Below are 57,671 nucleotides of genomic sequence, written 5' to 3' on the forward strand. Positions count from 1 at the left end.
GAAATTCCAATCGAACCCGGAGATAGCTGGTTCTCCTCGAAATAGCTTTAGGGCTAGCCTCATGGGAGTCTTTTGGAGGTAGAGCACTGAATTTCCTAGGGGGCGTCAAAGCTTACCGAAGAATATCAAACTCCGAATGCCAGTAAGATGATCCATGGGAGTCAGACTGTACGAGATAAGTTGGACAGTCGAGAGGGAAAGAGCCCAGACCCGCGGCTAAGGCCCCAAAATGTGTGTTAAGTGGAAAAGGATGTGGGATTTCGAAGACAACTAGGATGTTGGCTCAGAAGCAGCCATACATTCAAAGAGTGCGTAATAGCTCACTAGTCGAGAGGTCCTGCGCCGAAAATGTCCGGGGCTGAAACACACTGCCGAAGCCTGGGGATCAGCTGAGAGCTGATCGGTAGAGGAGCATTGTTAAAGGGAAGAAGCAGTACCGGAAGGAGCTGTGGACTTTTAAGAAGAGAGAATGCCGGAATGAGTAGCGAGAGGAAGGTGGGAATCCTTCCGGCCGAATATCCAAGGTTTCCAGAGTAAAGCTGATCTGCTCTGGGTAAGTCGGGACCTAAGGCGAGGCCGAGAGGCGTAGCCGATGGACAACAGGTTGAGATTCCTGTACCACAATGAGACAGAACTGTGGGGACACGTGTGGAGAGCATGAGCCGGGGATGGAGAACCCGGCGCAAGCGGGGTAGGAGTCTGATAGGCAAATCCGTCAGGCGATCCGAAGACGTGACGCGGACCGAACAAGAGTAGGGAAGCATGTGAGCCATGCGTCAAGAAAAGCCGCTATTGTTTTCATTGTGCCCGTACCGTAAACCGACACAGGTAGATGAGGAGAGAATCCTAAGGCCGACGGGAGAAGCATTGTTAAGGAACTCGGCAAAATGACTCCGTAACTTCGGGAGAAGGAGTGCCTGGGAGACCAGGCCGCAGAGAATTGGCCCAAGCAACTGTTTAGCAAAAACACAGGTCTGTGCGAAACCGAAAGGTGAAGTATACGGGCTGACGCCTGCCCGGTGCTGGAAGGTTAAGGGGAGAGGTTAGCGCAAGCGAAGCTTTGAACTTAAGCCCCAGTAAACGGCGGCCGTAACTATAACGGTCCTAAGGTAGCGAAATTCCTTGTCGGGTAAGTTCCGACCCGCACGAAAGGCGTAATGATTTGGGCGCTGTCTCAACAATGCACCCGGTGAAATTGAAATACCAGTGAAGATGCTGGTTACCCGCGCCAGGACGGAAAGACCCCATGGAGCTTTACTCCAGCTTGATACTGGGATTCGGTATTGCATGTACAGGATAGGTGGGAGACGCTGGAAGCCATGACGCCAGTTGTGGTGGAGTCGCTGTTGGGATACCACCCTTGCAGTATTGGATTTCTAACCAGCGGCCGTGATCCGGCCGGGGGACAATGTCAGGCGGGGAGTTTGACTGGGGCGGTCGCCTCCGAAAGGGTATCGGAGGCGCTCAAAGGTTCCCTCAGAATGGTTGGAAACCATTCGAAGAGTGTAAAGGCAGAAGGGAGCTTGACTGTGACACCGACGGGTGGAGCAGGTACGAAAGTAGGACTTAGTGATCCGGTGGTATTAAGTGGGAATGCCATCGCTCAACGGATAAAAGCTACCCTGGGGATAACAGGCTTATCACTCCCAAGAGTTCACATCGACGGAGTGGTTTGGCACCTCGATGTCGGCTCATCGCATCCTGGGGCTGAAGTAGGTCCCAAGGGTTGGGCTGTTCGCCCATTAAAGCGGTACGCGAGCTGGGTTCAGAACGTCGTGAGACAGTTCGGTCCCTATCCGGCGTGGGCGCAGGAGATTTGAGAGGAGCTGTCCTTAGTACGAGAGGACCGGGATGGACTGGCCGCTGGTGAACCTGTTGGGCTGCCAAGCGCATAGCAGGATAGCCAAGCCGGGAGGGGATAAACGCTGAAGGCATCTAAGCGTGAAGCCCCCCTCAAGATGAGATCTCCCTATCGGAAGATAGTAAGACCCCTTGAAGACGACGAGGTAGATAGGGCGGAGGTGGAAGTGCAGTAATGTATGGAGCTGACCGCTACTAATCGGTCGAGGGCATGACCAAGAGCAAAGAGAGCGGGCTGGATGTTACAGCCAATGAAAGAGCTTTCAAGCGGAGGCGGAAGGTACGGATGATTTCTTGTATGCAGTTTTCAGGGTATGTGAGACACGACCTGTGAGAGCAGGGAGTGTTTTCGTTTATCCGGGGAAAAATAAAATAGGATGATCCTCCTTAGCTCAGTCGGTAGAGCACTCGGCTGTTAACCGAGTTGTCGTTGGTTCGAGTCCAACAGGGGGAGCTGGAAGACCTCATGTCAGTTTTACGACATGAGGTTTTTTGTAATTCTTCTTTTCATAATACCTTTTTCCATATATAATTCCATTAGAGAGTAAGGGAGATGATCCAATATGGCACTCTATGCGTTGGGAGATTTACATCTTAGCTTCCAGGCAGATAAATCCATGGATGTATTTGGAGGAGTATGGAAGCGGCATGAGCGCAAGATTGAAAAATATGTTAACCGCATTGTAAAGCCAGAGGATACGCTTGTGCTTACAGGAGATCATTCCTGGGGAAGAAAGCTTTCAGAGTGTGAGGAAGATCTGGCTTTTATTGAGAGACTTCCCGGCCGGAAGATTCTGCTTCGCGGAAATCATGATATGTTTTGGGATGTAAAAAAAACGGAACGATTAAATGAGGAATACAAAGAGAAGCTATTTTTCTTACAGAATAATTTTGCGGAATATCAAGACTATGCATTAGTGGGAACGAAAGGCTATACATTTGAAGGACCATTTTATCTGGATCGGTGGGGGAAAGTGGTCGGCTGGGATGAAGAAAAAGAAGTACATGCCAGGAAGTTGGTTTCCAGAGAAATGGAACGTCTCCGGCAATCCTTTTGTATGGCTCAAAAAGCAGGATATCGAAAGTTTGTTATGTTTTTACATTATCCACCCACCAATATCCTTGAAGAGACATCGCCTTTTACGGATATAGCAGAGGAATACCAGGCCGCGGCTGTGGTATATTCTCATTGTCATGGAGAGAGGCGCTTTGGCGACAGTATCCGGGGGTCATTCCATGGCATTGATTATTTTTTAGTCTCTGGCGATTATCTGAATTTCCGCCCGATACGTATCTTGCCCTGAGATGAAAGGAGGCTTTGTGATGCAAAGTAGAAAACTTACCTATTGGCTCATACTGTTTAACCCGGTTTTCCTTTTAGCCTATGCTTGGGGATGTAGATCCCTTTATCTGCTGTGCCAGTATGGGGGAGTGAGGCGGCAGGTTCCCTGGATCCTCGGCTGCGGAGGGGTGGGTATCCTATGGATCATTTTGTGGACGCTGCTTTATTTCTATCGGAGAAAGAAGAGACAGGAAGGAGCAAAGAAAAAGGCTCAGACTTCTTTTGTGAAGCGTGGGATGATCTTGCTGCTGTCAGCGGAACTAGTGGCGCTTCTGACGATCACAGGGTATTATGGGGCCAAAATTGCGGAGTCGGCCATCCCTTATAATGGGAAATTGTCCTGGAAATTACAGGAATGGAAGAACAGCTGTAAGATCAGGCTGGAGCATGATAATATCTATGAATCCGGGGTATCCGGGATATTTGAGGATTTAGGGAAGAAGGTCGCTCTTCCAGAAGAACTCTATATTATCAATCCATTTACGCTGACCTTTGACAAGGAAGGGGAAATCCAGGAGTTTTACTGCTTTTTCTACGGAAAAGACGAAAAAGAAGAAGAGCATACGTATCTGCTGGATTATAATCGGGAAAGAGAAGAGAAAATGACGGTGTGGCTGGACAATACTGGAAGTTGCGACTACTATCCCAGCAAACGTTTGAATCCGATGATCGAGGTACTGGATGCGGTGAATCTTCAGGCATTGACCGGAGGCGTGGATAATATTGGAGACGACTTGACCTTTACGATCCAATACTCTGGCTATACGGCCATTACAGATCCGACCAAGACGTATGTGTTTAACGCGAATGGCGAGGTAGTGACGGATAACTGGGAATGGCGCCCAGAAGCATACTTGATCGATCTGCAGGCATATAAAGGGGAAGATATGCTGGCAGAGATCTGGCTGGCCAATGGGTGGCGTTTGGCGGATACAACGGAAGAAGAAGCGGCTGAAAAAGAAGAGGCACAGGAAGAACTGAAGGAAATCGGCTCCTGTTATATGGACCGGGCGGACGAAAGCTGGTATTTCTATCTGAGCGAGACAAAGGGATGGCGCCTGAGGGTGCAGGATGCCGCCGCGGGGAGCAGATATTACGTGATGGATATGACAGAGGATGGAGGGGACAACTGGCAGGAGTGGAATACAGCTCCCTTTGGAGATCAGATCGGGGTGACCCGCGGAATAGAATTTTTCGACGAACAGTACGGATATATTTCTTTGGGGAACGCGTCTGGGGAGACGGCAGAGATCTATGTTACCAGAGATGCCGGAAAGACCTTTGGACAGGTCCTTCTGCCGTGGGATCAAGTGACGGACACGGCAGACAGCCAGGAAGCATATCGGTATCTGTTTCTGCCGGAAGAAACACAGGAGGGGCTTTGCATAACGGCGGCAAAGGATTCTTCCGGTCAGGGAGAACGGCTGGTCTTTATCTCCGATGACCAAGGAAATACCTGGAAGTATATGGGAAGAAGAGAAATGACCGGATCATAAAAGGATTTTGGCGGCTGCAACCTGTAGTTGCGCAGTTGCAACCGCATTTTGGTTGTTTATTTTCAGTGGAAAGTATATGCTGGTGGTGAAAGGAGGAACAAAAGATATGACCTTTGGGGAGAAGATTCAAAAGCTAAGAAAAGAGGCTGGACTATCCCAGGAAGAGCTGTCTTATCAGTTAGGAGTTTCCCGCCAGGCCATCAGCAAATGGGAGCGAGATAACGGATATCCGGAAACAGAGAAGATCATACGCATGAGTAAGATTTTCCATGTGACGCTGGATTATCTGTTAAATGAAGAGGATGAGGAAAAGACAGACCCTATAAATGAAGAAAAGGGAATCTATGTAAGCCAGGAGATGGCGGAAGGGTTCCTGGCCTATCAAAGAATGCGAATGAAAAGAATTGGAGGCGGCGCGGGAATTATGGCGGCAGGATTGGCCTTCTCCTTTTTAGATTCTGACTTGGGGATCCTTGGATTTATGCTGCTGCTTATTGTTGGTATCATGCTGCTGCTTTCAGTCCGGCTGAAGGATAATCCTTATAGAAAGCTGTGGAGAGAACCGCTTTTATTTGATAAAAAGACAAAATCCATGTTATCTGCCAGCTATGCGGATCAGAAGAAGAAAACGTACCTGGGAAATCTGGCAGGCATTGCCTTGATCGCTGTCGGGATTTTGTTCCTGCCGTTGGTGGTTCCAGTGGAATATAGTTCCCTGGACGATCTGGCTTTGGAGATGGGGATGATCCTGGCAGGAATCGGAATATTCCTCTGTATATATATGTCGGGAATTGTAAGAGCGTACCGGCTGCTGCTGAGGAATGAAGAATATGTATAGAAAGAGGAATTTAAGGGAATTATGAAGAAAATTATTATGGCGCTGGTACTGGTTTTGGGAATATTGTGCGGATGTCAGGAAAAGGAAAGCAAAGAGATCTCAGACTATGGCCAGGAATTAGAGAAGGCCCAGGAAATTACGGTAATTTCTGCCAACACGGCGAATGTTGCCGCAGTGCTTGATGAGAAAAAAGAACTGGAGAAATTTGTGGAAGAATTAAAGATTGAAAAATGGGAACTGGCTAAGGCTCCGGAAAAGGCAGAAGAAACAGGAAGTTTTTGTTTTTCTCAAGAGAAGACGGTCGAGCTTGGGGAGACGGAAACAGATGGGAAGCTGTATGATATCTGCAAGCTTACTGTATATGATGTTCCTTATATCAGTCTTGAAATGGGGAGTATCCATATGACATTTGAAATTCCAGAAGATACAGCAGAAGAATTGAATGGATATTTTTGACGCTATGAAAAACAAGGCGTGCGCTGTTTCGAAGCGCACGCCTTGTTTTTCATAAAATCGGAGAGAGTTTTTTATTTTATCTAAAATGGGTTACCTGCGGCTTTTCATCTCGATCATATCGCCAAAGATCGGGGTGGGCATTCCAAACCCTCCTGAGACTTCCATGATCTGTCCGGTGGTATAGCCGGATTCATCGCTGGCAAAATAGAGGACCGCGTTGGCGATATCTTCCGGAGAAGCCATTCGTTTGATGGGGGTATGCTTCAGGAAGAAATCCTGGAAATCCTGGGTCAGATTCTGCATAACCGCATCGGTAGCGGTCATGCCGGGAAGTACCGCGTTGCAGCGGATATTGCTTCGGGCAGCCTGAGTCGCGATCAGTTTGGTGAGATAATTGATCGCGGCCTTACTGGTACCGTAAGCGATCTGAGAAATATCAGGAACAGCCCCGCCAATAGAAGAAATATTGACAATGCTGCCTCCGCCGTTTTCTGCCATGTGGGGAATGGCGGCTTGGGAAGCGAGAAAGACACTTCCGATATTTTTGTCCAGGGTCTGGATGAATTCTTGATAATCCGTATGCTGGATATCCAGATCTTTCTGAGGATTTGATCCTCCGTAATTGTTGACTAAAATATCGATGCGGCCTTCCTTTTGGATGACTTCCTCGATCATAGAACGGTAGGTTTCCTGCTTGGAGGCATCGTTGTATACAAAGAAAGCCTGACCGCCATTTTCTTTCAGGCGATTGGCAAAAGCGGCCGCCCGCTCTTCATTCCTTGCGGCCAGATAGACGCGGGCGCCTTCTTTAGCAAAGGTCTCGGCGATAGCGGCTCCGATACCGCGTGTAGATGCAGTTACAATCGCGACTTTGTTTTCTAATCTCATATAGCAGACCTCCTTATTGAATTGGATATTATTTTTTAAGACCATTTTCTATAGTGTAGCATAGAAACAGGAGTTTGTTTGTAACTCGGTCACAATATCAGTATTTCTGATTCCGCGGATTTTAACCGAATTTGTCAAAGAGATTGGATAGAATAGGGACCTCTGCGTATGAAACTGATCTCGCCCCGAATCTTACAGCGCTGCTACGAATCTAAGGAACGCTTCCCGTCCTTCTGGGGTGCATTTGTAGACGCCTGCGTCTTCCAGAACGTGTGTGAATACGATCCCGACTTCTTTTTGCAGGATGTCCATAATGTTTTCCGGGGTGACAGAGTCATATTTAGGCAGGAAGGAGTCTACCCAGTCTGCGTGTTTCTCGATCTTTTCACAGCTTCGAATATCTTTCCCTTCCAGGATATATTCTGCCAGGATCTCCAGTTCTTCCTTTAACCGGGAGGGAAGAACCGCAAGTCCCATCACTTCGATCAATCCGATGTTTTCTTTTTTGATATGATGATACTGAGCGTGAGGATGGAAGACGCCCAGAGGATGCTCCTGGGTGGTGATATTATTCCTAAGAGCAAGATCCAGCTCGTAGTCGTCCCCGCGTTTTCTCGCGATAGGAGTAATGGTATTGTGAGGCTCTCCGTCGGTCTCGGCAAAGATAAACGCCGCTTTATCCGTATACCCTCTCCACACCTGCAGGATATGGTCGGCCAGATCGATCAGCCGTTTCTCGTCACGGCAGCGGATGCGCAGGACAGAGAGGGGCCATTTTACGATGCCGGCCTTTACATCCTCGTATCCTGGGATGGTAATTTCCTGTTCGATAGGAGCTTTGGCCATGGCAAAGGTGTAATTTCCTCCCTGGAAATGGTCATGGCTTAAGATGGATCCTCCCACAATGGGCAGATCTGCGTTAGAGCCCAGGAAGTAGTGAGGGAACAGTTTGATAAAATCGAACAGCTTCGTAAAAGCAGCCCGGTCGATCTTCATAGGAATGTGTTCTCCATTAAATACGATACAGTGCTCGTTGTAGTATACATAGGGAGAATACTGGAATCCCCATTGGCTGTTATTGATGGTAATAGGGATGATGCGGTGATTCTCTCTGGCCGGATGGTTGACGCGTCCGGCGTAACCTTCATTTTCCATGCAGAGCTGACACTTTGGATAGGAGCTGGACTTGGCGTTCTTGGCAGCGGCAATGGCTTTTGGATCTTTCTCTGGTTTAGAGAGGTTAATGGTAATATCAATCTCGCCATAGGGGCTGTCCACCGTCCATTTTAAGTCTTTTTTTACCCGGTAGCGGCGGATGTAGTCGCTGTCCTGGCTGAATTTGTAATAATAATCGGTTGCTTCTTCAGGGGAAGCAGCATATTTTTCCCAGAAGGTTTTCTGTACCTGGCTGGGTCTGGGAAGGAGACAGTTCATAAGACGGGTGTCAAACAGGTCCCGGTATACGATGCTGTCTTCCAAGAGACCTCTTTGGACTGCTTCGTCCAGCAGAGCGCCAAGGATATTTTCCAGATCCGGGCTGGAAGTGTCCACCGGTAGATCTTCATAATTATCTTCGTGAAAGAGATCCAGCAGCAGGTTAGTGGTGTAGACCCGCTCTGATTCAGGCGTCAGACCGCTTTGAATTCCATATTCTACTAATTTTTTGATATTTTCATATAACATTGAAAGATACCTCCTAAATGATTGAAAGAAACCTTTAAATTTCGTCTAGCTTGTGGGCGCCTTTACCGATATCCACAATATAGAACTCTGCTGTATGTTCGGTTTTTTCCCGGTAGGCGCTGCCGATTTCTTTTACAAATGTATCTACCGTGTCGTTTTTCACAATGCTGACGGTACATCCGCCGAATCCCCCGCCTGTAATGCGGGAACCGATGACGCCGGGCATGGCTTGAGCCAGATCTACCAGAAGATCGATCTCCGGGCAGGACACTTCATAATCTGTCTTCAAAGACTCATGAGAGTCGTTCATCAGTTTTCCAAATAAGGATATATCGTTTTGGCGGAGGGCGTTTACTGCCTGGATCGTCCGCTGGTTTTCATAGACGGCATGTTTGGCCCGCTTCTGCTGTATGGGATCTTTGATGGCGGACTTGAAGGTTTCGAATTCCTCGCAGGACAGGTCGCCAAGTGTCTGGATATCTGTCACCTTCTGAAGTTCTGTAAGGGCGGACTCACATTCCCTGCGCCGGTCGTTGTAAGCAGAGTTGACCAGGCTGTGTTTTACTTTGCTGTTGGTGATCACGATCTTGGAGTCTTCAAGCTTTACAGGGGCATATTCATATTCCAGGGTACTGGTATCCAGGAAAATGGCGTGGTCCTTCTTCCCCATTGCGCTGGCAAACTGATCCATGATCCCGCAGTTGCAGCCGTTGAAATTATTCTCGGAATCCTGGCCGATCAATGCGATTTCCGGCATGGTTATCTGGTCAAATCCAAAGGTGTCTTTCAGGATGATCCCGGTAAGGACCTCCAGGGAAGCAGATGAGGAAAGGCCGGAACCAGCCGGGATATTCCCGGAGATAGCAATGTCCAGACCGTGGGTCAGATGAAATCCTCTTTTTTCAAAAGCCCACATAACACCCTTGGGGTAATTGGTCCAAGAAGCTTCTTTGCTAGGAACCAGATCGTCCAGACTGCTCTCAAGGACACCAAGAGAAGGGAAGTTCGCGGAATAGAAGCGAAGCGCACGGTCTTCCCGGCTGCGCACGACAGCGTAAGTGCCAAGCGTGAGGGCGCAGGGGAAAACATGTCCCCCATTATAATCTGTGTGTTCTCCAATAAGGTTTACCCGGCCGGGGGCAAAATAAGCGCGGCAGCCGTCGGTGGCTCCATAAAGTGTTTGGAATTCTTCCATTAATTTTGTTAACATTTTTCCATCTCCTGTCATAAATGATTTAAGGGTTGCATCCTGATTCTGCATATTTTATGATGTTAGAAACAAAACTATCTATGTCTCCGATATCATTTAGTAATTATAATAATAGTGAGAAAAAGACAAAAACACAATAAGAATATTGAAGATAAATATGAGGATATTGAGAAAATGCAGATAGATACAGAGAAAAACCGAAAAGAGATCAAAGCACATGGAAGTTATGCCTTCCCAGTCAGCGTGGATGTGGAGCAGATTCAGGAGTATGAACAGGGGATGTTTCTGTGGCACTGGCATCCGGAGGTGGAGCTGACATGGGTCATGTCGGGAGAAGTGGAGTATCATGTCAATGACAGCCAGTATGTTTTAAAAGAAGGGGAGGGACTTTTCGGCAACAGCAACGCCCTCCATTCCGGCTGCCGCAGAGACGGACAGGACTGCACATATCTGTCTGTGACCTTCCACCCAAGGTTCCTTTATGGAGAGGAAGGAAGTATCCTGTATTCCAAATATGTAAGGTTTATTACAGAAGATAACCGGTGGCCCTCCTTGAAGCTGGAGCAGACGGCTGCCTGGCAGCGGGAGATCCTTGAGCGGATGGAGGAAATCTACCAATTGTCTAAGGAAGTGCCGGAGGATTATGAGATCCAGATGCATTTGCTGCTGGTGGAGATCTGGCAGAGACTGTACAAGTATTTTGTCTCTCTGCCGGAGAGAGAAAGCGGTTCCGGGAGAGAGCTTCAGAGATTGAAAGATATGATCTCCTATATAGAGGAACACTATGCCCAGGAGATCCGCCTGGATGATATCGCGGCTCACGTGAATATCTGTAAAAATGAATGCTGCCGCTTCTTTAAGAAGCATATGAAAATGACGATCTTTGATTATATTTTATTTCTGAGGATACAAAACAGCCTGGCTCTTCTCAGGGAGGGAGAGAGCATTACCCGTACGGCAAGTTTGGTGGGATTTTCCAGTCCTGCCTACTATGGGCAGATCTTCCGCAGATATATGAAATGTACCCCCAGAGAATATCAGAAGGGAGACCGGAGTCTCCCTCTTAAGTAGTATATTTACGGATCCTTAAGGGCACGTGTAAGGAAGCTGCAAGAGCCTGACAGGCCTGGATCTCTTCTTGGGGCAGTACATCTACAATGGTGAAACGGACGTCAGGGATCTGTTTGGAGGCTTTTACAGCGAAATCCAGCATCGCGTCATATGCGTCCGGGAACTTAGGTCTGGTAACGTTTGTGTAAGCTTCTTTATCCGGGGCGTTCAGACTAATGGAGACACAGTCTGCTACCTGGGCAAGTTCAGGAACGATATCCCGTCCGTGTTCCAAACTTCCAAGGCCATTGGTATTGACCCGGATGGAAAGGCCAAAGGTATCTTTGGCGTAACGGGCGGTATCGATCAGAGTCTCAAGGGCACAGGTGGGTTCCCCGTAACCGCAGTAGACCAGCTCTTTAAAGCCATGGAAGTCAAAGGCATCCATGGCCTTTTTGATCTCATCGGGGGTGGGATCCTGTTTGTGCCAAAGGGATGTGGCGTCTCCGATCGCGTCCTCGTGGCTGCGGATGCAGAAGGTACAGCGGCAGTTGCAGCGGTTTGTGATGTTTGCGTAAACTTGATCTTTATAAGTGTACAGAATGTCGGCCATGTGATAACACCTCTTTCTTAAAATATATCTATTGTTCTGCCAAAGTTATCTCTGGTACAAGAAGCGCTGGGCTTTTGATTTGAGATGTACTTTATCCAGGGAAGCTCCAAGGAACAGGAAGATCACGGCGCTTCCAATGGACTGGACCGCGCTTCCGGCCAGAGAAACCAAGGGAGCAACAAAAGAGCCAAACAAGATTCCCTCAGCCAGATAATATCCCGCGGCGGAGATCACCGCGCTGACAAAAGGCGCGGCCAGGTTCCGCCTGGATAGGATCCGGCCCTCACGGCTGGTAAAAGGCAGGACGATCAACATCTTGATGATGATCGTGGCGGGGGCCCACATAGGAGAAGTCAGAAGGTCTGCAAGCCCTCCGCCAAGAGCCGCCGCGGCAAGAGCGTAGGGCCTTGGCAGCAGTACAGCGGCCAGATAGATCAAGGCGTCTCCAAAGTGGATGTATCCGCCGTTGGCGCCATAAGGAATATGGAACAGCCAGGCAGTCATAATGGTGATCATAGCGGCGAACAGTCCTGTGAAAGCGATGAGCACCGTTGGTTTTGTATCAGTTTTCATAGGAATCAGCCTCCTTCTTAAGAGTTTTGAACTGGTTCTCTTCCGGGATCAGAAGAGACAGGTATTTTTCATAGTTGATGCCATCATTGCGGGGAATCTTTTCTTTGACCGTGTCGGCCAGGGCCATTTCCAGAAAGGTTCCAGCCATTCGGATGACAGAGCAAAGATCATTTCCTCTGGCGGCGCCTGCGGCCAGACAGGAGGCGAAGAGATCGCCGGTACCGGAATAGCTTCCGCCGATATGGGGGAAAGCCAAAAGCTGGCTGTCTGTCTCTGTGACATACAGATTCCCCATCTGTTCCGCATTCTGGGAGTCCACAAACTGGATGCCGGTCACGATCACATGCCGGGGGCCGTGACTGCACAGAGAACGGCTAAGTTCTGTGATCCTCTCTGAAAGGGCTTGGATTTCTTGTATGCCTGCCAGGTCCTTGTAATCAGAATCTGTCAGAAGACAAAGTTCTGTCAGGTTTGGAGTGATGATATCTGCCGTCAGTGCCAGCCGCCGCATTTCGCGAAGGAGAGGCGGGGTAAACAGATCATAGGTCTTGCCGTTGTCGCCCATGACCGGATCTACAAGAAGAAAATTATCCGGGGAGCCAAATGTATCAATAAAATGGAAAATCTGCTGAATCTGTCTTTCGCTGGCGACAAATCCTGTATAAATTCCATCAAAACTCTGCCCCATTTTTTCCCAGTAACTTCGGAATATTTCCATTTTGTCTGTATAATCATCGCAATAATAATCAGGATATCCTGTCTGGGCGGTCAGGACCGCTGTGGGAAGGGGACATGGCTGGACCCCCATGGCGGAGATGACAGAGATAGCGGCCGTCAGAGAACAGCGGCCGAACCCGGACAGATCATTGATCACTGCAATTTTTTTACTCATGGTAGCAATCTCCTTTTTGTTTTATAGCAATCATAGCACCAAAGTGGATAGATTAAAAAGACCAGATATGACAAAAATGACCAGGCCAGTTGTGAGAAAAACAGAAATGGAATAATTTGAAACAGGATCAGGGAATCACGATTCGATCAGTTTGGCCAAATAGCGGAAAAAGGCCTCTGTCTCCTCTTCCACAGAAAGAGTTCCCTGGCGCTTTTTTTCCATTGCGTTATAGAGCATACTCTGAAAGATCAGGGAAGTAAGCTCACTGTAAAAATAGAGTTTCTGATCTGCGGGAACCGCGGAGGTGTCTGGAAGGTCGATCAGTTGAAAAGATTTGATATTGCGCTGGATAAAATCAGAGGAGGTCATAATGTCCAGAAAGTCTTCAGTGACGCCCTTAAGATTATCCGGGAAAAGCTCATAGTATAGCTCCAGGGACTGATCTACCGTTTCATGGGAAAATTCGCCAAAGAATATCACATGAAATACTTCTGGATAAGTGAAGGCATGGCGGCAGAAACATTCCCAGCAGCCATAGAAGCGTTCTTCTGGAGAAGCAGAGTCGTCCACATATGCAGAAAGATCAGTTACATACTGGTTTAGGTATTTGATAGAAGTAAATAATACCAGATGGTTTATATTTTCAAAATAATTGTACAAAGTTGCAATATTATAACCGGCTTTGTCAGCCACCTCCCGGACGGTCAGCTTATCAACGCCCTTTTCGGCAATGATATCTTCGGCCGCCTGGATAAAATATAAAATAGTCCTTTTTTTCTGCAGATCTCTGTTTTTTTTGCTTTGCTCCATAGGCCCTCCTTATATGTCTCTTTTACAAATTATATCATGAATTTTGTGAAAAACAAACAACAAAAAAGTGTAAACAAATAAATAATATAAACATGTTTACAAAATTGAAATGTTATGGTAGACTTCAATAAGAATGAGAGACGGCCGTAAATTGGATACCTGCCGGAAGCGCTCTGCCCGCTTTTTGCCGGGAAAATGCTGGATTCTTTCCCAGGTCTGGATGGTTACAAAATGATCTTCGCAGGATGGCTTGCTGTAACGGTGGTTGGTATCGTACTGGTAGTTATCTGGCTGAGGATGACGAAAGAAAAACGAAAAGAACTTCTTAGTAAGAAGTCCAAATAAACATAATTAAAGGAGGAGTTTTTATGAAGGTATTAAAAAACTGCAGATTTATCCCTGAATTGGTGGAAGGTTATGAGGGAACTTCCGGAGATATCCTGGTAGAAGACGGCCGGATCCTGGAAGTGACCGAAGGAAAGGACGCTTATCCAGAAGACGCGGAAGTGTACGATATGGGCGGAAAGTATGCGCTGCCGGGATTCTTTGACATGCATATTCACCTTTCCCTGTCTGGCGGAGACACTTTGATCGATAACGCGAAAAGCCCGGTACAGCAGACACTGGATGCGGTGAAATTTGCTCAGGACAGCTTATACGCCGGATTTACCACCATCCGTGATGTGGGAAGCTGCTACAATGTGGCAGTAGATCTGCGGAACGCGATCAATGACGGAAAGATTACAGGTCCTAACATTATTGCTTGCGGAAAGATCATTACGCCTACAGAGAGCGGAAATGAGTTCTTTGCGGATATGTATGAAGAAGCAGATGGACCGGAAGAAATCTTAAAAGCAGTCCGCAATGAGATGAAAAAAGGCGCGGATTTCATTAAGATCATGGGAACCGGAGCCGTTATGAATCCAGGCGGAGAACCGGGACAGCCGATTTATACTCTTGACGAGCTGAAAGCAGTAGTAGAAGCCGCAAAATTCAAAGATACTTATGTAGCGACTCACTGTCATGGAACACAGGCTATCAAGAACTCCATCATCGCGGGAGTACACACCATTGAGCATGCTTCCGTTCTTGACGATGAGGCAATTGAAATGCTGAAAGGGAACGAGGATACCTTTATCATTCCAACACTGAACGTTATTTACGGACTGGTGGACAGCGTACCGGAGTCTTCCACCTTTATGATGGCAAAAGCAAAATGGGTAATGGAACGTATTAAAATAGGAATCCGCAAAGCATACGATGCAGGTCTCCTTCTTGGATTTGGTACCGACCAGGGAGCAACACCTCTCAGACATGGAAAGAACGGCGCGGAGTTCGTGCTGAGAAAAGAATTCTGGGATATGAAAGAAATTGATATCCTGAAACAGGCTACCATCAACAACGCGATCATCGCTGGCTGCGATAAAGATTACGGTACGATCAAAGCTGGTAAAGTAGCGGATATCGTAGGAATCGACGGAAATCCGATCGAGGATATCTCAAGATGTCGTGATAACGTAGAAGTTGTTGTAAAGAGCGGCGAGTTAGTAAAAGGAAAGTAAAATTTGTAAAGTCTGTTTTAAAGGGTTTGACGTATGACGTCAAACCCTTTATAGTTGAATTCGGACTTTAAAGAGACGGAAGAAAATAAAGTTTTAAGACGAATTTTGATAAGATTTAAAACAAACAGTTGACAAGAAATTAAAAGTAGGATATAATGAAATCTGCTGTGAAGAAGATTCGCGGTGAATGTGGGCGTAGCTCAGCTGGATAGAGCGTTTGGCTACGGACCAAAAGGTCGGGGGTTCGAATCCTCTCGCCCACGTTACATTCAAAAGCATCCTGCGGTAGCAGGATGCTTTTTTGTGATTCTTAAAGAAGAAACCGGTATTTTATAAATAAAAAGGAGGGAATAAAATGGCAAAATATGTGATGGCGCTGGATGCCGGGACCACCAGTAACCGCTGTATCCTGTTTAATGAAAAGGGAGAGATCTGCAGTGTGGCCCAGAAGGAATTTACCCAATATTTTCCACATCCTGGATGGGTAGAGCATGATGCGGACGAGATCTGGTCCTGTCAGCTTGGCGTGGCGGTAGAGGCTATGAGCAAGATCGGCGCGGAGGCGAAAGATATTGCGGCGATCGGGATCACCAATCAAAGAGAAACGGTGGTCGTGTGGGATAAAACCACTGGAGAGCCGGTGTATCACGCGATCGTCTGGCAGTGCAGAAGAACGGCCAAGTACTGTGACAAGCTGAAGGAAGAAGGATGGACAGAGACTTTCCGCCAGAAAACGGGACTGATCATAGATGCCTATTTCTCAGCCACTAAGATCCGCTGGATCCTGGAACACGTGGATGGGGCAAGAGAAAAAGCGCAGAAGGGAGAGCTTCTCTTTGGAACGGTGGAAACCTGGCTGATCTGGAAGCTGACAAAAGGCAGGGTCCATGTGACGGATTATTCCAATGCCTCACGGACCATGCTGTTTAATATCAATACCTTAGAATGGGATCAGGAGATTCTGGATGTTATAGAGATCCCTGCTTCGATGCTTCCGGAAGTAAAGCCTTCCAGCTGCGTTTACGGGGAGGCGGACGCCGCTTTCTTCGGCGGGCCTATTCCCATTGGAGGAGCCGCGGGAGATCAGCAGTCCGCACTCTTTGGCCAGACTTGCTTTATGCCGGGAGAAGCGAAAAATACGTATGGTACGGGCTGTTTCCTTCTGATGAATACCGGAGAGAAGCCGGTGTTTTCCCAGCACGGTCTGGTAACCACGATCGCGTGGGGTGTAGACGGACAAGTGACGTACGCGCTGGAAGGTTCGATCTTTGTGGCGGGAGCGGCAATCCAATGGCTGCGGGATGAACTGCGGCTGATTGATTCTTCGGAAGATTCAGAATATATGGCACAGAAAGTAGAAGACAGCGGGGGATGTTATGTGGTGCCTGCATTTACAGGTTTGGGCGCGCCATACTGGGATCAGTATGCGAGAGGGACTATTGTAGGCCTGACCAGAGGGGTGAATAAATACCACATTATTCGAGCAACTCTGGAATCTCTTGCTTATCAGGTAAATGATGTTCTAAAAGCCATGGAGGCAGATTCGGGGATTTCTTTAAGCGCGCTGAAAGTAGACGGAGGCGCAAGCGCCAATAATTTCCTGATGCAGACCCAGGCAGATCTTATCAACGCGCCGGTGGAGCGGCCTTCCTGTATCGAGACTACGGCTATGGGGGCGGCATATCTGGCCGGCTTGGCGGTTGGATATTGGAAGAATAAAGAAGATGTGATCCAAAACTGGTCCATTGACCGGGTGTTTGAGCCCAGGATACCGGAAGAGAAAAGAAAGAAGATGTTAAAAGGCTGGAAGAAAGCGGTAAAGTATGCTTTCGACTGGGCGAAAGAAGAGGACTAGAATGATGTATGATATTTTGATCATCGGAGCGGGAGTCTCTGGATGCGGAGCGGCCAGAGAACTGGCAAGGTATCAGGCGAAAATATGCGTGCTGGAGCGAGAAGAGGATGTCTGCGAAGGAACTTCAAAGGCAAACAGCGGAATCATCCATGCGGGGTTTGACGCAAAGCCAGGTTCCCTGAAAGCAAAGATGAATGTGCGCGGAAATCAGATGATGGATCAGGCGGCAGAAGAATTGGAGATTCCTTTCGTAAGGAATGGTTCTCTGGTGGTTTGTACAGATTCAGCCAGGGAAAAAGAATTGGAACGTCTTATGGAAAGTGGCAGAAAGAATGGAGTTCCAGGACTGCGGATCCTCAAAAAAGAAGAGCTGCGTCAACTGGAACCCAATATTTCAGAAAGGGCATGGGCGGCTCTTTATGCGCCTACAGGAGGAATCGTCTGTCCTTTTGAATTGAATCTGGCGCTGGCTGAAAATGCCTGTGAGAACGGCGTGGAATTCCGGTTTAGACAGGAAGTGACGGAAATAGTAAGAGAGAGGGACAACTATGCTGTCAAGACCAAGTCGGGGGAAAGCTATAAAGGAAAGATTGTGATCAATGCGGCGGGAGTGTATGCGGATCAGATCCATAATCTGGTCTGTGGAGAAAAGATGGAGATCATCCCAAGAAAAGGGGAATACATGCTTCTTGACAAAACGGCGGGCGAACATGTCTCTCGAACTATCTTTACCCTGCCAGGCCCGTATGGAAAAGGAGTGCTTGTAACGCCGACGGTACATGGGAATCTTCTTGTAGGCCCGACAGCGGAGGATATCCGGGACAAGGAGGGGGTTAATACCACAAGAGAAGGTTTGGAGAAGGTTCAAGAGAAATGCCGGGAGGCGGTCCGGGATATTCCGCTGAAGCAGGTGATCACTTCTTTTGCGGGGCTTCGCGCTCACGAGCCGGGAGACGATTTTGTGATACAGGAGTCAGAAGATGGATTTTTCGACTGTGGAGGTATTGAATCCCCAGGTCTTACGTCTTGCCTTGCGATCGGAGAACTGCTGGGAGAAATGGTGAGCAGGAAACTTTGCCTTCCCCGTAAGGACGAGTTCCATCCATTCCGCAAAGGGATCATAAGGCCAGAGGAGCTGTCTTTGGAAGATAGGAGCCGGCTGATCCAGGAGAATCCCGCATATGGGAATATTGTGTGCCGGTGCGAGATGATTTCAGAAGGAGAGATATTAGAAGCGATCCACAGGCCTCTCGGCGCAAAGACGATGGATGGTATCAAGCGAAGAGTGCGGGCAGGAATGGGACGCTGCCAGGGAGGTTTTTGCTCGCCAAAAGTAATGGAATTGCTGTCACGGGAGCAAAAGATCGATATGCTGGAAATCCGAAAATCGGGTCCGGATTCCAGAATGTTGGAGGGACGCATCAGAGATGGCATATCAGGAGGGCAAGAAGATGAAGATATATGATGTGGCAGTCATTGGCGGCGGCCCGGCAGGTCTTGCGGCGGCTTTGGCGGCGAAAGGCCAGGGAGCGGAGAAGATTTTGATCCTGGAAAGAGACAGTGTTCTTGGGGGGATCTTAAATCAATGCATCCACAATGGATTTGGCCTGCACACATTTAAAGAAGAGCTGACAGGTCCGGAGTATGCCTGGAGATATATTGAACAGGTGCAGAAAGAAAAAATTCCATACAGACTTGACTCGATGGTAGTGGGAATCCATGTGGAAGAAAAAAGGAAGATCCTTACCGTTATGAGCCGGGAAAGAGGAATGGAGCAGATTGAGGCCAGAGCGCTCATTCTTGCGATGGGCTGCAGAGAAAGACCAAGAGGCGCGCTGAATGTGCCGGGATTTCGGCCGGCCGGTATCTATACGGCGGGAACCGCGCAAAGATTGGTAAATATGGAAGGATATATGCCGGGCCGCCAGATCGTGATTCTAGGATCTGGGGATATCGGTTTGATCATGGCAAGAAGAATGACGTTGGAAGGAGCCAAGGTAAAAGCTGTGGTGGAGATTCTTCCAAAGTCAGGCGGTCTTCAGAGGAATATCGTCCAATGTCTGGAGGATTATGGGATTCCATTGAAATTAAATCACACGGTAGTGGATATTTTTGGAAAAGAGCATATCGAGGGTGTTACCCTTGCTCAAGTAGATGAACGGAAAATTCCGATTCCTGGGACGGAAGAATTCTATGCCTGTGATACACTGCTTCTTTCTGTGGGGCTGATACCGGAAAATGAGCTGACGAAAGAGGCGGGGGCGGAGATGGACGAAAAAACGGGCGGACCGGTGGTGGATGAACGTCTGGAAACAACAGTCCCCGGAATGTTTGCCTGTGGAAATGTGCTGCATGTCCATGATCTTGTGGATCATGTTTCACAAGAGGCAGAAAAAGCCGGCCGCTGCGCGGCCATGTATCTGGAAGAAATTGAACAGAGAATTCTTTCAAAATAAGGAGGCGTCAGGAAGATGGAAAAAATACAGATGACTTGTATTATCTGTCCTAACGGCTGTCAAATGACGGTTGAAGCTGAGGATGGAGAAGTCATGGACGTGGAGGGAAACCGATGTATGCGGGGATATATCTACGCTCAGAAAGAGATTACGGATCCCACACGGACAGTGACCACGACCCTGGAAGTAGAAGGAGGCATACTTCCAAGAGTATCTGTCAAAACGGCGGGAGAGATTCCTAAAGAAAAGATCATGGACTGTATGGAACAGATTAAAAATCTGAAAGTCCAAGCGCCGGTGCGGATTGGAGATATATTGCTGACAAATGTGGCGGACACCGGAACAAATCTTGTGGCAACGGTGAATGTGCCTAAGAAATAGCGAAAAATATGGACATTTTAAGTAAAATATACTAAAATATTGGTATTGACGCAAACTTGAAAGAAGGAAGGGGACTCTTTGCTATGAAAAGAAACGTGATTGTCGGACAATCCGGAGGTCCGACGGCAGCCATTAATTCAAGTCTGGCCGGCGTATATCGTACGGCGAAAGACAGAGGAGCGAAAAAAGTATATGGAATGCTCCATGGGATCCAGGGACTGCTGGAAGAGAAATACATTGATCTGGCAGATCATATCCAAACAGAATTGGATGCGGAGCTTCTGAAGCGGACGCCTGCCGCATTCCTTGGTTCCTGCCGGTATAAACTGCCGGAGATCCATGAAGACAGAGCGGTCTATGATAAGATTTTCGCGATCTTGGATAAACTGGATATCGAAGCGTTTATCTATATCGGCGGAAACGACTCCATGGACACCATCAAGAAGCTTTCCGATTACGCGATCATTACCGGGCATCCCACCCGGTTTGTGGGCTGTCCGAAGACGATCGATAACGACCTTGCCCTGACCGATCATACGCCGGGATACGGAAGCGCGGCAAAATATATCGGTACCTCAATGAAGGAGATCATCCGGGATGGATTCTGCCTGGAATATGAAAAAGGCATTGTGACGATCGTAGAGATCATGGGGCGCAACGCCGGATGGCTGACGGGCGCGACGGCCCTGTCTGAAGGGGAAGACTGTGAAGGGCCAGATCTGATCTATCTGCCGGAAGTTACTTTTGATCTGAAGAAATTTGGTGAAAAAGTGAAAAAGCTTTTGGAGATCAAGCCCTCCATTGTAGTCGCTGTATCAGAAGGAATCCGTACAGCAGACGGCAACTATGTATGCGAACTGGGAAACAGCATCGATTTTGTAGATGCTTTTGGCCATAAACAATTGTCAGGTACTGCTTCTTATCTGGCCAGCTATATTGCCGGCGAGATCGGCTGTAAGACCCGCGCCATCGAGCTGAGTACCTTACAGCGTTCCGCCTCCCACGCGGCGTCCAGAGTAGATATCCTGGAAGCTTATCAGGTAGGCGGCGCGGCGGTAAAGGCCGCGGATGAAGGAGATTCCGGAAAGATGGTAGTACTCCAGAGACTTTCTGACGACCCCTATCAGTGCGGAACAGAGGTAAAGGATGTGCATAAGATCGCAAACGATGAGAAACTTGTGCCAAGAGAGTGGGTCAACAAAGAAGGAACCTATGTGACCAGCGAATTTATCTCTTATGTAAGACCGCTGATCCAGGGAGACGTATCACCAGTCATGGTAGATGGAATCCCAAGGCATCTATACACTCCGAAAGAGTTAAGCCACAGATAAATGTGATGAGCAGTCCGGTCCGCGCTTTTTGCGGGACTGAACTGCTCTTTTTCTTTTGGCAAGGCAATCAGGGAATCATCTTGCTGAAATTTATTGAAAGAAGGGGCTTGCTTTTTAGAGCAAAATCCAGTAATATAAATATCACTCTATCAGATCTGAACCTTCAAAAATTTCTTAAAAACATCTAAAGATTTTCCATTTTTCCTTTTTTAAAATGAATGTGAGGTGTTGCCGATGGCGGAAAAAGGAGAGTATGACGTATTGCGTCTGATTCAGCATAACCAGGTCTGTTATATCAGTTCTGGATGTATCCGGGGCGCTCCTATGATAAATTGGCTGAAATATCATCAGGGTATGCCAAAAGAGGAATTCATGCGGATCATCCGCCTTCTTGCAAAGCAGCTGGATAATATCCATAAGTGCAGAAAAAAGAAATATTATCAGTATGTAAATCCATACAGTGTCATTATGGGAGAAGATGGAAACGTATATTTCCTCGATCTGAGTGTGTCGTCCAATGAAGAAACTCTGCAGAAAATGCGGCGGCGAATCGTCCGGGAATATTTTCTCCCTCCGGAGGCGCCTTACTATCAGGAAGCCAGTGTTGAACTTGATATTTATGGTTTTGGCAGGACTTTACAATATCTATTGTCAGAAACGGAACTGGAACCAAAGCTTAACAGAAGCGAAGAGAGAAAGTTTAAGAAGATCATATCAAGATGTCTGGGAAGGCAGTCTAAACAAGCATTTCAATCAATTTCAGAGATTCAAAAATATTTTCCAGAATCGAAAACAGAAAAACCCAAAACATCACAGAGAAAACGGAAAGCGGCGCTCATCGGAGGGGCAGCGGCCATAGCTTTTATCATCCTGTCTGGATTTTTAAAAAGCTGTCAGAGCGGGAAAAGTGATACGGCGGTACAGGAAAAGGAATACCAGGAAACAGTCAAGGAAGCTGAGGAGACAGAAACAATTTGCATGGAGATGGGATTACTCTGCCTTACAAAGCTTAAAGACTACGAAAGAGGGAGCGCTTATTTCCAGAGAGCAAAAGGAGCGCTTCTGGCGGGGGAAATGGAGTTGCTGTGTCAGGCTTTGCAGGGGGAAGAGGTAAAAGGGGAAGAACTCAGGAAGGCTTTAGAAAATATTGAAGACCAGATTCCTGAAAACGAGAAAGAACTCTATTATCAGTGCCTGTTAAAGGGATACCACTATCTGGACAATAGAAAGGATCTGGAAGCCATTTTAAGAATCGGAGAGATCTGCCTGGACACAGGAGAGAAAGAAGAACAGCCGCAGATTTTGGGGATCATGGCAGGCGCCATGGAGAAAAGCGGACAAAACAAAGAAGCGGTCAAGTTGTATGAGCGGCAGATGAAGGTGGAAGAAGGCAAAGAAGAAAGGGAGGAGCTTTATAAAAAGATGGCGGCTCTTATGGTTTCAGACGGGACGGAGGCGGAAGCTTTGAAAAAGCTGGAGGAAGGAATCCGGGAATGTCCGGAGTCAAAGGAACTAAGGATCGAGTATCTTAAGAACCTGCTTCGAATATCAAAAGAAGACCGGGGAATCTGTCTTCAGACGATCAACAGATTCTTAGGAGAGCTTCCGGTCCTTGAACAGGAGGAAGAATTTCAAAAACTGATGCGGGAATATGGAATCAAAACGGAAGGAGGAAACGCATGGTCAGAAGAAGCAGATACCTAATTTTACTCAGTCTGGTATTAGCAATGATCTATCTTCAGCAGGGATCTGTGCTCCAGGCGGAGAACAAAGGTACAGGAAGTCAGAGTGAAGAAGAAACAGATACTGGGGAACAGGAGGCGGGAAATAAAGAGGAAGAAGGAGGACAGGAGCCGGAAGAGGAAGAACCAGAAGAGGAAGGACCAGAAGAGCCGATCTGCAAGTTTGTTGTAAAAGTTCCAGAACCAGATGGAAAGAATGGTTACTACCGCCATAAACCAGAAATACAATTGAGTCACAGAAGCAAAAGGGGAGTGACCAGATACCGGCTGACAGCAGAAGAGATAATCCTTGCCCAAGGCAGTATACAGGAGGAAGGAGAGACAATAACATTTAAGGATTTCCGGGAGGGGCGGAATGACATTTATATCTGGATGGAAGATGAAGAACAGCAAAAAGTAGAAGATTGTGAGGAAAAGATAGAAGTAAATGTAGATACTCAGGGGCCGGAAATTAAAATGAGTACCCCAGGAGGATTTGATCGATGGCATCAGGGCAAAGCAGAACTATATGTGGAAGGAGCAGACTCTGTAAGCGGGGTGGAAGAAGTCTGTTGTACCGCTGGCGGAAAGGAAACAGGCAGATTGAAAGAAAAGCAGGCGGTTTTCACGATCAAAGAAAACTCCGTGTCAGGTCAGGGGGTAAGTGTGACGGCAACAGCAAGAGACTTGGCGGGAAACGAGACGCACAAGACGGAGACCCTCTATATTGATGCGCAAGCTCCAAAGGCTGAGATTACCGGGGCGGCAGAGTATCTGATCACCAGCAAGCCAGTGACGCTGACCTGTACGATAGAGGAAGAGAATGTTTTGGCGCAGATGCAGGAACAAACCGTCTGGGAGAATATAGATGGAAATAAAACGGTCCTGGCTGACGGAAACTGGAGCTCCGATGGAACAAGGCGGATTTTAGAGCGTAAGCTGACGGAAGATGGAATCTACCGGACGCGGCTTTTGGCTAAAGATCAGGCAGGATACGAAACAAAGGCGGGAATCCAGGTCATCCTTGACCAGAAGGACCCCATCATCCGTAAGGTAGACCAGATCCAGGGGAAATATTTAAAGGCATTTGCCTGGGATTATCCGGCTGGAGAGTGGATCCAGGATTTTACGACCTATGCTTATGAGATCCGGCTGGACGGTCGGTTATATCCGGAAGGAAAGGAAGTGACAGAGGAAGGACGGCATACGCTGGAGGTAAATGTAGAAGATGCGGCAGGAAACCGGGCGGAAGCCAGCGCGGGCTTTGTGATTGATCATACAGCCCCCGAAATTGAGTTTCTTAATGTGGAAGATGGGAAGAAATACGAAGAAAAGATTACATTCCAGGTGCGTACAGAGAAAAGCGAAGATCAGATCCATAAAATCTGGATCAATGGGAAAGAGCAGGAGATTACGCGGGGAAAGGGAGTCTATGAGTATACGGCTGAAGAATACGGTAATTGTGAAGTCCGGGTGGAAGCTAGGGACCGGGCGGGGAATCTGGCAGAAGAAAGCATTTTGTTCCAGATTGTGGAAAAGAAAAATTTATTTCAGAAATTGGCGGAGCCGGTGGCACGGAAGCTGGGATTAAGCAGGGAGACGCCGAATGTAGAAAAAGGAAAAGAAGAAGCGAGGAACAAAACACCATGGATTATGGGAGGAGCAGCGGGTATTATGGCTGCAGTGGGAAGTGCGGGATTTCTGATCTGGAGGAAAAGAAAAGGGAAGTAGCAAGGGGAAATACTCCATAAAAGGGAGGATGCCAGGTGACCGGTTGCCCGATCCCTGGCATGTATTATGAAAAAGTTTATTCAAAATAGTAGTTTACTACTAGTCAATGGTCTGTTTCTCTTTCGATGGTTATAGTATACGAAAGAGCTGTGAAGAAAGAATGTTAAAGTAGTAAAAGAATTTTGAAAATAAGATGAACAAATTATGAACACCGCAAATCCTTTCTCAGACCCTCCCAGATGGGAGTATCCCAAAGTTTGTGTAAACCTTCAAACTGATGTAAGATAGACTTACCAGTTTGGAGGTTTATTTTATGGCAAGGAAAAAGGATACCCCACAAAAAGCAGCCCTTCGAGAAATGATGGGCAACTACATGAAAGAAAACAATGTTAAAGTCAAAGATGGGACAGATGTTAACTCTATCATGCGGGACATGATGTCCATCATTCTGGAAGGTGTTCTGGACCAGGAGATGGACGAGGACTTAGGTTATTCTAAGTATGATTATCGTAACAAGGAAACGGATAATTCCAGAAATGGACATTCTCAGAAAACAATGCATACCAGCTATGGAGACATGGAAATCGACATCCCCAGGGACAGGAAAGGCGAGTTTGAACCGCAGATTGTCAAGAAATACCAGAATACTGTCACTCAGGACATGGAGGAAAAGATCATCTCTATGTATGCCAAAGGAATGACCACGAATGATATTGAAAGCCATATGCGTGAACTATACGACATCGAAATCTCTGACAGCACCATCAGCCGAATCACTGATAAGATCCTTCCCATTGTGAAAGAATGGCAGGAAAGGCCATTGGAAGAGATTTATGCCGTGGTTTTCATGGACGCCATCCATTACCATGTGCGCAATGAAGGCCGGATTGTAAAACGTGCGGTTTATATCGCCATTGGGATTGACATGGAAGGACATAAAGACGTGCTTGGCATGTATGTGGGCCAAAACGAAAGCGCGAAATTCTGGCTTTCCATTTTGAACGGGCTAAGGAACCGCGGGGTAGAAGATATCCTGATTGCATGTGTGGATGGGCTGACAGGATTTCCTCAGGCAATTGAGGCGGTATTTCCCCAGACAGAAATCCAGCAATGCATCATTCATCAGATTCGGAATACAACGAAGTTCGTTTCCTATAAGGAACTCAAGCCCCTGATGGCTGATCTGAAACGTGTATATGCGGCTCCAACAGAAGAAATCGCATTAGCAGAGCTGGACAGCTTTGATGACAAATGGAGCGGAAAATACCCGAAAATAGCGAAATCCTGGAAAGATAACTGGGTGAATCTTTCGACTTATTTTAAGTACCCGGAAGCGGTCCGCTGTCTGATCTATACTACCAATGCAATTGAGGGATTTAATCGCCAGCTCCGGAAAGTCACAAAATCCAAGACAGTGTTTCCTTCCGATGAGAGCCTTTTAAAAATGCTGTATTTGGCCATGATGGATATCACGAAAAAATGGACAGGCCACCGACAGGATTGGGGACAGATCCATTCGCAGCTGGAGATATTTTTTGAAGAACGATTATCTGGATTATAAGCCGTTTCTGTGGTCAAGCAGGGCTGGCCAAGCCAGCTCTGCTTGACATGTCTGGAAACTGCATTATAATACAAGCAGGGGCAGGACCTCAAAAAATCGGCTCTGCCCAAAGTAACTAATAACATATCTTATATCAGTTTTTTTAGTTTACACAAAACTTGAAACGGTCTCTCCCAGATATTATGTCTTTTTATTTCCGGTACGCGAAGACCGGAACACCGTCTTTGGTAGGAAGTTCCACATGCCCCTGGATAAGAGGTCTCGCGTATTCAATGAACGCATCGCTGATATCGGAACCGTCTTTTGTGATCCACTCTGAAGGAACTGGTTTTTCTTCATTACAGATCAGGTTTACGTCTGCGGTTCCGTAGGATAATTCATAAGGAAGACTGCGGCCCCGGACAAAGGTGATCATCTTGCCGGTTTCTCCTGCAAGGGCTGCCTGGACGCCATAGATTCCGGCGTTTATTGCCTCTGTTAAGTCTACGCTGGAAAGATGAGCGCTGGAGCAGCGCTGACATACGTTCAGCTCAATAGAACGCACTTTCACACCCAGCTTTGCTTTGACCAGGTTTTCAAGATATTTGCCGGAGCCGGTGAGCATTTTATGCCCAAAGTTATCGGTACCAACTTCGCTGGCGTATTCACAGATAAATGTACCTTTTCCATCGTTGATTCCTTCTGAAATACATACCACCAGATTGGAAGTGGTCTTCAGATTTTCCTTTACTTTTTCAATAAACGCATCCTGATCAAACGCAACTTCAGGCAGATAGATCAGAACCGGGTTGTCTCCATCAAACTTGCGGGCAAGAGCACTGGCGGCGGTCAGCCATCCGGCATGGCGTCCCATGATCTCGACGATGGTTACGGATGGTTTGTTGTCATAAACGGCGGCGTCTGCCGCGATTTCACGGACTACAGAAGCTACGTACTTGGCAGCGCTTCCGTATCCCGGCGTGTGATCGGTATGTACCAGGTCGTTATCGATGGTCTTGGGGACTCCGATGAAGCGGATATCGCTTCCGATTCCTGCCGCATAGCGGGAGAGTTTGCTGACGGTGTCCATAGAATCGTTTCCACCAATATAGAAGAAATAACCGATCTCTTTTTCATCAAGCTTTTGGAACAGCTTGGGGTAAACAGGATCAGACAGGTCCTCCGGCAGTTTATACCGGCAGGAGCCAAGGTAAGCGCCCGGAGTAGTGCGTACAAATTCTAATTCTCCGCTTTCGGCCAGCGGTTCCATTTCCATAAAGCGGTCTGCCAGAAATCCCTCGATTCCATTTACCATGCCATATACGTGGCCGATTGCCTCTGATTGCCGAAGTCCCTCAGAGACAACTCCGTAAAGACTGCCATTGATGACGGCGGTGGGACCTCCAGACTGTCCGACGATGATGTTTTTCTTCATAAATAATCCCTCCAATCTTAATCTCGCATATACATCTACTATATCGAAAAATTACGATTTTTACAATGTAATACGGTATATCTTTTTGAAATTTGTTGGAAAATAATGTAGAATGACTTATACTGAAAGGAAGAAATAGAGGAGGATACCTGTCAATGAAATATATATCATTCGCAATTCCATGTTATAATTCAGAAGCTTATATGGCACACGCGATCGAAAGTATTCTTCCGGGAGGAGAAGACGTAGAGATCATTATTGTAAATGACGGCTCTAAAGATGGTACTTCCAGGGTCGCTCATGAGTATATGGAAAAATATCCTGATATCATCCGAGTAGTAGATAAAGAAAACGGTGGTCATGGAGATGCGGTCAATCATGGGCTTGTCAACGCCACAGGGAAATATTTTAAAGTAGTAGATAGCGACGACTGGGTTGACGAAGAGGCGCTTGGCAAGATCCTGGATTTTTTGAAGCAGCTGGAGGAAGAGGGAAAAGAGATCGACATGCTGGTTTCCAACTATGTTTACGAGAAAGTAGGAGCTTCCCGCAAGAAATGCATCCATTACCGCAATGTGCTTCCGCAGGATACGATCTTCCGATGGGAGGATATTGGACGGTTCCACTTGGACCAGTATATTCTTATGCATTCTGTTATCTACCGGACAGACATGCTGAAGCTAAGTCAGATGAAACTGCCTAAACATACTTTTTATGTAGATAATATCTATGTCTATTATCCGCTTCCCTGCGTACGCAAGATTTATTATCTGGATGTAGACTTTTACCGGTACTTTATCGGAAGGGAGGATCAGTCGGTCAATGAGAAAGTGATGATCGCAAGAGTAGATCAGCAGATTTTTGTCACTATGAGTATGATCGATATGTATCAATTAAAAGATATTCCATGTAAAAAGCTGAGACAGTACATGATCAATTATCTCGCGATCATGATGACCGTTTCCTCGATTCTGCTGATCCGGTCCAAAAATCCGGAGAATCTGGAAAAGAAAAAGGCTTTGTGGCGCTATCTGAAGAAAAAAGATTTTAAGACATTTTTAAAGATCCGCTATGGTATTCTGGGACAGACTATGAATATTCCGGGAAAATCAGGAAGAAAGATATCCTCTCTCGCATACAGCGTTGCCAGGCGGATCATAGGGTTTAACTAATTTTATTTTACAGGAATAAACAGTCAGCCATGGAACATACTACTAATAAAAACAGATAGGAGTGTGTGACATGGCTGTTGATTTTAAAGAAAGCAAAACCAGAGAAAATTTAATGCGCGCGTTTGCCGGAGAAAGTCAGGCGAGAAACAGATATACCATCGCGGCGGAAACGGCGGGAGAACAGGGCTTTTTTGCGGTAAGCCAGATTTTTTTATTTACAGCGGATCAGGAACGGGCTCATGCGAAACGATTCTATGACCTGCTGAAAAACCTGTCGGGAACGTCGGTAGAAATCAATGGGAGTTACCCGGTAGATCATTTCGACGGAGTCGCGGATCTCCTAAAGGCGGCGGAGCACAATGAGAGGGAAGAGGCAGAGGATGTTTATCAAGCTTTTGGGGAGACGGCAAGGGAGGAAGGATTTCTGGAGGTATCCTCGTCTTTTATCCAGATTGCCAGGATTGAAGCAATCCACGCGAAACGCTTCGGGAAACTGGCGGATCTTTTGGAAGCCAATCAATATTTCGAGAGTCATAAGGAACAGGCATGGATGTGTCTGAACTGCGGTCATATCTATCACGGAAAGATGGCGCCTCAGGTATGCCCGGTATGCCGACATGCCAGAGGGTATTTTATCCCGGCCAGCCTTGCTCCGTATCTGGAATGTGAGTTTATGGAGAAATAGCGAGGTGGAATATGGAAGGGCAGAAAACGGAGAATTTGTTGAATCTTGCGCTGGATGCGACTTGGGAAGAAAGGGATAAGTCTCTTGAATTAGACGTGGGATATCATCCGGTGGAACGGGAATGGGACTTGATCATCAAATATTCAGGAAGTCTTGACCGTGTAAGGGAGATCGCGGTAAGGACGACAGAACTTATGAATGAATACGCGGTCGTTACAGTGGCTGAATCCAAGATTCAGGAGCTGGCGGCTCTGACAGAAGTGGAATATATTGAGAAACCGAAAAGACTCTATTTCCAGATAGAGGAAGGAAAGCGGGTGTCTTGTATCAATGAGGTACAGGACGTCCATTTTTCTTTGTTTGGACAGGGCGTGCTAATAGCTGTCATTGATTCAGGGATTGATTATACTCTTCAGAATTTTCGCAAAGCTGATGGAACGACCAGAATCCGAAGCCTATGGGATCAGTCTTTGAATACCAAAGAGGGCAGTCCGCCGAAAGGCTATGAATATGGAAGAGAGTACACAAAGGAGGAAATAGACAGGGCTTTGAAGGCGGAAGAAAAAGAAGGATTTGAGGCGGTGCCGTCTGTGGATCGGTCTGGTCATGGGACCGCGGTGGCAGGAATCGCGGCTGGAGTAGCCAAGGAAAGTGAGCTTTTGGTGGTTAAGCTTGGAAGCCCATCGCCGGAAGGCTTCCCAAGGACAACGGAATTGATGACAGGAATCGATTTTGTGATCCGCAAAGCGCTGGAATATCAGATGCCGGTGGTGGTGAATATCAGTTTTGGAAATACCTATGGGCCCCACAATGGAACTTCTCTGCTGGAGCGTTTCATTGATGATATATCGAATATCTGGAAAAGCAGCATCTGCATCGGGGCAGGGAACGAGGCGGCCAGCGCGGGACACACGTCTGGAACGCTTTTGGAGGATCAGGAAGAAGTAGTCGAACTTGCGGTACAGAGGAATCAGCCCTCGTTGAATATCCAAATCTGGAAGGCATATACAGACGTGGCAGATATTGCCCTTATCTCCCCGTCCGGTATCAGGATCGGGCCGATCCAGGAGGTTCTTGGACCTCAGCGTTTCACGGCCGGGGAGACGGAAATCCTCTTATATTACGGAGAACCAAGCCCCTATAGCACTGCTCAGGAAATTTTTATCGATTTTCTCCCGGCAGAAGACTATGTTGATCCAGGGGTATGGAAGATCGTATTGTCTCCCAGGAAGATCGTTTCAGGGGAATATGAGATGTGGCTTCCCAGTGAAGAGGCGCTGAACCAAGGAACCGGATTTTTATTTCCCCAAGAGGGAAGGACGATCACAATTCCGGCAACGGCCGGCCGCGCGGTTTCTGTGGGCGCGTACAACGCCCGGACACTGGTCTACGCCGATTTTTCAGGCCGCGGGTATGTGCGGGAGGGGATAGCGGTAAAACCAGACTTGGCGGCGCCTGGGGTAAATATTTCCGCGCCGGCGGCGGAAGGGGGAATGGCTGAATTTACCGGAACTTCTTTTGCGGTACCCTTTGTGGCCGGGGGAGCGGCGCTTCTTATGGAATGGGGGATCGTCAGGGGGAATGATCCTTATCTGTACGGCGAGAAGATCAAAGCCTATCTGCGCCGCGGGGCGAAACCTTTGCCTGGGTTTACAAATTATCCAAATCCTCAGGTGGGATATGGAGCTCTGTGTGTAAGAAATAGTCTGCCAATATAATAAATAATGTTATTTTGTTAAATGTTTTCAAAAAATGTATAAAAACTATAGAAAATGAAAAAAGATTGTGCAAATCGCATACTCATGTTCCTGCTTTGTTGAAATGTTACAAGAGAAAGTTATAATGAACACCAATTAAAGGAATTTCATACAAGGAGGGACAAAATTATGACAGAACAGAAGAAAAAGTATTCGATCAAAGAGGATTTCTCAATGGTAGCATTGCTGACAATCCCGATCTGTGTAGCAGTCAATATTGTCGGAGATCAGATTGTACGACTGCTGCAGCTTCCTATCTTTTTGGATGTGATCGGAACAGTCCTTATTGCTATGCTTTCAGGGCCATGGACAGCCGCTGTAACAGGTATCCTTACCAACTTATGTATGGGGATTACAAGCAGTCCGACACTGATTCCATTTGCAATCACTTCTGCTGCAGTTGGGCTTGTGGCTGGAGCGTTTGCCAGAAAGAAGTGGTTTACCACACAGAAATGGAAACTTGTGGTTATTGTAGTAGCCCTGATTCTGGCAACGATCTGTACCGCATCTCCAATCACCATCTTTGGATTTGGCGGTGTGTCGGGAAATGGGGGACAGTCTGTGGCTATTGCAAGTTTGATGGCAGCGGGGACGAATATTGTTACGGCGGTAATCGGAACGGATTTTTGGGTAAATCTTGTGGATCGGTCACTTTCAATTCTTGTTTCGTTTGCTGTGATCAAAGTAATTCCAGATCGCACGTTGATCAAATATAGCCTGGGAACGAACTACACAAAGAAAAAAGCAGAATAGACCAGTTGTCAAAAGAGGCTTCGCCGGCTGGTGCGAAAGCCTCTTTTGTACGGTGGGAAAATGGAGGACTTATGTATCGCGAAGAACTAATGAAGCAAAAGAAAAATAAAGTAGCCGGGTTGTATCCCATATGTAAGATAGAATTATTGGGACTATATATCATACTGATCATACTGGCGAATATTATTCAGATTAAAAGCCTGCCTATTCTACTGGTTCCGCTGTCCTTTTGCATTCCTCTGATATTTGCGGTCAGCGGGCAGATAAAAGATTTTTTTTCATTTATTAGAGGTCTTGGCTTTTTAGCATGTTTTGTGTTTCTAGTCCAGACATTTTTGATCAAGGGAAGCGAACCAGTGCTTTTGTGGCAGTGGGGAATTCTTCACATTTATCAAGATGGTTTGGCGAAAGGGATGACATTAGCGTTTAATATTTTGAATGTAGCAGGGATTTTTTTCTGGTTGTTTAAGACTTCAAGCTATCAGGAAATTACCCACGCAATGGAGCAAAGCGGGTTAAATCATAAAGCGGCGTATATCTTTCTTTCCACTTTTAAGATGACAGATGTGATGCGGATGAATGTCTATACCATTATGGATGCGCAGAGGGCAAGAGGAGTAGAGACAGAAGGAAATGTTTTTGTAAGGGCAAAAGCGTTTGTTCCGATCATTATTCCGTTGGTAGTAAATGCCATGCTGGAGGTAGGAGAACGCGCGCTGACGCTGGAATCTAAAGCGTTTTCTGTACAATGCGAGAAAACGATCATGATTCCAGCCACTCGAAACGGATATGAAAAAATCGCGTTGACTATTTCCGTAATTATTGTACTTTGCGCAATAGGAGGAACAGTTATATGGCTGATAAGATAATCGAATTAAAAGATGTGACCTATACATATCCCCTTGTAAAGAAACCAGCAGTGAAAAACATTAATTTAAGCTTGGAAGCGGGTAAACTCTATGGGATCATCGGAGGAAACGGATCGGGAAAAACCACACTGTGCGTGATTGTATGTGGGTTTGCTACGAAATTCGAGAAAGGGGAATTGAAAGGAGAGGTCCTGATCAAGGGAAAGGATATCGATTCTTATGGTCCTGGCGAAGTATCCAGAATGATGGGATATGTGCTGCAGAATCCGTTCAGCCAGATTTCTGGTGTCCGGGAAACGGTCTTGGAAGAGATTGCCTATGGACTAGAAAATCTTGGAGTCAATCCGGAAGAAATGGAAGAAAAAGTGGTAAATATCGCAAGGAAGACGGACATTGAAGGCCTTCTTATGAAAAATCCATTTGAATTGTCCGGCGGTCAGCAGCAGAGAGTGGCCCTTGCCTCTGTGCTGGTGCTGGATCCCGAGATTTTAGTCATTGATGAACCGACTTCTCAGTTAGATCCAGAAGGAACAGAAAGTATCTTTAAGATTATTCGGACTTTAAAAGAAGAGGGAAAGACAATCCTTCTGGTGGAACACAAGATCGATCTTTTGGCAGAATATGCAGATGAAGTGATCGTGCTTGAGGATGGAGAAAATATTGTAAATGGTCCGGTGCATGAAGTGCTTGTGGATAGGAGCCTAGAACAGCATGGCATACAGCTTCCTCAGATCAGCGTGATTTTTGACGAATTGAGGAAAAAAGGGCTTGATTTCGGAAAGATACCAGTTACTTATGAAGAGGCGCGGAAGCTGTTAATAGCCACGTAGAAAGGAGAAGATATGGGAGATATTCTGTTGGACCATGTGTCCTTTACCTATAAAAACGGATATGAAGCTGTATCTGACGTGACACTTTCTATCCGGCAGGGAGAGAGAGTTGCGATTCTGGGACAAAATGGAGCTGGGAAAACAACAACGGTAAAAATGATGAATAACCTGCAGAGGCCGACCAAGGGAACAGTTATGGTTGGGGATAAAAATACCAAAGATTATACCACCGCTCAGATTTCTAAAGAGGTAGGGTATGTATTTCAGAATCCGGACGATCAGATTTTTCACGCCACCGTACAGGAAGAAGTAGAATTTGGTCCCCGCAAAGCCCTGGGGCTTACGGAAGATGAGATCAGCGGACGCTGCGAAAGAGCATTGGAACTGACTGGATTGGCTGACGAAAAGGATGAAAATCCATTTGAACTGCCATTGTCAATCCGCAAATTTGTGGCAATTGCCGCAATCATTGCCTCAGATCCTGCGGTGTACATCTTTGATGAACCGACTGCCGGACAAGACCGGGAAGGCCTGCTTCGCTTGAATCGAATCATTGAGGAACTGCAGGCTGACGGAAAGACGGTAATCACCATTACTCATGATATTGAATTTGCCATCAATACATTTCACAGGATTATTGTCATGGCTAAGAAGAAGGTGATTCAGGAGGGAACACCGGAGGAGATTTTTCACAACGATGAGGTGTTGAAAAAATCTATGCTGAAGACCCCTTATGTAATTCGACTGGCAAGAGAATTGGGACTTGGAGAAACAGTCACCACAAACGAGGAATTTATTGAAGCACTGATAAGGAGTAAACAAGATGAACTTTAAGATTACACCACCATTACTAAGAGAAGATTCCATATTGAATGAGGAAGATAAGGCATTGCTGAAAGACCTGTACGAAGAAGAAGGAGATAACACTTGGCGGACTGTAGCGGGAGATGATCCGTTGGATGAGAGAAGGTTGAAACGAAATTCCTACACCTATGAAGAATTGAAAGCGCAGCCGGATAAAATCAGAGAAACACTGCAAAAGGAAAAAGAAGCTATTGCGCGGACGGCAGAAGTATTAAGTAAAAAACCAATCCGGCAGATTTATATGGTAGGCTGCGGGGATTCTGTGGCGGCTTTGCGGGGCGTCCGCTATTTTCTGGAAACGCTTTTGGGAATTCCCTGCAAAGAAGAAGATGCTCTGGATTTTGCGTACTACAACAGCGGGGCTGTGGGAGAGGATACTTTAGTGATTACCTTATCCTCCAGCGGAAGAACAATCCGGGTACTGGAAGCTCTTCTGACAGCTAGAGCCCGCGGGGCGCAAACGCTCGCCCTTTCCAATACGCCGGGTTCTCCCTTGATGGAAGCGGCGACAGCCGGGATTTTGATCCACGCTTCCCGGAAAGGATGGCCGACTCAGTCGTCCACTTCCGCGATGGCTACAGTGGTACAGCTGGGAATTGAACTTGCGCGCTGCTTAGGGGTTGATGAAAAAAAAATAGTATATTATGAAGAGCAGTTTCAAAAGATTCCTGGGCTTATGGAGCAGGCGGTTTCTATGACGGAGGAAAAGATGAAATCTATGGCGGCAAAGCTTTACCATGAGAAAATTTTCTTTTTCTGCGGCGGCGGTCCCTTCTTCACTTGCGCAGAGTACGGGGCGGCAAAGGTGAAAGAAGCAACGCCTGGATATGCGGTGCCGGTACAGCTGGAAGAGTTCCATCATTATAATACAGTGAAAAAGGGAGACTCCCTGTTTTTGGTGGCTCCTTCCGGAGCGTCCCTACATCGTGGACTTGAAACAATATGGGCCTGCAAAGAATTGGAAGGTAATGTATACGTACTGACAACGGAAGGAGAAAACAGACTGGCAGAAGAAGCGGACGAGGCAATCCTGCTTCCAGAAGCGGAAGAGTGTTTTGCCAACTTTGTGTATGCGGTTCCGCTGCAGATGTTTGGATATTATCTTTCTGTGGAGCAGGAAAGGGAAGCAAAGGAAAATTTAGAGAAATAGGAGCATAAGGATATGGATTATGTAGCAGTTGGCTGCTTTTCTATTGATAATATCATCAATACAAGAGGAGTAAAAAAATTAAATGTCTTTGGTGGAAATGCGGCGTTTGGGGCGGCTGGGATTTACTTGTGGCACGAGGGAAACGTAGGAATCGTATCCAGAAAGGGAACTGATATCCCAAGCGAATGGATCCAGATGCTGAAAGACCGGAAAATTGATACAATAGGAGTTCGTGATGTGCCTATGCGCCATATGATGTTTGCGGGAATGGTTTATGATGAAAACGGGGAACGCAGAGAAGTTACTTTTAATGAAGACGAACAAAGCGAGGAATTGATTGCGGGCTTCCCGGTGATGACACCGGAGATGGTAACGATGGCTCATGAAAAATTTGCGCCCACAGTGGAAGATATTCCAGAGGAATATGGGGATGCAGATGTGTTCCTGGCAGCCCGTCATTATGACCGGCAGCTAAGTTACGCAAAATATTTCCGCGAGAAAAATCCAGACGGAATTATTATTTTGGATACTGGAAAAGACTATATGAAACCAGAATGTATAGATAAACTGCCGGAGCTTTTTGGTCTGGTGGATGTGGTAATTCCAAGTGAAGTAGAGGTGAAGGGACTATTTGGAGATATTCCGATGGCAGAAGCCGCGGAGAAAATGATTCAGCTTGGGGCTAAAAATGTAGTGATCAAAATCGGAAAGCGTGGCTGCCTGGTCTATGTAAATAAAGAGATTATCTTTGTAAACGCCTATCATTCCGATGTGGTGAAAGATCCTACCGGCGCAGGGGACAGCTTCTGTGGAGGATTCCTGGTAGGATACAAGAAGACCCGCGATCTGGTAACAGCGGCAAAATATGGCACAGTTTCCTCTTCCTTTATCATCGAGGATTTTGGGATCGAGCCGGCGCTCCACATCAGTAAGGAAATGGCAGAGAAACGCCTGCAGGAAGTTGTTTGTTATACGATGGAGGGAAAAGAATGAGATACGCAGAGAAACCGATTATCATAGGCGCAGTCCATCTGCCCTATTACGGAAGAAATAATCCGAGTCAGTCGGTCGCGGGCCTGGAAGAGTATGTGATGACCAATGTAAGAGTTCATATAGAAAACGGGATCGACACCCTGTATCTTCAAGATGAAAATTTAAATCTCGGTCCGGCTCAGCCAGAGACGATTGCAATCATGGCCGCTCTTGGGAAAATGGTAAAAAGTGAATTCCCTAAAATGAAACTTGGCATGATCATGCAGTCTCATGACGGAATCGCGCCGATTGCGGCGGCTACGGCAGCAGGTGCGGATTTCGTGAGAATCAAGGTGTTTGCAGGAACGATGTACAAAGCAGAAGGTATCCGGCAGGGAGTAGGACAGACAGCAGTACAGTATCGTACCATGTTAAATTCTTCAGTAAAAATCTGTGCGGATGTTCACGATAGGGAAGGAATTCCGATGCCTGGAGTCCCGATTTCCATGGCAATCGGATGGGCAGACCGAGCAGGCGCGGATGCGTTCATTCTGACAGGACATGATTATAAAGAAACCCTGCGATACCTGGAGGAAGCAGAGAAAATGGAGCTTGGAAAACCGGCGCTGGTGGGCGGATCTGTTAATGAGGGAAACATTTATGAAATCCTGGATCACTGTGAAGGGGCAGTTGTCAGCAGCTCTCTTATGCTGGATGAACCTATTCCGGGGAGCCTGCTTCACTGGGATGCAGAGAAGATCAAGAGATTTGTAGACAAAGTGGCAAATTATCGAAAAGAGTAAAGAGATATGTATGATGTGATCATTTGTGGAGGGCAGGTTGTCACTCCCTTGGGTATAAAAGAATTGGATATCGGCATCCAAGATGGGAAGATTACCGCGTTGTCAGAAGTGGGAATGTGTGAAGAGGCCGTTCCCAGGATTGATGCTTCTGGGAAATATATCCTGCCTGGCGGGATTGATGTTCATGTGCATATGAACGATCTAGGAGCAGAAGAAATGGAAGATTGGCGGCATGGGTCTCTGGCCGCTGCGGTTGGAGGAATCACAACGGTAGTGGATATGCCAATCGATAATGTGCCCTCTACAACGGACAGCAAGAGCATGCGCAGAAAACTAGAACGTATACGGGGTAATTCCTATGTGGATTACCTATTGTGGGGAGGACTTACCGCAGATAATCTGGAGAAACTGCCGGGGATGTTGGAAGAAGGAGCTGTCGGATTTAAAACTTTTCTTATAGACAGCAGCGGAGAAGATTTTGGCAGGACGACGGATGGAGTCCTCTTGGAAGCAATGAAGGCGGCGGCAAAAGAAGACTTCCCGATTATGATCCATGCGGAAAATGATGAACTGAATCAATATTATACGGAACAATACGGAACCAGTACAGACTGGGCGGATTGGTCTAAAATGCATCCGGAATCAGGGGAGTTGGAAGCCGTGGCAAAATGTTTGGTGTTTGCCGGAATAACAGGAGCCAGGATTCACATTGCCCATGTCAGCAGCGCAAAGACGGCGGATATGATTGAAGCTGCCAGACGAAAAGGGATAAGAGTCACCTGTGAAACCTGTCCCCATTATCTGATTTTTACCGATCAGGACTATGAAGAAAAGGGGGCCCTCCTAAAATGTGCCCCTCCGGTCCGGGATGAAAAAAATCGCCAAAGATTATGGGAGGCGCTAAATGATGGGCGGATTGATATGATTTCGTCTGACCATTCGCCGAGCCAAGGAGGAAAAGAGTATCACTGGATCAAGGAAGCATGGGCGGGAATCGCAGGAATCCAGAACACGTTGCTGGCAATGTATTCGGAAGGATTTTGCAAAGGAAAGATTTCTCTGGAACAAGTGGCGGCAGTCTGTTCCGCAAATCCAGCGCAGATGCTTGGAATCAGCAGACATAAAGGAAGTATTGAGGTGGGAAAGGACGCAGATTTAGTTATATTGGATCCAAAGAAAGACACGATTTTTAAAAGGGATCAAATGAAAATGAAAGTAAAGGAAAGCGTCTACGAGAATTATCATTTCCGTGGCCGGATTGAACGCAGCTTTCTCCGGGGAAGGGAAGTGACAGAAGGCGCGCCGGCGGGACGCTATATACGCAGGTGATTGAATGAAGACGAATTTGGAGTGGCTGATAACAAAGAGCGGACTGAAGAATATACGATGCGTTTCCGGAAGGGATGGATTGGATACACGGATAGACGGTGTCAGTGTGGTGGATAGTCCGGGAGCTGTCAAATGGGCGAAGCCAGACGAATTATCCATGACCACGGGATACCTGCTGGTAGATGATCCGCAAGGACAGCGAAAACTTATACGGGAGTTAAAAAAAGCTAAAAGCGCGGGCCTGGCAGTGAAGGTTAAGAGTTATTTTGATGAAATACCGGAAACAATGATCGAGGAGGCGCAAAAAACAGGGCTTCCCCTGCTGGAAATTCCTTATTACTATTCTTTTTCTGAGATCAGTCAGACGATTTATAATCATATTTTTGAGATGAATTATCAGACTAGAATTAAGGAACAACGGCTGATAGAAGATATTTCTGATATCTTTTTCTCTAAACGGGGAGTTTTGGAGATTGTATATCGAATCGCGGAACATTTAAAACGGACGGTAATTCTGACAGATGGGGATCTCCGGTGCGTATACGCGGCCAAAAAGATGTCAGATAAAAAGATTTGCGCAAAAGATGACCAGATTCGAAGAAGCGGGAGTTTCGAAGAAGGCCATGGAGAGTTCTTTTTCTCAGATAAAACATGTAGAAAAGCGTATTGTGTAAATATACCGGATGCGCATAGCTATCTTCTGATCTTGGAGGAGAAACAGCGTATAACAAAGGACGAAGAATGCCTGATCGAACGATGTAATAAAATCCTGAGTATGGGTCTGGAACAGGTGAAAAACCGTAGAGGGGAGCCATATGACCTAGAAGATGTATATTACCAGAAGCTTTATGAATATCTGAGCGACCTGAAACCCTATACAGGAGCCGACCTGAAAAATCTTCTGCAGGAGCTGGAATTTCCTATAGAAAAGAAGCGGATTGTCCTGCTGGTCCAGCCGGAGAGGGAGCAGGAAATTGAAGCGGATGTAAAAAGAATTTTGAAACAGGAAATCCTAAAATGCAGAGAATTGAGAGGTTTTGGCTCCTGCGTTTTTTATCATAATGATAAATATATCATATATCTTTTTGCGGGCATACAAAAAAGCGAACCTTTCATGGAATATGCGGCGGGGTGCCTGGCAGACGATATCTTGGAAAAATTTTACTCCTTGCCGCAAAAATACGAAGTACGGATTGGAGTTGGCAAAAGCAGTCAAGATATGGCGGGAATACGCCGAAGCTATCAAGAAGCGGAAAAGGCGCTGGAATTGGGGGAAAGGATCGATCTTAAGACAGGGAAATTTATGTTTGGAAAACTGGCGGTTTATGATTATCTGCTTCAGTATCCGGTTAAAGACAAGGGACAGCTTGCAGGGAATATCCAATACTTGCTGAATTATGATGAGCAAAACAATACAGAACTGACCCGGACGCTGATGAAGTTTTTGGAATGTAAGTTTAACGTAAGCGAGACGGCAAAAGAGTTATATATTCATAGAAATACATTGATCAATCGGATGAATAAGATTAAAGAACTTTTGTACAATGATCTGGAATCTATGGATTCGCTGATTCCCTTGTGCATAGAGGTATATGCTTATCAACTATTTTTGTTAGGAGGTAAATCATGAGGATACTATTAAAACACGCAAAAATTGTTACATTTAATGAGAAGGACGATATATTGGAGGAGGCAGACCTGCTGGTGGATGGCCGGAAGATCTGCCGGATTGGCCGGGGATTGAAAGAAACCGCGGATAAAGTCATCGACTGTACCGGAAAACTGGTAATGCCTGGCCTTGTTAATTCTCATCTTCATTCAGATGAAAATATGTTCCGGGGGCTTTTTGATAATCTGCCCTTGGAACCGTGGATGCTCTATAGCTGTCCTCCTCTTTCGTATGGGCCATTTTCTGAAAGGCTGATCTATCTGCGGACTATGCTTGGCGCTATGGAGATGGTGAAAAAGGGGATTACCTGTATCCAGGATGATGCCTCAGAGTGTCCCAAAGGAACAGTGGAAGGATACGATCAGGTGTTTCGGGCTTACCGGGATATCGGATTAAAAGGGAATGTAGCTTTGAATATGGGAGACCGAGCCTATATGGACAAACTCCCCTATACATATGAGACCATTCCGAAAGAATTGCAGGGAAAACTCTCTTCCACTGGAAATCCGGAAGAGATGCTGGAGCTGTACCAGGAGATGATCCGCCGTTGGAACGGGAAAGAAGGCATGAAAGTGGTATGTTCCACTTCTGCTCCTCAAAGATGTACAGATGGATATCTTATGCAGGCCCTGAAACTGGCTTTGGATCATGATCTTCCAATGCATACTCATATTTTGGAGACTCGCATGCAGAGGTCCACCGGACCGGAATTCTACGGGAAATCCATTGTTCAGCATATCAAGGATCTTGGCTTTTTGACAGACCGTCTGACCATTATCCACGGCGTATGGATGGACGAGGCGGATATGGCGGCTATTGGAGAGGCAGGAGCCAGCGTAGCGCATAACCCGGTCAGCAATCTGAAGCTTGGCAGCGGTATTATGCCTCTTCGGAAAATGATTGAAAACAAAGTGAATATTGTTCTTGGGACAGATGGCATGAGCAGCAATGATGGATACAGTATGTTTGAGACAATGAAATTCGCGGCTCTTCTGCAAAAAGTAGTGGATGCGGATTACAGGACCTGGCTTAGCGCTAAGGATATCCTGGATCTTGCCATTAAGACTCCGGCTAAGAGTCTCCGCAGAGAAGCGGAGATCGGCGGGCTGGAAGAAGGGAAAGATGCGGATATCTGTATCATCAACCTGAAGACAGAAGCATTTACCCCATTGAATGATATCTACAAGCATCTGGTATACTGCGAGGACGGCCGTGATGTTGAGACGGTCATCGCAGCAGGAAAGATTCTGATGGAGGATGGAAAGCTTTTAAATGTAGACGAAAACGCATTATTAGAAGAACTGCAGGCGATGACCGGAGAGTTTAAAGAGCGGTATCAGAAATCTGTGGAAGAAAACGAAGTCCTTCTGCCTTATGTGCATCAGATTTATGAGAAATGCATCGATCAGTTTCAGGACTGTACCTGCAATCTTTTCGTATAGGCCCAAGAGTATATAGAAAGGAGATCACTTATGAGAATCATTGATATGCATGCTCATGTTGATGTGTGTGAACCGTTGCATTGGCATGATACGGCGGAAAAGCTGCTGAAGCTTATGGATGAGGCGAAAATTGAAAAGGCGGTAGTCAGCGCGTATCTGAATCTGCCGGGACCGGATATGACTTGTGGACAGCGGCTGTGGGATTCGATCCGGCCGTATGAGGACCGGTTTATGATGTTTCTGCGGATGGATCCATGGTTTGGTCAGGAGGCCGTTGATTTTCTGGAAGAAGCCTGCCAGAAGTACCCGGTTAAAGGAGTAAAACTGCATCCGGCTCATTATACCCTTCATCCCTATGGGGATCTGACGGTGGATCTGTGCAGGAAGGCGGGAGAACTGGGACTTCCAGTATTATTTCACTGTGGAGACGAGATGATGTGCCTGCCGCTGCAGATCGGAGAGCTGGCGGCCCAGTGTCCGGATACTACAGTGATTCTGGCACATATGGGAGGTTACGCTCATAACCGGGATGCCATCGAAGTGGCGAAGAAATACTCCAATATTTATATTGATACTTCTGAGGTGCCGTTAGTAAAAGAAATCAAATGGTTTGTAGAAGAGCTGGGTGCTGACAGGATTTTCTTCGGGACTGACGCGCCCTGCTGCGATCCATCGGTAGAACTGAAAAAAGTTCAGCTTGCGGGACTGGAAGAAAGAGACTTAGAGAAAGTGCTGTGGAAGAACGCAGTCCGAGTGATGAAATTGGATGAAGAAGAAAAATAGCAGGAGGAAGAGAAAATGTTGATAGATTTTCATACCTATGTGGGCAGATCGATGCTGGGACAAGAAAGTACAGAGGAAGAGCTTCTGGCAAATATGGAGAAAAACCAGATTGATATTTCTGTAGTGTGTCCGGTTAAGACGGTTGACCCATTTTTTGAGAAACAGAATCAGTACGTCTCAGAATTGCAAGAGAAGCATGCCGGCAGGATCGTAGGCTTTGCCAGAATCGACCCAAACCTGGGAAAAGATTCTGAGAAAATCCTGGCAGAATCTATAGAAGAACTAAAATTAAAAGGACTGCTCCTGCATCCTTGGGAGGAGACGTTTGCGATCAATGATCAAAAAGTATTTCCCTTCATGGAAATTTGCCGGGAATATGACCTTCCAGTGCTGGTAGAAACCGGATATCCCTGGGTGTCCCACTGTTTCCAGGTGGCTTCCCTGGCAGAAAAATTTCCGGATGTGAAGTTTATCATGTCTCACGGCGGGCAGTTCGACAGCAGCGGTTACGCGCTGACCGATGTAGACTATGTGATGGACCGGCATGAGAATCTTCTGATCGAGACCTCAGGAGATTACTCGGATGAGGGAATTGAAAACATCCCGGTACGGCTGGGGTATGACCGCCTTCTGTTTGGTTCTCACTTTCCATGGCTTAGCACAGAGCTTGAGATCTACCGGGTACAGCGGGCTTCTCTTCCGGAAGAGGCGAGGGAGTGTATCTTCTATAAAAACGCGCTGGAGGTCCTGAAAATATAGAAGAATCTTATGGATTCATCACCCTTCTCATGTCTTCCGGCAGCTTAGCCTCAAACGCCATCTTCTCCCCGGTAATAGGATGGGTGAAGGAAAGCCGATGGGAGTGGAGGGCTTGACGCTGGATGAACTCCATGTCTGGATTATAGAGATAATCTCCGATCAAAGGATACCCCAGGTGCTTCATATGAATACGAATCTGATGGGTACGGCCGGTTTCCAAACGCAGGGACACCAGGCTGTGCCCATTTTTGCTGTCCAGAAGCCGGTAATGCGTAACGGCGGGCTCACCCTTGTCCCAGTCTACCACCCGCTCAATAATGGTTCCATCTCTGCGGGCCAGAGGAGCGCTGATGGTGCCGGATTCAGGACGGACATGTCCTCTTGTGATGGCCAGATATTCACGGAGGATCTCTTTGCGTTTCGTCATAGCGGACAGGATGCTGGCGCTGACTAGATGCTTTGCTACTACCGTAAGCCCGGAAGTGTCGCGGTCCAAGCGGTTGCAGCAGCGGAAGATAAAGTCCTTTCCCTGCTGCTGATAATACCATGCCAGGCCGTTTGCCAGGGAATTGGTATAGTTGTTCATGGAGGGATGGATGGGCATTCCCGCTGGTTTATTAATCACGATCAGGTCCTCGTCCTCGTAAATAATATCCAGAGGAAGATTAACAGGAGGAATGTGGCGGGAATTTTCGGTCTCCTGGATGCGGACACAAAGTTCATCGCCGAAAGTAAGAGTCTGGCGCAAATAGCAGAAAGTTCCGTTGATCAGGGTGTTCTCCGGCATCCGTTTGATGCGGGCCAGATTCTGGGCGGAATATCCGTGCCGCCTTAAGAACTGTTCAATCCGCAGACCGTCTTCTTTTTCTGTAATCTTATAAGTGATCGTACGTTCCATTGCATTTTCCTCATGGTTTAGATAAAATATAACGATGCCAGGGTCAAAAGGTCTAAACCCACATGAGCTTGCTCATAAGTGGGTGAAAGACCTTGGGACCCGCCCCCAATATGAGCATAAAAGCGGGATGTATATCCCGCGATATGCGAATGTTGGGGCGGATTGTGGAAGTGCATAGCACGAAACAATCCGTAGACATCATGGTTGGGAATCCCAACATGGTATTTTTGATTATAGCATATTAAGAAAGAAGAGAAAAGAATGGGAAAATTGAGTACACTCTGCTATATTGAAAAAGACGGCAGATATCTGATGCTCCACCGGACGGTTAAAAAGAACGATGTGAATAAAGACAAATGGATCGGTGTGGGCGGTCATTTTGAGGCGGATGAAAGCCCGGAAGAATGTCTGCTGCGGGAAGTGAAAGAAGAGACGGGATATACTCTGACGTCCTATCAATTTCGCGGACTGGTGACCTTTGTGTCGGGAAATGGAGTGACAGAATATATGTCGCTTTTTACAGCGGACGGTTTTGAAGGAGAACCTATCGCGTGTGACGAGGGGGAACTGGAATGGGTGGATCTAGAAGACGTTTGGAGTTTAAATATCTGGGAGGGAGATAAAATCTTCTTTCGGCTGATGGATGAACGAAAAGAGTTTTTTTCTTTGAAGCTGGTCTATGACGGGCACGATAAGCTGGTGTCCGCCGTATTGGAGGGAAAGCCCATGGAGCTGTTGGATATCTTGAATGAGGATGGGACAAAAACGGGGATTCGGCGGGAACGGGGCGTAGCCCATCGGGAAGGAAGTCTCCACGCTACCGTCCATACCTGGATCATCAGGGAAAATCAAAAAAGCGGCTATGATGTATTGCTGCAGAAGCGCAGCGCAGTCAAAGACTCCAATCCAGGCTGCTACGATATCTCCTCGGCCGGGCATGTGGCGGCTGGGGATGAGCCGCTGCCTGCGGCAGCGCGGGAGCTTGAGGAAGAGCTTGGTATCAAAGCCAGGCAGGAGGACCTTCGCTATATAGGAATCCATCATGGCGCCTTTGAAGCGGTATTTCACGGGCAGTTGTTCCGGGATAATGAGTTGAGCAGCGTGTACGTTTATACGAAGCCGGTGAAAGAAGATCAGCTGGAACTGCAGGAAGAAGAAGTGGAATCCGTTTTATGGATGGATTATGAAGAATGTATGGAAAAGGTCTTAAATGGAACTCTTCCTAATTGTATTTATCCGGACGAATTTCGAATGGTGGGAGAGTATCTGAAGGAAAGTTTGATCTAGAGCAGGTGGGATTCTATGATCCTGCGGGCAGCAACGGTGATCAGCATGGCGCGCAGGCTGGGAATCAAGGCGAGAACTGCGTCATCAGGAGGTGGAACAAGAATGTTTGCCAGAAATTATTGGGAAAAGGAATGGACGGCGATGGAGAGACGGGAGCGCCGTTATCTGAGAAAACGGCAGGAGGAAAAGCAGTCGGTGATCCAGGAAAAGCTATCAGAAAAGGTGCCGGAAAAACTGGAACAGACGCTGAACGGAGCTTTTCAGAAAGCTTTTGCGCTGGTGTTCGAAAAAGGCACAGGCGTGATCGAAAAAACCTACAGTAAGGAGAAATACCAGCAGAACTATCAAGTAAATGAGTACGCGGTGAGTCTTGGGGCAAACCGGAAGACGGTACGGGCATTTTCCAGGCAGGCCGGATCAGGGAGAGCGAAGAATCTAGTAATTTCCGGCGTGGAAGGAGCAGGCCTTGGCCTTTTAGGTATCGGCCTCCCAGATATCCCCATTTTTACAGGAGTACTGCTGAAAAGCGTATATGAAACAGCCCTTTCTTATGGGTTTTCTTATGAGACGGAAGAGGAACAATGCTTTGTTCTGGGGCTGATCGAGACGGCTTTTCTGCGGGGAGCGCCGCTGATCAGGGCAAACGGACAGATGAATGGATGGATTGACGGCAGGACTGTTCTTTCTTTGGATAAGGAGGAATGGATCCAACGCGCCTCTGTAAGTCTTTCAGAAGCTATGCTGTATATGAAATTTCTGCAAGGTATCCCCATAGCGGGACTGGTTGGCGGGCTTGCGGATACCGTTTATCTAAAGCAGGTGACGGATTACGCGGAATTAAAATATAAACGTCGTTTTTTGAGAAAACACAGCGAAATGTAATCTGGTCACAGAAATATATTGAAAAAGGGTTATAATAGACTTATCAAGAAAACAAAGTATTACAAAGAAAGGAAGATAAATATGGCAGTGATTCATTTGACAAAAGACAATTTTAAAGAGGAAGTATTAGAAGCAAAGGTACCGGTGCTGGTGGATTTCTGGGCAACCTGGTGCGGTCCGTGCCAGATGGTAGGCCCCATCATTGAAGAGATTGGAAATGAAGTGACAGATCAGAAGATCTGTAAAGTTGATGTGGATGAGAATCCGGAACTGGCAAGAGAGTACAGAGTAATGTCAATTCCTACTCTTGCGGTATTCAAAAATGGAGAGATGGTAAAACGGGAAGTTGGAGCAAAATCCAAAGGAGAGATCTTGGAGATGCTGAAGTAGATTTTAATCCGGCAGGATCAGGAATTGATACAGAGGCCGGGACGTCAGGACAGACGCCCCGGCCTTTACTGCGGGTTTTGGATTTCGATCGATCTACATTTTAGAAAGAGCCGCCTCGTCCGCGACAATGGTCACATCTTTGTGAAGCTGGAGTACAGACGCCGGCACCTGTGGGGTGACGGGGCCATATACGACTTTCTTTAAAATTTCTGCCTTTCCTTCTCCGCTGACAACGACCAGGATCTTCTTTGCACGCATGATACTTCCGATGCCCATGGTGTAAGCCTGGCGAGGAACATCGGCCTCAGACGCAAAGAATCGTTTGTTGGCGCTGATGGTGCTTTCCGTCAGATCGACACACTGAGTTCCATTGGCAAAGGCCTCTGCCGGTTCGTTAAAGCCGATATGTCCATTGTGACCGAGCCCTAAAAGCTGCAGGTCGATGCCTCCGGCATTGTCAATGATCTGATCATAGTCCCGGCAGGCTTTAGCAGAATCAGGTTCCAGACCGTTGGGAACAAAGGTTCTTGCTTTATCGATATTTACGTGATCAAAAAGATTCGTGTTCATGAAATAACGATAGCTTTGGTCGTTTTCACCGCTTAAGCCTCTGTATTCATCCAGGTTGATGCTGGTGATACCGGAGAAATCAAGATCCCCTCTTTTGTACCAGCCGATCAGCTCTTCATATGTCCCTATTGGAGAAGAACCTGTGGCAAGGCCCAGAACACAGTTGGGCTTCATTAAGATCTGAGCCGCGATGATATTTGCGGCTTTGCGGCTTAATTCGGAATAGTCTTTTGCTTTACAGATAATCATTCGTCCATACCTCTCTTTTCCAAAATATTAGAATCATACATTCCCTTACTGTTAAGTATAACGATTTGGGAGGCGATTGCAACCAGATTTTCTGGGGCGGGACGAGATTTTATGCCCAAATGCGCTGGACCCGCGGCGGGGAAGAGATTGCAGAGGGGAATGAGATAGGATATAATAGACCAAGATAAGCTTGATAGAAGCAAAAAGAGACGTCTGGCGTGGAAAGAAAACGCCATAGAAAAGAAAAGCAGGAGGCCGTCTATGATTATCAAAAATGTAAAAGTATATACGGAAGAAAAAAAGTTCCAGGATGGAGAGATTCAGATCTCGGAGGGGAGATTCGCGGAAACTGGCGGCGATAAGGATGGAACAGTGCTGGACGGACAGGGCTGCTACGCTATTCCAGGACTGATCGATCTGCATTTTCACGGGTGTAAGGGATTTGACTTCTGTGATGGGACGCTGGAGGCAGTGGAAGCTATTGCCAGATATGAGGCTTCCGTGGGAGTAACTGCCATTGCGCCGGCGACTATGACACTTCCGACAGAAGAACTGGAGAGAATCCTTGGGAATGCGGCGGCCTATCGCAGAGGTCCCCATGATGGAGCGGATCTGGTAGGGATCAACATGGAAGGGCCATTTATCAGCGAAGCAAAGAAAGGGGCGCAGGACGCCCGGAATATTATTCCCTGCAATGCGGAAATATGCAGACGTTTTCTAAAAGCCTCAGAAGGACTGGTAAAATTCGTGGGAATCGCGCCGGAGTGTAATCCAGGTACAGAAGAATTTATCCGGGAAATGAAAGGCGAGGTGCAGATTTCCCTCGCCCATACCAATGCGGATTACGACAGCGCGATGGGCGCCTTTGCGGCGGGAGCGACCCATGCGGTGCATTTGTATAATGCCATGCCGCCTTTCAGCCATCGGGCGCCGGGGGTGGTAGGAGCAGTGGCGGACAGTCCGCAGGTGATGGCGGAGATTATCTGTGATGGCGTCCACATCCATCCGGCGGCAGTCCGGGCAACCTTCCAAATGCTGGGAGCGGACCGGATGATCCTGATCAGCGACAGTATGCGGGCTGCCGGCATGCCTGATGGACAGTACACCTTAGGAGGTCTGGATGTAGCTGTTTCTGGAAACCGGGCTACACTGGTATCAGACGGAGCGCTGGCAGGATCTGTTACAAATTTAATGGATTGCGTGCGGACAGCAGTGAGGAAAATGGGAATTCCATTTGAGACAGCGGTAGCCTGCGCCACCATGAATCCGGCCAAAAGCCTTGGTATCTATGACCAATATGGCTCGATTGCCCCCGGGAAAAAAGCAAATGTAGTACTGTTGGACGAAAAGCTGGCATTGCGGGCAGTGATAAAGAATGGAATTCAGTTGGGGACGGGGGATTTTTAAAAATCCCCCGGACCAAATTGAAAAAGCCCTGTCCCAAATTGAAAAAAGATAGTATTATCGAGATAGTGGGAGGAAGACAATGACAAGAGGTGAAGGCGCCTGTCTGGTATGCGGGAAACCGCTTCAATATTTTGAAACCATGAGAAAGATGGAGTGTGTTTTCTGCCATCGGGAGTTTGAAAGCAACGCAAGCTGTGAAGACGGGCATTTTGTGTGCGATGAATGTCATGAAAAAAGGGGAGTAGAGGTGATCCTCAGAGAATGCAAGAAGACGGATTCCAGGAATCCGGTTGAAATTATGCAGAAATTGATGGAAGATCCGTATATTTACATGCACGGCCCGGAACATCATATTATGGCGGGAGCCGCGCTTCTGGCCGCATATCACAACAGTGGAGGAGAGATTGAGCTAGAAGGAGCGCTGGAAGAAATGCGGGCCAGAGGAAGTAAGTATCCGGGCGGAGCCTGCGGAATGTGGGGCTGCTGCGGAGCTGCGGTCAGTGTGGGAATGTTTATCAGCATTGTTACGAAGGCAACTCCGCTGACAGGTAAATCTTGGAGGCTTTCGAACCAGGCAACGGCTAAAGCGTTGGCGGCATTAGCGGATCTGGGCGGTCCAAGATGCTGTAAACGGAATTGTTTTACGGCGGTGAAAGAAGCAGTTGCATTTGCAGAAGAAAATCTTGGAATCAGTATGGAACTGCCTCCAACGATTCAATGCGGCTTTTCAGAAGAGAATCAGCAATGCTTGAGGAAAAACTGTCCCTATTATCCAAACGGGACAGGGCATTTTTAATTTGGGCCGGGGGATTTTTAAAAATCCCCCGGCCCCGGTTGACAAATTAGCGGAAATACGTTAAGATTTCACACAGACAAGCGAGACTAAAAAGGCTTTGATAAGAACAAGTAATAACCTTTACACCCATACAGAAAGCTGCCGGAAGATGAGAGGCGCATGAAGGAATTGGTTATGAATACCTCTTTGAGCCGCGCACCGAACTTCTATGCCGCTTTGGAAAGAATGGTAGGCTGCGCCGTGTGACGAACGTTATCGCGTCGAGGCTGTCGATAGGAGGCAGCTGAAATGAGGCTGACGGCTGAGTTTGTCAGTGAAGCAAGGTGGTACCACGGAGTGATTCGTCCTTATCGTATGATAAGGGCGTTTTTTTGACGAAAACCGCCTGTAAGAACCAGATCATTCAAAGAACCAGAGTATTTAAAAAGCAAAGTTTCGGGGATTCTGGAGAAGAGGAGGCAAGATGGGAAAAGCAAAAAAGATCAGCCCGGCGAAACAAAAAATCCTGGATAACTATGAGATCCAGCGGCTGCGTTTCCTGGAGGAAGGCTATCAAGAACATTCAGAGATTATTTCTGTAGTCAGAGCAAGTGTAATGGCTATTATAACGGCGGTGCCCGTAATAATTCTGGGAACACTATTGTGGATGGCAGTAAATCGTGGGCCAGGGTGGCTGGAAGGAAAGAATTATCTGGTGATGTTTCTGATGTTTTTGGTCACAGTATTTATCCATGAACTGCTCCATGGGGTGGGCTGGTGCCTGGGGGCGAAAGGCAGATGGAAAAGTATGTATATCGGCATGATGTGGGAATCGTTGACTCCTTACTGCCACTGTAAAGAGCCTCTGGCACCAGGGAAATATATTTTTGGCGGTCTGTTTCCAGTTATGATTCTGGGAGGCGGTCTTTATATCGCGGCGCTCTTGACAGGGAGTACGCTTTTGCTGTGGCTTTCTATGCTAAATATCTTGGCCGCGGGAGGGGATCTTTTGATTGTCTGGCATGCCAGAAGATATAAGGATGGGTATGTGCTGGATCATCCGACAGAGTGTGGATTTGTTATTTTTCAAAAATAAGTGTTGTCGAAGAAATATCTTGATACTGACAGTGAAGAAAGGAGAAAAAGAGAGATGGGAATCTATGAAGAACTTCAGGCAAGGGGCCTGATCGCGCAAGTAACAGATGAAGAGGAGATAAGGGAACTGGTAAATACAGGAAAGGCTACCTTCTATATTGGCTTTGATCCAACAGCAGACAGTCTGCATGTAGGACATTTCATGGCGCTGTGTCTGATGAAACGGCTTCAGGAAGCTGGGAACAAACCAATCGCGTTGATCGGCGGAGGCACGGGATATATCGGAGATCCTTCCGGCCGCAGCGATATGCGTTCCATGATGACGCCAGAAACCATTCAGCATAACTGTGAGTGTTTTAAGAAACAGATGAGCCGGTTTATTGATTTCTCGGAAGGGAAAGCGTTAATGGTAAATAACGCGGATTGGCTGCTGGATCTGAATTATATCGAACTGCTCCGGGAGATCGGCCCGCATTTCTCCGTCAACCGGATGCTGACGGCGGAATGTTACAAACAGAGAATGGAGAAGGGGTTAAGTTTCCTGGAATTCAACTACATGATCATGCAGAGCTATGATTTCTATATGCTGTTCCAGAAATACGGCTGCAACCTGCAGTTTGGCGGTGACGACCAGTGGAGCAATATGCTGGGAGGAACCGAACTGATTCGCCGGAAATTGGGCAAGAATGCCTGCGCTATGACGATCACGCTGCTTCTGAACTCGGAAGGCAAGAAGATGGGTAAGACCCAGAGCGGAGCTGTATGGCTGGATCCAGAGAAGACTTCTCCCTTTGAGTTCTATCAGTATTGGAGAAATGTAGCTGATGCGGATGTTCTGAAATGCATCCGTATGCTGACGTTCCTTCCGTTGGAAGAGATCGACAAAATGGATGCTTGGGAAGGGGCTCAGCTTAATACAGCAAAAGAGATCTTGGCCTTCGAATTGACGAAACTGGTCCACGGCGAAGAAGAAGCGGTAAAAGCGCAGGAAGCGGCCAGAACCCTTTTCTCTCAGGGGGCGGCGGCAGATATGCCGACTACAGAACTGATAGAGCAGGACTTGGAAGAAGACAGGATTGATATCCTGACGCTTCTGGTAAGAAGCGGGCTTGTGCCATCTAAGTCGGAAGCGCGCCGGGCTGTACAGCAGGGCGGTGTATCAGCGGATGGCGAGAAAGTGACCGATATTCATGCGGAGTTTACGAAAGAACGATTCACCGGGGAAGGAATCGTCCTGAAAAAGGGAAAGAAGAATTTCCAGAGGGTAGTAGTGAAATAGAGTAGGCAGGAGTAGATAGAAATGAGAAAAGACGCCGGAGCATAGGATTTATTCCTATACTCCGGCGTCTTTTTTTGAATAGTTATTCGATATCCAGCCCTTCAAAAAATATGTCATAAGAAATATTATATATTTTTTTTAGAGCGATTAATTCTGTAATTCTGATGTTGTAATTGCCACATTCCATTTGGGCATAAATACTCCGGGAAACACTTTGGTTTAGCAACTGCATTTTAGCAACAAGTTGTTCCTGAGTGTAGCCATGTTGTAAACGTATCTGTCTTAAATTAGCGCCGAAAGAAGCGGTTGTTTTTAATTTTTGGTCCATATGCCTCCACTTTTATCATTGCAATATATTCATAACAAATATTTATTGATTCTACCCTAAATTCATGCTAAAATTGCAATAAATACATTGCAAAATAAAAATTATGGGAAGAGGATAAGGAAAATGAAAGTAAAAAGATATTTGATTCAGTGAAATTTAGCATACAATCTTGCGAAAAATGACTTGGGTAAGCTAAAAGAAATCAGGAGTAATGGTGATGTTTGAGAAAGAGCAGGTAGAAAAATGAAAAAGATAATTGTATGGTTGCTCGCATGTGGATTGCTGTTGTCTGGGTGTGAGGAAGAGGCGGATCAGTATACGAGTGAAGAGGTATTAGCATTGCTGGAGGAATATTATTCCCCTCACTATGTAAAAGAGACAGAAAACGAGGATACAGATGAAGAAGCTTCTGGTTCTAATATAGAGACATATGATGTTTACGAGGATTATGATGAAGAATATGAAATTGCAGGAGAAAAAATATATGAGGTAAAGGTAAATCTTATAACGGGACAATTGGAGGAAAAAACGGTTGGAGAAAGCGGGGGATTATCCAGGAGTTTGGAGCAGGTTGAGAAGGATGTTCATAAAAACAATCTTGGCGGTATAGAAGAAAATGACAAAAACTCACTGCAAAAAGAAAAAGAACAACAAACAGATTATTTTTTCGGAGATAATTTCATTACAGGGTACGGATTTGATATTCTATTAAAAGAGGATGGAAGTGTTTTAGCCCGCGGAATAAATACGAATGGAGAACTAGGAAATGGGACACTTACAGATTCTGATGAATGGCAGGAAGTAGAAGAAATTGATAATGTAAAGCAGATAGCGTGTAGCTTAAATCTTTGGGATGAAGAGATTGGAGCGTCTATATATGCTTTAAAAGAAGATGGAACTGTTTGGACTTGGGGAGCTGAAAAAGTGATCCCAGAGCAAATTCCAGAGATTTCCGATATAGATAAATTGATATTAAAAAACCGAGGTTTTTATGGTGGATATGGACAAGATTTTGGTATGGTACATGTCTACTTGTTAGACGAAGAGGGGCATTTACAGGGAAGTCTTTCTGAAGGCGCATACTATCCAAGTAATTATGGGGAGATAAAAGTAAATGATGTTTCTCCATTTGGCTATGTTTCAGATCGGGAGATTTATATTGAAGGTACAGACCATGAAGTGGGAACGCTTGAGGGGTATACTGTTTATGATATGGATGATCAAGAGACAACTTTGGGAACAATTGTTAAAATGTGCGGCCAAGCCAGTGAAGATTATCCGTATTTCTTGTCGGAAGAGGGGGCTTTATATTACTATAGTTACCAAGAAAATTGCTTTGAGCAGTTTGGAAATAATATAAAGGACTATTATAAAGTACACGACGATGAAGATATGGGGCAAGATGCTTTCGATATCGCACTTTCTAATGACGGAGAAGTGTATACATCAGGTGACAATGATTATGGTGAGGTGGGGAATGGTACAACTGACAAATTTAGTGAATGGTGGACTGTAGATGTTCCTCCGATAAACAGTATCTTTACACCGTTTGATGGTTCAGTATATGCAATTGATGGGGAGAATAATCTGTGGGCCTGGGGAAAAGGGTATGATACATTGCCGCAGCTTTTATACAATTTGAATGATGTCGCAAATGAAAATTAATTTGTGTAGTATTGCCTAATAATAACGGAAAAGCTGTCATTATCCGGGGGAGCATAAAATTCCCCCGGATTTTTGATGTTAAGTCTTGAGGATCATCTCTATAAAATAATCTGGAAGATAGTATTTATGGAAATTCTATGATATTCTTTGCCGCATCTTGTCAAAAAGAGAAAAAAATAATAAAATTATCTCTATAGAATATAAATAGTTTTCAGGAGGAAATGAAAATGGCTTTTTTGGACGACATCGATAAGAAACTTACAAATCTGGGTCAGGGAGCGATCCAAAAGACTAAGGAAGTAACAGATTCCGCAAAACTTTCCAGTTCGATCAAGAATCTGGAAGGACAGAAAAAGGATGCGATGGCGGATCTGGGAGCAATTTGTTATAGAAAATGTCGGGAAAGCGGAAAAGAAAGTGATCCGGAAGAGGCAGGAGTGATCGCGCGTATTGACGAGCTGGAACGGCAGCTTTCTGACTTGCGAGGACAGCTTCAGAGAGTAAAAGGAGTTATTTTCTGCCCCAGCTGTCATGCGCAGATCTCACCGGATTCCGCATTCTGCAACGTCTGCGGAGCGAAGATAGAACATCCGGCACCAGCACCGGCGCCAACGCCGCAGAGTGGGGAAGTCTGCCATAACTGCGGAGCGCCGATAGAACCCGATCAAGTGTTTTGTGTAAACTGCGGAACAAAGATTGAGCGGAAAGAGCCAATTCCAGAGCCGGCGCCAGAGCCGCAGCCAGTTCCAGAGCCGCAGCCAGTTCCAGAGCCGGCGCCGACCCAGCAGTCAGGAGCGGTGTGTCCAAACTGCGGCGCGGAAGTAGGGGCAGGACAGGGATTCTGTATTATGTGCGGGACTCCATTAAAGAAAGAGCAAGCGGGAGACAATCCGGAAAGAGAAACCGCGCCGCCGCAGCCGGGGACTAAGATCTGTCCGACTTGCGGCAAAGTTTTGGCGGATCATTTGGCGTTTTGTACTGCCTGCGGAACGAAGCTGAGTTAAGCTTTAGGAGTACGAAAAGTGGATAAGGCAGGGAATTGGATATGGATATGAGATGCCCAAGATGTAAGGCCAAAATCGAACCAGGGGACGCATTCTGCGGCGAATGCGGCTGCCCGCTGCAGGATCCGTTTGGAGAACCGGAGGATAACGGAAGAGGAAATAAAAATAAGGCAGTCATTATTGTTTTGGCTGTTTTGATCGTAGCGGTCATCGCAGGGTTTGCCGGACTGTTTTTGTATAATTACCTGGAAGATAAGAGGGGGCAGGATACAGCCGATCGAATCCGGGAAGAGATCAGTGAGGATAGAGAGGAAAAAGAAGATACGCAGGAGCAGACAGAAGAGGGGGAAGAAACCGCTGAAACCCAGGAACCGTCTCAAGATCAGAGTAATAGTCAGATGGGAGGATCAACAGTCAGCCAGGATTATATTTTCCCAGACAGCGACTCGCGTTATCTGACAGATGCGGATGTGGCCGGACTGACGCTTCAAGAAATTAACTATGGAAAGAATGAGATCTATGCAAGGCATGGGAGAAAGTTCAAGTCTCAGGAGCTGACCAATTATTTTGAATCCAAGTCCTGGTACAATGGGATCTATGAACCAGATGATTTTGATGCTAATTACAGCGACCTGCTGAATGAGTATGAAAAGAGGAACGCAGAGTTTTTAAGCGAGAAAGAGCATGAACGGGATGCCCAAGGTTATATTGAAGACGCGGATTAGAAGGGGCTTCGTTTTGAAAGAAATAGGGTAAAAGAGGAGGGAAAAATTATGTTTTGCAGTCGTTGCGGAAATGAGATCAAAGGAGATGGGAAATTCTGTCCTAAGTGCGGTGCGCCGGTGAAGCCGATCCAGAACCAGGGCCCGGAGATGTCCGGCGCAAATACGCAGAGAGGAAATGCTCAGACGTACAGTTACAGTCAGAACAATTACAGCCAAGGGGCAGTTCCGGCCGGAGGCGCCGCGGGAACCGGTGCGCCGGCAGCGAAGAAGCGCCCGCCTTATGTGGCCATTGGAGCCATTGTGCTGGCAGTGATCCTCTTGATCGTAGCAGTAAGGCTGATCTTTTTCAGAGATACATATAAGACGCCTATCAAAAATATGGTTAAGGTGATGGAAGACCGGGATGTGGATGCGGCAATGGATCTGATTCCGGAGAATTTCCTGGATGCGGCGGAAAGCCTGACCGGGATGGACAAAGAGGAAATGGCAGATATGCTGGAGGATGATTTGGTAGAAGCGTTTGACCAGTATATCGGCGAAATTGAGATTGATTATGAGATTGGGGACACAAGAGATCTGACCCAGTCAGAGTTAAATGACATTTCAGACGAATATATGGGAGTCCTGGGAAGCATCGAAGAAGGAAAAGAAGTAGAATTTTCTTATGAAATGTATGTGGACGGCGAATTGGAAGAAGAGTCTGGGGATGATGAGACGATCAATGTAGTCAAGATTGACGGAAAATGGTATATCAGTCCTGACGACTTATTCTAAACCCGGGAGAGCAAGAGAAGATGTTTTGCCAATATTGCGGAACAAAAAATCCAGAGGGAGCCAGGTTTTGTCAGAAATGTGGGAAACCGCTTGTGACGCGGCCTGACTATGAGACGAAAGATCAGACGGATTCCGAATGGGAGATTCGTTTGGATCAGGAAACGGACATAAAACCAAAGAAAAAAGGCGGCCGAAGGTGGCTCATAGCTGGGGCCGCCTTTCTTTTGGCGGCCTTTTGTGCTGCCGCTTTTTTGATCGTCAAGGGGCAGCAGGAACGGCGGGATTATGAAAATTATGTTGCCAGCGCGGAGAAATACTTGGAAGACTTAGACTACGAAAATGCGGAAGAGGCGTATCTGAAAGCTATTGAAATAGATCCAAAGAAGGCGGATGCGTATATTGGTCTGGCGGATACTTATTTAAAACAGGAAGACTTTGATAAAGCAGAGGCGATCCTGTCTCAGGGGAAGAAATCCGTGAGCAAAAAAGAAGCCGCTAAGATCAGTGATTCCGGCAGCCAGTCGTCTGAGGACCCTTCCAGTGGGACTAGCATGGACGATAAGATAGATTCTGTAAAAGTAGGACAGAATTATACCTGGGTAGTAGAACCCAAGGTGAAGGCGGATGATATTTACTATATCAAAGACGAAAATGCCCTTGATTACTGCCGAAACGATCTGAATCGGCAGATGGATACCGGGTATGCGGTCATGAAACAGGATGCTGCATACGGATTGATCGGCCTGGATGGGCAGATGGGAGCGGACCTGGAATATCAGGGAG

Annotated in this window: 52 protein-coding genes, 2 tRNA genes and 1 rRNA gene (2 of these 55 only partly in view); 44 read left to right on the forward strand and 11 right to left on the reverse strand. The window is 46.7% G+C overall.

The features are described 5' to 3' along the window. From FND36_03270 to FND36_03295, 6 genes are all read left to right on the forward strand, one after another. Positions 1–2,080: ribosomal RNA gene (locus tag FND36_03270) — 23S ribosomal RNA — on the forward strand; it begins 819 nt to the left of the window's first position. A 161-nt stretch (positions 2,081–2,241) separates the two neighbouring features. After that, positions 2,242–2,314 (forward strand) — tRNA-Asn (locus FND36_03275). Positions 2,315–2,423: 109 nt separating this feature from the next. Then, on the forward strand, positions 2,424–3,164 hold the full coding sequence (locus FND36_03280; protein ID QDW73144.1) for a metallophosphoesterase: 741 nt from the start codon (positions 2,424–2,426) through the stop codon (positions 3,162–3,164). A 19-nt stretch (positions 3,165–3,183) separates the two neighbouring features. Further along, positions 3,184–4,698 (forward strand): hypothetical protein, encoded by a 1,515-nt coding sequence (locus FND36_03285; GenBank protein QDW73145.1) that lies wholly within the window; start codon positions 3,184–3,186, stop codon positions 4,696–4,698. A 76-nt stretch (positions 4,699–4,774) separates the two neighbouring features. Next, positions 4,775–5,536: a helix-turn-helix transcriptional regulator gene (locus tag FND36_03290; protein QDW73146.1), complete on the forward strand. Its 762-nt coding sequence runs from the start codon at positions 4,775–4,777 to the stop codon at positions 5,534–5,536. Between the two features lie 21 nt (positions 5,537–5,557). Continuing rightward, on the forward strand, positions 5,558–5,992 hold the full coding sequence (locus FND36_03295; GenBank protein ID QDW73147.1) for a hypothetical protein: 435 nt from the start codon (positions 5,558–5,560) through the stop codon (positions 5,990–5,992). Between the two features lie 90 nt (positions 5,993–6,082). Here FND36_03295 and FND36_03300 read toward each other — a convergent pair whose 3' ends face one another. The 3 genes from FND36_03300 to FND36_03310 all read right to left on the reverse strand — a co-directional run bounded on the left by FND36_03300 (position 6,083) and on the right by FND36_03310 (position 9,773). After that, positions 6,083–6,880, reverse strand: a complete 798-nt coding sequence (locus FND36_03300) for an SDR family oxidoreductase (GenBank protein ID QDW73148.1) — start codon at positions 6,878–6,880, stop codon at positions 6,083–6,085. 192 nt (positions 6,881–7,072) lie between these two features. Next, the gene (gene galT, locus FND36_03305) at positions 7,073–8,563 is read right to left on the reverse strand and encodes a UDP-glucose--hexose-1-phosphate uridylyltransferase (protein ID QDW73149.1); all 1,491 of its coding nucleotides are present in this window, start codon (positions 8,561–8,563) and stop codon (positions 7,073–7,075) included. Positions 8,564–8,597: 34 nt separating this feature from the next. Beyond that, positions 8,598–9,773, reverse strand: coding sequence for a galactokinase (locus tag FND36_03310; protein ID QDW73150.1), 1,176 nt, complete (start codon positions 9,771–9,773; stop codon positions 8,598–8,600). Between the two features lie 165 nt (positions 9,774–9,938). Here FND36_03310 and FND36_03315 point away from each other — a divergent pair, with 165 nt between their 5' ends. Then, positions 9,939–10,844 carry a helix-turn-helix domain-containing protein gene (locus FND36_03315; protein QDW75524.1) on the forward strand — a complete coding sequence of 302 codons (906 nt, stop codon included), beginning with the start codon at positions 9,939–9,941 and terminating at the stop codon, positions 10,842–10,844. On the opposite strand, the gene FND36_03320 is transcribed toward FND36_03315, so the two are convergent. From FND36_03320 to FND36_03335, 4 genes are all read right to left on the reverse strand, one after another. Beyond that, positions 10,837–11,436, reverse strand: coding sequence for a TIGR04100 family radical SAM protein (locus FND36_03320; protein ID QDW73151.1), 600 nt, complete (start codon positions 11,434–11,436; stop codon positions 10,837–10,839). The two genes, FND36_03315 and FND36_03320, sit on opposite strands and share 8 nt — an antisense overlap. Positions 11,437–11,481: 45 nt before the next feature. Next, positions 11,482–12,009: a TIGR04002 family protein gene (locus FND36_03325; protein QDW73152.1), complete on the reverse strand. Its 528-nt coding sequence runs from the start codon at positions 12,007–12,009 to the stop codon at positions 11,482–11,484. Further along, positions 11,999–12,901 carry a pyridoxamine kinase gene (locus FND36_03330; protein QDW73153.1) on the reverse strand — a complete coding sequence of 301 codons (903 nt, stop codon included), beginning with the start codon at positions 12,899–12,901 and terminating at the stop codon, positions 11,999–12,001. The genes FND36_03325 and FND36_03330 overlap by 11 nt, the downstream gene beginning before the upstream one ends. 135 nt (positions 12,902–13,036) lie before the next feature. Beyond that, positions 13,037–13,711: a TetR/AcrR family transcriptional regulator gene (locus FND36_03335; protein ID QDW73154.1), complete on the reverse strand. Its 675-nt coding sequence runs from the start codon at positions 13,709–13,711 to the stop codon at positions 13,037–13,039. 368 nt (positions 13,712–14,079) lie between these two features. Here FND36_03335 and FND36_03340 point away from each other — a divergent pair, with 368 nt between their 5' ends. The 10 genes from FND36_03340 (at position 14,080) to FND36_03385 (ending at position 26,309) form a co-directional block, all read left to right on the forward strand. Next, complete coding sequence (locus FND36_03340; protein ID QDW73155.1) at positions 14,080–15,273, forward strand: amidohydrolase family protein; 1,194 nt, start codon at positions 14,080–14,082, stop codon at positions 15,271–15,273. A 189-nt stretch (positions 15,274–15,462) separates the two neighbouring features. Next, positions 15,463–15,536 (forward strand) — tRNA-Arg (locus FND36_03345). A gap of 92 nt (positions 15,537–15,628) precedes the next feature. Then, the gene (glpK, locus tag FND36_03350) at positions 15,629–17,128 is read left to right on the forward strand and encodes a glycerol kinase GlpK (GenBank protein ID QDW73156.1); all 1,500 of its coding nucleotides are present in this window, start codon (positions 15,629–15,631) and stop codon (positions 17,126–17,128) included. Between the two features lie 4 nt (positions 17,129–17,132). Continuing rightward, positions 17,133–18,593, forward strand: a complete 1,461-nt coding sequence (locus tag FND36_03355) for an NAD(P)/FAD-dependent oxidoreductase (GenBank protein ID QDW75525.1) — start codon at positions 17,133–17,135, stop codon at positions 18,591–18,593. Beyond that, complete coding sequence (locus FND36_03360) at positions 18,580–19,584, forward strand: FAD-binding protein (GenBank protein QDW73157.1); 1,005 nt, start codon at positions 18,580–18,582, stop codon at positions 19,582–19,584. The genes FND36_03355 and FND36_03360 overlap by 14 nt, the downstream gene beginning before the upstream one ends. A gap of 15 nt (positions 19,585–19,599) precedes the next feature. Then, entirely contained in the window at positions 19,600–19,965 is a 366-nt protein-coding gene (locus FND36_03365) for a DUF1667 domain-containing protein (GenBank protein QDW73158.1), read from the forward strand. 83 nt (positions 19,966–20,048) lie between these two features. Continuing rightward, positions 20,049–21,296 (forward strand): 6-phosphofructokinase, encoded by a 1,248-nt coding sequence (locus FND36_03370; protein ID QDW73159.1) that lies wholly within the window; start codon positions 20,049–20,051, stop codon positions 21,294–21,296. Positions 21,297–21,530: 234 nt separating this feature from the next. Then, positions 21,531–23,000 (forward strand): hypothetical protein, encoded by a 1,470-nt coding sequence (locus FND36_03375; protein ID QDW73160.1) that lies wholly within the window; start codon positions 21,531–21,533, stop codon positions 22,998–23,000. Further along, positions 22,976–24,748 carry a hypothetical protein gene (locus FND36_03380; GenBank protein ID QDW73161.1) on the forward strand — a complete coding sequence of 591 codons (1,773 nt, stop codon included), beginning with the start codon at positions 22,976–22,978 and terminating at the stop codon, positions 24,746–24,748. The genes FND36_03375 and FND36_03380 overlap by 25 nt, the downstream gene beginning before the upstream one ends. Positions 24,749–25,061: 313 nt before the next feature. Continuing rightward, positions 25,062–26,309: an IS256 family transposase gene (locus FND36_03385; GenBank protein ID QDW73162.1), complete on the forward strand. Its 1,248-nt coding sequence runs from the start codon at positions 25,062–25,064 to the stop codon at positions 26,307–26,309. Between the two features lie 190 nt (positions 26,310–26,499). Here the strand turns inward: FND36_03385 and FND36_03390 are convergent, their stop codons facing one another. After that, entirely contained in the window at positions 26,500–27,723 is a 1,224-nt protein-coding gene (locus FND36_03390) for a 6-phosphofructokinase (GenBank protein ID QDW73163.1), read from the reverse strand. A 155-nt stretch (positions 27,724–27,878) separates the two neighbouring features. On the opposite strand from FND36_03390, the gene FND36_03395 reads away from it, so the two are divergent. From FND36_03395 to FND36_03465, 15 genes are all read left to right on the forward strand, one after another. Next, positions 27,879–28,895: a glycosyltransferase gene (locus FND36_03395; protein QDW73164.1), complete on the forward strand. Its 1,017-nt coding sequence runs from the start codon at positions 27,879–27,881 to the stop codon at positions 28,893–28,895. Between the two features lie 70 nt (positions 28,896–28,965). Further along, the gene (locus FND36_03400; GenBank protein QDW73165.1) at positions 28,966–29,580 is read left to right on the forward strand and encodes a rubrerythrin family protein; all 615 of its coding nucleotides are present in this window, start codon (positions 28,966–28,968) and stop codon (positions 29,578–29,580) included. Positions 29,581–29,591: 11 nt separating this feature from the next. Further along, positions 29,592–31,298: a S8 family peptidase gene (locus tag FND36_03405; GenBank protein ID QDW73166.1), complete on the forward strand. Its 1,707-nt coding sequence runs from the start codon at positions 29,592–29,594 to the stop codon at positions 31,296–31,298. A 168-nt stretch (positions 31,299–31,466) separates the two neighbouring features. Beyond that, on the forward strand, positions 31,467–32,090 hold the full coding sequence (locus tag FND36_03410; protein QDW73167.1) for an ECF transporter S component: 624 nt from the start codon (positions 31,467–31,469) through the stop codon (positions 32,088–32,090). 71 nt (positions 32,091–32,161) lie between these two features. After that, complete coding sequence (locus tag FND36_03415; protein ID QDW73168.1) at positions 32,162–32,959, forward strand: hypothetical protein; 798 nt, start codon at positions 32,162–32,164, stop codon at positions 32,957–32,959. Further along, positions 32,944–33,789: an ABC transporter ATP-binding protein gene (locus FND36_03420; protein QDW73169.1), complete on the forward strand. Its 846-nt coding sequence runs from the start codon at positions 32,944–32,946 to the stop codon at positions 33,787–33,789. Before FND36_03415 ends, FND36_03420 begins: the two co-directional genes overlap by 16 nt. A 12-nt stretch (positions 33,790–33,801) precedes the next feature. Then, positions 33,802–34,623 carry an ABC transporter ATP-binding protein gene (locus tag FND36_03425; GenBank protein ID QDW73170.1) on the forward strand — a complete coding sequence of 274 codons (822 nt, stop codon included), beginning with the start codon at positions 33,802–33,804 and terminating at the stop codon, positions 34,621–34,623. After that, positions 34,613–35,803, forward strand: a complete 1,191-nt coding sequence (locus tag FND36_03430) for an SIS domain-containing protein (protein QDW73171.1) — start codon at positions 34,613–34,615, stop codon at positions 35,801–35,803. The genes FND36_03425 and FND36_03430 overlap by 11 nt, the downstream gene beginning before the upstream one ends. 12 nt (positions 35,804–35,815) lie before the next feature. Continuing rightward, the gene (locus FND36_03435) at positions 35,816–36,796 is read left to right on the forward strand and encodes a carbohydrate kinase family protein (protein QDW73172.1); all 981 of its coding nucleotides are present in this window, start codon (positions 35,816–35,818) and stop codon (positions 36,794–36,796) included. Then, positions 36,793–37,578 carry a hypothetical protein gene (locus FND36_03440; protein QDW73173.1) on the forward strand — a complete coding sequence of 262 codons (786 nt, stop codon included), beginning with the start codon at positions 36,793–36,795 and terminating at the stop codon, positions 37,576–37,578. Before FND36_03435 ends, FND36_03440 begins: the two co-directional genes overlap by 4 nt. A 6-nt stretch (positions 37,579–37,584) precedes the next feature. Continuing rightward, on the forward strand, positions 37,585–38,907 hold the full coding sequence (gene allB / locus FND36_03445) for an allantoinase AllB (protein ID QDW73174.1): 1,323 nt from the start codon (positions 37,585–37,587) through the stop codon (positions 38,905–38,907). A 4-nt stretch (positions 38,908–38,911) separates the two neighbouring features. Continuing rightward, complete coding sequence (locus tag FND36_03450) at positions 38,912–40,537, forward strand: hypothetical protein (GenBank protein ID QDW73175.1); 1,626 nt, start codon at positions 38,912–38,914, stop codon at positions 40,535–40,537. After that, a complete protein-coding gene (locus FND36_03455) occupies positions 40,534–42,018 on the forward strand; it encodes an amidohydrolase (protein QDW73176.1) in 1,485 nt (494 codons plus the stop codon). Before FND36_03450 ends, FND36_03455 begins: the two co-directional genes overlap by 4 nt. A gap of 30 nt (positions 42,019–42,048) precedes the next feature. Further along, positions 42,049–42,801, forward strand: coding sequence for an amidohydrolase (locus tag FND36_03460; GenBank protein ID QDW73177.1), 753 nt, complete (start codon positions 42,049–42,051; stop codon positions 42,799–42,801). A gap of 15 nt (positions 42,802–42,816) precedes the next feature. After that, entirely contained in the window at positions 42,817–43,560 is a 744-nt protein-coding gene (locus FND36_03465) for an amidohydrolase family protein (protein ID QDW73178.1), read from the forward strand. Positions 43,561–43,567: 7 nt separating this feature from the next. On the opposite strand, the gene FND36_03470 is transcribed toward FND36_03465, so the two are convergent. Further along, a complete protein-coding gene (locus FND36_03470; GenBank protein QDW73179.1) occupies positions 43,568–44,458 on the reverse strand; it encodes an RluA family pseudouridine synthase in 891 nt (296 codons plus the stop codon). Positions 44,459–44,719: 261 nt separating this feature from the next. Between FND36_03470 and FND36_03475 the strand changes: the two genes are divergently transcribed. From FND36_03475 to trxA, 3 genes are all read left to right on the forward strand, one after another. Continuing rightward, a complete protein-coding gene (locus FND36_03475) occupies positions 44,720–45,745 on the forward strand; it encodes an NUDIX domain-containing protein (protein ID QDW73180.1) in 1,026 nt (341 codons plus the stop codon). Between the two features lie 102 nt (positions 45,746–45,847). After that, positions 45,848–46,627, forward strand: a complete 780-nt coding sequence (locus tag FND36_03480) for an EcsC family protein (GenBank protein ID QDW75526.1) — start codon at positions 45,848–45,850, stop codon at positions 46,625–46,627. A gap of 81 nt (positions 46,628–46,708) precedes the next feature. Next, positions 46,709–47,017 carry a thioredoxin gene (gene trxA, locus FND36_03485; GenBank protein ID QDW73181.1) on the forward strand — a complete coding sequence of 103 codons (309 nt, stop codon included), beginning with the start codon at positions 46,709–46,711 and terminating at the stop codon, positions 47,015–47,017. Between the two features lie 93 nt (positions 47,018–47,110). Here trxA and nagB read toward each other — a convergent pair whose 3' ends face one another. Further along, the gene (nagB, locus tag FND36_03490) at positions 47,111–47,836 is read right to left on the reverse strand and encodes a glucosamine-6-phosphate deaminase (protein ID QDW73182.1); all 726 of its coding nucleotides are present in this window, start codon (positions 47,834–47,836) and stop codon (positions 47,111–47,113) included. A 261-nt stretch (positions 47,837–48,097) separates the two neighbouring features. Between nagB and nagA the strand changes: the two genes are divergently transcribed. The 4 genes from nagA (at position 48,098) to FND36_03510 (ending at position 52,392) form a co-directional block, all read left to right on the forward strand. Continuing rightward, positions 48,098–49,243 carry an N-acetylglucosamine-6-phosphate deacetylase gene (gene nagA, locus FND36_03495; GenBank protein QDW73183.1) on the forward strand — a complete coding sequence of 382 codons (1,146 nt, stop codon included), beginning with the start codon at positions 48,098–48,100 and terminating at the stop codon, positions 49,241–49,243. Positions 49,244–49,322: 79 nt separating this feature from the next. Further along, a complete protein-coding gene (locus FND36_03500; protein ID QDW73184.1) occupies positions 49,323–50,039 on the forward strand; it encodes an SAM-dependent methyltransferase in 717 nt (238 codons plus the stop codon). Positions 50,040–50,502: 463 nt separating this feature from the next. After that, on the forward strand, positions 50,503–51,114 hold the full coding sequence (locus FND36_03505; GenBank protein ID QDW73185.1) for a DUF3267 domain-containing protein: 612 nt from the start codon (positions 50,503–50,505) through the stop codon (positions 51,112–51,114). Between the two features lie 54 nt (positions 51,115–51,168). Next, positions 51,169–52,392 carry a tyrosine--tRNA ligase gene (locus FND36_03510; protein QDW73186.1) on the forward strand — a complete coding sequence of 408 codons (1,224 nt, stop codon included), beginning with the start codon at positions 51,169–51,171 and terminating at the stop codon, positions 52,390–52,392. An 82-nt stretch (positions 52,393–52,474) separates the two neighbouring features. On the opposite strand, the gene FND36_03515 is transcribed toward FND36_03510, so the two are convergent. Further along, positions 52,475–52,720, reverse strand: a complete 246-nt coding sequence (locus FND36_03515; GenBank protein QDW73187.1) for a helix-turn-helix transcriptional regulator — start codon at positions 52,718–52,720, stop codon at positions 52,475–52,477. A 243-nt stretch (positions 52,721–52,963) separates the two neighbouring features. Here FND36_03515 and FND36_03520 point away from each other — a divergent pair, with 243 nt between their 5' ends. The 5 genes from FND36_03520 to FND36_03540 form a co-directional block, all read left to right on the forward strand. Further along, the gene (locus tag FND36_03520; protein ID QDW73188.1) at positions 52,964–54,385 is read left to right on the forward strand and encodes a hypothetical protein; all 1,422 of its coding nucleotides are present in this window, start codon (positions 52,964–52,966) and stop codon (positions 54,383–54,385) included. 221 nt (positions 54,386–54,606) lie between these two features. Beyond that, entirely contained in the window at positions 54,607–55,389 is a 783-nt protein-coding gene (locus FND36_03525; protein QDW73189.1) for a zinc ribbon domain-containing protein, read from the forward strand. A gap of 41 nt (positions 55,390–55,430) precedes the next feature. Further along, entirely contained in the window at positions 55,431–56,114 is a 684-nt protein-coding gene (locus tag FND36_03530; protein ID QDW73190.1) for a YARHG domain-containing protein, read from the forward strand. A 48-nt stretch (positions 56,115–56,162) separates the two neighbouring features. Beyond that, positions 56,163–56,888 (forward strand): zinc-ribbon domain-containing protein, encoded by a 726-nt coding sequence (locus FND36_03535; protein ID QDW73191.1) that lies wholly within the window; start codon positions 56,163–56,165, stop codon positions 56,886–56,888. Between the two features lie 20 nt (positions 56,889–56,908). Then, positions 56,909–57,671 carry the 5' portion of a tetratricopeptide repeat protein gene (locus FND36_03540; GenBank protein QDW73192.1) on the forward strand. It continues 1,286 nt past the right edge of the window, so only the first 763 of its 2,049 coding nucleotides appear in the window; it begins with the start codon at positions 56,909–56,911; the stop codon falls past the right edge of the window.

Source organism: Lachnospiraceae bacterium KGMB03038, from assembly GCA_007361935.1.
Lineage (GTDB): Bacteria > Bacillota > Clostridia > Lachnospirales > Lachnospiraceae > Massilistercora.

Bases quoted from the DNA above. Each gene is read 5' to 3' on its own strand.
- FND36_03280 (QDW73144.1), top strand. From the start codon at position 2,424: ATGGCACTCTATGCGTTGGGAGATTTACATCTTAGCTTCCAGGCAGAT.
- FND36_03285 (QDW73145.1), top strand. From the start codon at position 3,184: ATGCAAAGTAGAAAACTTACCTATTGGCTCATACTGTTTAACCCGGTT.
- FND36_03290 (QDW73146.1), top strand. From the start codon at position 4,775: ATGCTGGTGGTGAAAGGAGGAACAAAAGATATGACCTTTGGGGAGAAG.
- FND36_03295 (QDW73147.1), top strand. From the start codon at position 5,558: ATGAAGAAAATTATTATGGCGCTGGTACTGGTTTTGGGAATATTGTGC.
- FND36_03300 (QDW73148.1), bottom strand. From the start codon at position 6,880: ATGAGATTAGAAAACAAAGTCGCGATTGTAACTGCATCTACACGCGGT.
- galT (QDW73149.1), bottom strand. From the start codon at position 8,563: ATGTTATATGAAAATATCAAAAAATTAGTAGAATATGGAATTCAAAGC.
- FND36_03310 (QDW73150.1), bottom strand. From the start codon at position 9,773: ATGTTAACAAAATTAATGGAAGAATTCCAAACACTTTATGGAGCCACC.
- FND36_03320 (QDW73151.1), bottom strand. From the start codon at position 11,436: ATGGCCGACATTCTGTACACTTATAAAGATCAAGTTTACGCAAACATC.
- FND36_03325 (QDW73152.1), bottom strand. From the start codon at position 12,009: ATGAAAACTGATACAAAACCAACGGTGCTCATCGCTTTCACAGGACTG.
- FND36_03330 (QDW73153.1), bottom strand. From the start codon at position 12,901: ATGAGTAAAAAAATTGCAGTGATCAATGATCTGTCCGGGTTCGGCCGC.
- FND36_03335 (QDW73154.1), bottom strand. From the start codon at position 13,711: ATGGAGCAAAGCAAAAAAAACAGAGATCTGCAGAAAAAAAGGACTATT.
- FND36_03340 (QDW73155.1), top strand. From the start codon at position 14,080: ATGAAGGTATTAAAAAACTGCAGATTTATCCCTGAATTGGTGGAAGGT.
- glpK (QDW73156.1), top strand. From the start codon at position 15,629: ATGGCAAAATATGTGATGGCGCTGGATGCCGGGACCACCAGTAACCGC.
- FND36_03355 (QDW75525.1), top strand. From the start codon at position 17,133: ATGTATGATATTTTGATCATCGGAGCGGGAGTCTCTGGATGCGGAGCG.
- FND36_03360 (QDW73157.1), top strand. From the start codon at position 18,580: ATGAAGATATATGATGTGGCAGTCATTGGCGGCGGCCCGGCAGGTCTT.
- FND36_03365 (QDW73158.1), top strand. From the start codon at position 19,600: ATGGAAAAAATACAGATGACTTGTATTATCTGTCCTAACGGCTGTCAA.
- FND36_03370 (QDW73159.1), top strand. From the start codon at position 20,049: ATGAAAAGAAACGTGATTGTCGGACAATCCGGAGGTCCGACGGCAGCC.
- FND36_03375 (QDW73160.1), top strand. From the start codon at position 21,531: ATGGCGGAAAAAGGAGAGTATGACGTATTGCGTCTGATTCAGCATAAC.
- FND36_03380 (QDW73161.1), top strand. From the start codon at position 22,976: ATGGTCAGAAGAAGCAGATACCTAATTTTACTCAGTCTGGTATTAGCA.
- FND36_03385 (QDW73162.1), top strand. From the start codon at position 25,062: ATGGCAAGGAAAAAGGATACCCCACAAAAAGCAGCCCTTCGAGAAATG.
- FND36_03390 (QDW73163.1), bottom strand. From the start codon at position 27,723: ATGAAGAAAAACATCATCGTCGGACAGTCTGGAGGTCCCACCGCCGTC.
- FND36_03395 (QDW73164.1), top strand. From the start codon at position 27,879: ATGAAATATATATCATTCGCAATTCCATGTTATAATTCAGAAGCTTAT.
- FND36_03400 (QDW73165.1), top strand. From the start codon at position 28,966: ATGGCTGTTGATTTTAAAGAAAGCAAAACCAGAGAAAATTTAATGCGC.
- FND36_03405 (QDW73166.1), top strand. From the start codon at position 29,592: ATGGAAGGGCAGAAAACGGAGAATTTGTTGAATCTTGCGCTGGATGCG.
- FND36_03410 (QDW73167.1), top strand. From the start codon at position 31,467: ATGACAGAACAGAAGAAAAAGTATTCGATCAAAGAGGATTTCTCAATG.
- FND36_03415 (QDW73168.1), top strand. From the start codon at position 32,162: ATGTATCGCGAAGAACTAATGAAGCAAAAGAAAAATAAAGTAGCCGGG.
- FND36_03420 (QDW73169.1), top strand. From the start codon at position 32,944: ATGGCTGATAAGATAATCGAATTAAAAGATGTGACCTATACATATCCC.
- FND36_03425 (QDW73170.1), top strand. From the start codon at position 33,802: ATGGGAGATATTCTGTTGGACCATGTGTCCTTTACCTATAAAAACGGA.
- FND36_03430 (QDW73171.1), top strand. From the start codon at position 34,613: ATGAACTTTAAGATTACACCACCATTACTAAGAGAAGATTCCATATTG.
- FND36_03435 (QDW73172.1), top strand. From the start codon at position 35,816: ATGGATTATGTAGCAGTTGGCTGCTTTTCTATTGATAATATCATCAAT.
- FND36_03440 (QDW73173.1), top strand. From the start codon at position 36,793: ATGAGATACGCAGAGAAACCGATTATCATAGGCGCAGTCCATCTGCCC.
- allB (QDW73174.1), top strand. From the start codon at position 37,585: ATGTATGATGTGATCATTTGTGGAGGGCAGGTTGTCACTCCCTTGGGT.
- FND36_03450 (QDW73175.1), top strand. From the start codon at position 38,912: ATGAAGACGAATTTGGAGTGGCTGATAACAAAGAGCGGACTGAAGAAT.
- FND36_03455 (QDW73176.1), top strand. From the start codon at position 40,534: ATGAGGATACTATTAAAACACGCAAAAATTGTTACATTTAATGAGAAG.
- FND36_03460 (QDW73177.1), top strand. From the start codon at position 42,049: ATGAGAATCATTGATATGCATGCTCATGTTGATGTGTGTGAACCGTTG.
- FND36_03465 (QDW73178.1), top strand. From the start codon at position 42,817: ATGTTGATAGATTTTCATACCTATGTGGGCAGATCGATGCTGGGACAA.
- FND36_03470 (QDW73179.1), bottom strand. From the start codon at position 44,458: ATGGAACGTACGATCACTTATAAGATTACAGAAAAAGAAGACGGTCTG.
- FND36_03475 (QDW73180.1), top strand. From the start codon at position 44,720: ATGGGAAAATTGAGTACACTCTGCTATATTGAAAAAGACGGCAGATAT.
- FND36_03480 (QDW75526.1), top strand. From the start codon at position 45,848: ATGTTTGCCAGAAATTATTGGGAAAAGGAATGGACGGCGATGGAGAGA.
- trxA (QDW73181.1), top strand. From the start codon at position 46,709: ATGGCAGTGATTCATTTGACAAAAGACAATTTTAAAGAGGAAGTATTA.
- nagB (QDW73182.1), bottom strand. From the start codon at position 47,836: ATGATTATCTGTAAAGCAAAAGACTATTCCGAATTAAGCCGCAAAGCC.
- nagA (QDW73183.1), top strand. From the start codon at position 48,098: ATGATTATCAAAAATGTAAAAGTATATACGGAAGAAAAAAAGTTCCAG.
- FND36_03500 (QDW73184.1), top strand. From the start codon at position 49,323: ATGACAAGAGGTGAAGGCGCCTGTCTGGTATGCGGGAAACCGCTTCAA.
- FND36_03505 (QDW73185.1), top strand. From the start codon at position 50,503: ATGGGAAAAGCAAAAAAGATCAGCCCGGCGAAACAAAAAATCCTGGAT.
- FND36_03510 (QDW73186.1), top strand. From the start codon at position 51,169: ATGGGAATCTATGAAGAACTTCAGGCAAGGGGCCTGATCGCGCAAGTA.
- FND36_03515 (QDW73187.1), bottom strand. From the start codon at position 52,720: ATGGACCAAAAATTAAAAACAACCGCTTCTTTCGGCGCTAATTTAAGA.
- FND36_03520 (QDW73188.1), top strand. From the start codon at position 52,964: ATGAAAAAGATAATTGTATGGTTGCTCGCATGTGGATTGCTGTTGTCT.
- FND36_03525 (QDW73189.1), top strand. From the start codon at position 54,607: ATGAAAATGGCTTTTTTGGACGACATCGATAAGAAACTTACAAATCTG.
- FND36_03530 (QDW73190.1), top strand. From the start codon at position 55,431: ATGGATATGAGATGCCCAAGATGTAAGGCCAAAATCGAACCAGGGGAC.
- FND36_03535 (QDW73191.1), top strand. From the start codon at position 56,163: ATGTTTTGCAGTCGTTGCGGAAATGAGATCAAAGGAGATGGGAAATTC.